Below are 57671 nucleotides of genomic sequence, written 5' to 3' on the forward strand. Positions count from 1 at the left end.
CGCCGTAAGCGGCACAACCGCTGGCAGCGGTGATACCCGGCACCACCTGGAACGGGATGTTGTGCTCGGCCAGCTCCTCGATCTCCTCGCCGCCACGGCCGAAGATGAACGGATCACCGCCCTTCAGACGCAGCACGCGCTTGCCTTGCTGGGCAAGGTCCACCAATAGCCGGTTGATCTGATCCTGGGGAACGGCGTGCTCTGCACGACGCTTGCCGACATAAATGCGCTCGGCATCCCGACGGCACATGTCGATGATCGCAGGCGCTACCAGGCGGTCGTACAGCACCACATCGGCCTGCTGCATCAACCGCAGCGCGCGGAACGTCAGCAGATCCGGGTCTCCCGGGCCAGCACCGACCAGGTAGACTTCGCCGCCCTGCTGCACCGGCGCGCCATCGACCATCGCCTGCAGCAATCGCTCGGCCTCTGCGCCCTGCCCGGCCAGTTGGCGTTCGGCAATCGGCCCCTGGAAGACGGTTTCCCAGAAACCCCGGCGCTGGTTTACATCCGGGTACAACGACTTGACCGTGTGCCGGAAACGCGCCGCCAACCCGGCCAACTCACCGTAGGCAGCAGGGATCCAGGCTTCGAGCTTGGCCCGGATCAGGCGTGCCAGGACCGGGGCATCGCCCCCGCTGGACACCGCGATCACCAAAGGCGAGCGGTCGACGATGGCCGGGAAGATGACCGTGCACAATGCCGGCGCATCGACCACGTTGACCGGCAGGCTCAGGGCCTGGGCATCGGCCGATACCTGGGCGTTGAGCCCAGGATCGTCCGTAGCGGCGATCACCAGCCGGCAACCTGTAAGGTCACCCGGCTGGTAACCGCGCACCAGCACCTGGCCACCGCCTTCACGCGCCATGCTGGCCAGCTGGCCATCGATTTCTGGCGCCACCACACGCAGCGCGGCGCCCGCATCAGCCAAAAGACGCGCCTTGCGCAACGCGATCTCGCCACCACCAACCACCAGCACCAAGGCGCCCTGCAGTTTGTGGAACAGCGGCAGGTAGTCCATTTAGCGGATCACCTCAACGCCACCCATATAGGGCTTGAGCACTTCGGGCACCCGGATCGAGCCGTCGGCCTGCTGGTAGTTTTCCAGCACCGCGACCAACGTGCGGCCCACGGCCAAACCGGAACCGTTGAGGGTGTGCACCAGTTCCGGCTTGCCGGTTTCCGGGTTGCGCCAGCGCGCTTGCATGCGGCGGGCCTGGAAGTCGCCGCAGTTGGAGCACGAGCTGATCTCGCGGTATTTGTCCTGGCTGGGCACCCACACTTCCAGGTCAAAGGTCTTGACGGCGCTAAAGCCCATGTCACCGGTGCACAGTGCCAACACGCGGTACGGCAACTCGAGCAGCTGCAGCACACGCTCGGCATTGGCCGTCAGGCCTTCGAGCGCTTCCATCGACTTGCCGGGCTCCACCACCTGCACCATCTCGACCTTGTCGAACTGGTGCTGGCGGATCATGCCGCGCGTGTCTCGGCCCGAAGCACCGGCTTCACTGCGAAAGCACGGCGTGTGCGCCACGAACTTGAGCGGCAGTTGCTTGGCGTCGAGAATTTCCCCAGCCACCAGGTTGGTCAGCGACACCTCGGCGGTCGGGATCAGGTAGAAGTCCGCCTCGCCTTCGCGGGTGATCTTGAACAGGTCTTCCTCGAACTTGGGCAACTGGCCAGTGCCTTGGAGGGCTGGCGCCTGCACCAGGTACGGGGTGTAGTGCTCTTCGTAGCCATGCTCACCGGTGTGCAGGTTGATCATGAACTGCGCCAGTGCGCGGTGCAGGCGTGCGATTGGGCCGCGCAGTACGGCAAAACGCGCGCCAGACAGCTTGGCCGCCGCTTCGAAGTCCAGACCGCCGCTGAGTTCGCCCAGAGCGACGTGGTCCTTGATCTCGAAATCGAACGACTTGGGCGTACCCCAGCGACGCACTTCGACGTTCTCGTCTTCGCTGGCACCGACCGGCACACTGGGATCGGGCAGGTTGGGAATGGTCAGCACGATGCTGTCCAGTTCTGCCTGGATACCGTCCAGCTCGGTTTTGCCGGCGGCCAGCTCATTGGCCATGCGCTCCACATCAGCCATCAGCGGGGCAATGTCCTCGCCCTTGGCCTTGGCCTGGCCGATGGATTTGGAACGGGCATTACGCTCGGCCTGCAGTTGCTCGGTACGGGTCTGCACCGCCTTGCGGCGCTCTTCCAGTGATTCGATGCGCGCGACATCCAGGCTGAAGCCACGGGAGGCCAGGCGATCCGCCACTTCCTGAAGTTGGCCGCGTAACAGTTTGGAATCGAGCATATCGTTCTCTCGTTATGTGTAGGTGTTGGTCAGAATCGAGTAAGGGACAATCCTGCCCAGGTCGCGAGCAGCCCGCCCACGACACTGATGGCCGAATAGCCCAACGCCAGAGGCACCTGCCCGCTTTCCAGCAAGCGTACGGTGTCCAGCGAAAAAGAGGAAAACGTGGTCAGGCCGCCCAGAAACCCCACGATCAAACCAGCCCGCAACTCGGCCGGGACCATGGGTTTGTGCAGAAACAGGCCATACAGCAGGCCGATCAACAAGCAGCCCACCAGGTTGACGGCAAGCGTACCTATATAGAAGTGCCGCGGCCAGTGGGCGACCACCCAATTGCCTGCGGCAAAGCGCAACAGGGTACCGGCGATACCGCCGGCACTGACGGCGGCGATCAGCGTGATCATGGCTTTCTCCGCTGTCGCGGGCTACTGCGATCAAGATCGGCCAAGTGCCGGAGTTTTTCGCCAATCTTGAGCTCGAGCCCGCGCGGCACGGGTTGGTAATACTGGCGTGGCTCCAGCGCTTCGGGAAAGTAGTCTTCACCGGCCGCGTAGGCATCCGGTTCGTCGTGGGCATAGCGATACTCATCGCCGTAACCCAGCTGTTTCATGAGTTTGGTTGGCGCATTGCGCAGGTGCAGCGGCACTTCCAGCGAACCATGCTCGGCCGCCTCGCGCAGGGCGGTCTTGAAACCGACGTAAACGGCGTTGCTCTTCGGGGCGCAGGCAATGTAGGTGATGGCCTGTGCCACTGCCAGCTCACCTTCAGGGCTGCCCAGCCGCTCCTGCACGTCCCAGGCTGCCAGGCACAGGCTCAGGGCGCGGGGGTCGGCGTTACCAATGTCTTCGCTGGCCATGCGCACCACCCGGCGCGCAATGTAGAGGGGGTCGCAGCCGCCATCGAGCATGCGCGCAAACCAGTAGAGCGCCGCGTCAGGGTCCGAACCCCGTACGGATTTATGCAACGCCGATATTTGGTCATAGAATGCTTCCCCGCCCTTGTCGAACCGACGACGGCTGTCTCCCAGCAGGCTTTGCAGCAGATCGACGTCGATCTCACTGCCGTCCTCGGCCAGGTCAGCGGCATTTTCCAGGAAGTTGAGCATGCGCCTTCCGTCACCATCGGCGGCGGCCCTGAGCATGTCGAAGGCCTTGTCGCCAACGCGCAAATGACGTTTGCCTAGCCCCCGCTCCTCGGTGAGGGCGCGGTCTACAAGCTTGCGCAGCGCAGGCTCATCCAGGCTCTTGAGCACGTAGACACGCGCCCGTGACAACAGCGCGTTGTTCAGTTCAAAAGACGGGTTTTCGGTGGTAGCCCCGATGAACAGCAAGGTGCCGTCTTCCACGAAAGGCAGGAAGGCATCCTGCTGAGACTTGTTGAAACGGTGCACTTCGTCGACGAACAGGATGGTACGACGCCCGTACTGGCCGGCCTGCTGCTTGGCCACTTCCACCGCCTGGCGGATTTCCTTCACGCCCGCCAGTACCGCCGACACCGTTTCGAAATGCGCATCGCAAAATTGCGCCAGCAGCCGCGCCAGGGTCGTCTTGCCAACCCCCGGCGGGCCCCAGAAGATCATGGAGTGCAGCGCACCCTGCTCCAGTGCTTCACGCAGCGGTTTACCGCGGGCAAGCAGGTGCTCCTGGCCGACATACTCGTCCAGGTTGGACGGGCGCAGACGGGCGGCCAGGGGCTGGGCGACAGGTTCGCTTCGAAACAGGTCCATGACAGGCTCTGGTTACTCCTTGATGACGTCTGCACCTTTGGGGATGTCGAACTTGAAGGTACTGTCCGCCACCGCCTGATTGGCCTTGACGCCATTGAACAGGATGTTGGTACGCTGGCCAACGCTGTCGATCAGCTGCATGTCATTGATCAGCCCCTTGCGGAACGATACACGCAGCGAGTCGAACAGGGTGTCCTTGGTCTTGGGCTTGAGGGTAAAGTCCATCACATCGCCCTGCTGACGGGAGACGATATCGAAGCTCTGGCTGATCTTCGACACATCACCGGAAAGCAGCAGCGCCGGCGTCTGGTTCAGGCGCACGTCGAGTTTCTTGACGGTAGCCTGCTCGAGGTCCGGGTCCCACAGGGTGACGTTCTTGCCGTCCGATACCACCACCTGCTCCTGGGGCGCATTGGTGTGCCAGTAGAACAGGCCTGGGCGCTTGACCGTCATCTTGCCGGACGTTTCCTGCAGGCTGGTGCCGCCTGCATCCAGGGTCAGCTGGGAGAAATTGGCTTCGATGGTCTGCGACTTTTCCAGCAACTGGGTCAGGCGCTGGACATCCTGCTCGCCGGCGAACGCCGAGACCGGGCCCAGGGCAAGGGCCGAAACCAACAGCATGCGAATAGCGCGCATGGGAATCCTCATTGAGCGTTGAATGGGCCGAGCACCACCGTTGGCGCCCGGCAGGGTGATATCAATCGCGTGGGCCGCCTGGGGCAATCACTTCCCGCGAGCCGTTGCTGTTCATCGGAGTGACCACGCCGGCCATCTCCATGGCTTCGATCATGCGGGCCGCCCGGTTGTAGCCGATCTTGAGCTTGCGCTGCACGGCGGAAATGGACGCGCGGCGGCTCTCGAGCACGAACTGGACAGCTTCGTCGTACAGGGCATCGCTTTCGGAATCGTCGCCATCACCGCCGCCACTGCCACCTTCGAAGCCGCTGCCGGCTTCTTCAACACCGTTGAGGATGTCGTCGTTGTAGTCAGGGGCACCGCGCTGCTTCCACGCCTCGACCACACGGTGCACTTCATCATCGGACACGAATGCGCCGTGGACACGGATCGGCAGGCTGGTGCCAGGCGGCATGTACAGCATGTCACCATGACCCAGCAACTGCTCGGCACCGCCCTGGTCGATGATGGTACGCGAGTCGATCTTGCTCGACACCTGGAACGCCATGCGCGTCGGGATGTTAGCCTTGATCAGGCCGGTGATCACATCCACCGACGGTCGCTGGGTCGCCAGGATCAAGTGGATACCGGCAGCCCGCGCCTTCTGCGCGATGCGCGCGATCAGTTCCTCGACCTTCTTGCCGACGATCATCATCATGTCAGCGAATTCGTCCACCACCACCACGATGGTCGGCAGCGTCTTCAAGGCAGGCGGTTCATCCTCCATGCTTTCGCGGCGATACAGCGGGTCGTGGATGATTTCGCCGGCTTCCTGGGCATCCTTGACCTTGCGGTTGAAGCCGGCCAGGTTGCGCACGCCCATGGCGGCCATCAGTTTGTAGCGCCGCTCCATTTCCGCCACGCTCCAGCGCAGGGCATTGGCCGCGTCCTTCATGTCGGTGACCACGGGGCACAACAAGTGCGGAATGCCTTCGTAGATCGACAATTCGAGCATTTTCGGGTCGATCATGATCAGCCGTGCATCTTCGGGGCTGGATTTGAACAGGATCGACAGGATCATCGCGTTCACGCCCACCGATTTACCCGAGCCGGTCGTACCCGCCACCAGCAAGTGCGGCATCTTCGCAAGGTCGGTGATGACCGGCTTTCCGCCGATATCGTGGCCCAGGGCCAGGGTGACCGGCGACTTCTGTTCGTCGTACTGCGGGGTGGCAAGTACTTCGGAGAAGCGCACCATCTGGCGATTTTCGTTGGGAATCTCGATTCCCACAGTGGTCTTGCCCGGGATCACCTCGACCACCCGCACACTGGTCACGGCGAGCGACCGCGCCAGGTCCTTGGCAAGGTTGGCGATGCGGCTCACCTTCACCCCGGCGGCCGGCTGGATTTCGTACCGGGTAATCACAGGGCCTGGGTGAATGGAGTCCACCGCTACCTCGACACCAAACTCCTTGAGCTTGATTTCCAGCAGTTGACCAACACCAGCCAAGGACTCGGGGGAATACTCGATCTTTTTCTGTTCAGCCGGGTCCAGGATGGAAATCGGCGGCAAGGTGCCTTCCACTGCGCTGTCGATGAATTGCGGCGCCGGGGTTTCTCTGGCGATGCGTTTGACTGGCTCGGGCGCCTTGGCAGCCGAGGGTGGCACGATGTTGGAGATCAGGGCCGGTGCGGCCGCTGGCGCGGGCGCCGAAGGCCGGGCCGGTGCCGGTTCGCGTGTGATCACAGGTTCGCGCTGCACCACCCCTTGCTCACGCGCAACCGGGTCGCGCATCGTCACAGGCTCACCGCCCAGGGTCGGTTCGCGCGGCTCGGGCTGAGCAGGCGCAGGCTCGCGCTTGAACAAGCGTTCGCGCAGTGCAGGCTTGGCCGGCTCACGGGGTTCGGGCGCCACAGGCTTGGCCTTGACGACGGGCTCGTCCTCGCGCAGCTGCGCTTCCAGGCGCTTGCGTTCGTTACGCGCCTCCCACCAGCGCGAGGCCGCGCCCTGCACCAGTTCCAGCAGATCCAGCGTGATCTTGCCGGTCATGTCCATGACCTTGAACCACGACAGGTCGGTGAACACCGTCAGCCCGAACAGGAACAGGGCGATGAACATCAGGGTGCTGCCCTGCACGTTCAGGAAGTTGCGAGCCAGGTCGCCCAGGCTTTCGCCCAGGGCGCCGCCGGCCGAGAACGGGATGCTTGCCGGAGGATGGAAATGGATATGGGCCAGCGCGGCCCCGGACAACACCAGGAATATCAGGCCTATCAACCGCCAGGAGAACAACCAGCCGCTCCAGTCCCAGGGCTGGTGGCGCTGGCGGAAAATCTGCCAGGTCTTGATCGCCAGCAGCAACGGGAAGATGTAGGCAAAATAGCCCAGCACCATGAACAGGATATCGGCGAAATAGGCGCCGGCTCGCCCGGCGGCATTCTGCACCTGGTCGACGGTGGCGGTGTGGCTGAAGGCCGGGTCCGAGGTGTCGTAGGTCAGCAGCGCCATCCACAGGTACAGGCACAGGGCGCCGACAGCGATCAGCGCACCCTCCTTGAGACGGTAGTGCAGCTGCTGCCGCCACAGGGGCACGGGCAAGGGAGCTGGGGTTGCGGTGGATTTCTTCAAAACGCGTCTATTCCTGCGCGTGGTGCGCGTCCAATAGTGATCGGCCAGGGCCGAAGCCAACGGATCACTACTTTTAACATTACTGCCCGCCAGCCGCCATGGCGGCACGCCGTCTGGGGATCTGGCCGGGGGCGACTTTCCAATAGCTGCAATTTGAGCACGCATTGTCTTCTGTGACAAAGGCTTATGCTGTGTTTTTGCACAGGTGTGACAGCAAATGTCGCCGATGGTGCCGGCCATAGCTGCATTGTGTCCGAAATTGCCCAGATCACTGCGAGACACTGCCTACACCGGCCCTGTCCATGGCCCGCAGTTCAGCACGAGCCACCCGATCACTGGCGCAGCGATCAACCACGCAGCGCCCAATCGCGACCTCGAAGCGATTGACCCCATTTGCCCGTCGCGCCATGCTGGCCACCCCCCTCCCCTACCGCATGACCGACCATGTTGACCTGGCTGAAACGCGATTCCTTGACTTTCCCTGCGCTGGACCGCGCCTTGCAAGAGCCCAACGGCCTGCTCGCCGCAGGCGGCGACCTGACGCCCGAGCGGCTTGTCCAGGCTTACCGTCACGGCTGCTTTCCGTGGTACCAGGATGGCCAGCCGATCCTGTGGTGGTCGCCTGACCCGCGCACCGTGCTGGCGCCTGCTCGATTGCATGTGTCGCGTTCGTTGGCCAAATGGATGCGCCAAGGCCGCTACCAGGTCAGCTTCGACACCGACTTCGCCGCAGTCATCGCAGCCTGCGCGGCGCCGCGCGATTACACCAACGGCACCTGGATCACCGACCCCATGCGCATGGCCTACTGTGAACTGCACGCACGCGGTATTGCCCATTCGGTCGAAGTTCGCCAGGACGGTGAGCTGGTGGGCGGCCTGTATGGCCTGGCCATGGGGCAGCTGTTTTTCGGGGAATCCATGTTCAGCCGCGCGGACAATGCTTCGAAGGTTGGCTTTGTGACGCTGGTCCGGCACCTGGAAGCAGCCGGCTTCGTGCTGATCGACTGCCAGATGCAGACCGATCACCTGCTAAGCCTGGGGGCCCACGCTATCAGTCGGCGTGAATTCGCAGACTACCTGGCACGCCACCTCGATCAGCCCAATACTGCCACCTGGGTTTGCTAGGCGCGTTTTCCACACCTGGCTTACACTTAGGCAAAGTCTCACCGAAGGGGTTGACCATGACAGAGTTGGCGCGGTTGAAGTTCTATGCCACTCAACCCCACACCTGCAGCTACCTGCCCGACGAGCAGGCCACCACGTTGTTCCTGGATCCCAGCCAGCCAATGGACGTTAACGTGTATGCCGACCTTTCGGAGATGGGGTTTCGCCGCAGTGGCGATCACCTTTATCGCCCTCATTGCCAGAACTGCAACGCGTGCGTGCCTGCGCGCATACCGCCGGCACGGTTTGTGCCCAGCCGTCAGCAGCGTCGAATTCTCAAGCGCAACGCCGATGTAACGGTGACCGCTGCACGTCCCGCCTTCAAGGAAGAGTATTTCGATCTGTACCGGCGCTACATCGAGGCGCGTCACGCTGATGGGGACATGTATCCACCCAGCCGCGATCAGTTTTCCACGTTTCTGGTTCGCCAATTGCCGTTTTGCTGGTTCTACGAATTTCGCGCCAGCGGCCGGCTGCTGGCAGTCGCCGTCTGCGACCTGCTGCCCAATGGCCTGTCTGCCGTGTACACCTTCTACGAGCCTGATGAAGAGCGCCGCAGTCTGGGCCGGTTTGCCATCCTCTGGCAGATTGGCGAGGCGTTGCGACTTGATCTGGACGGCGTTTATCTCGGCTACTGGATCAAGAACTGCAAGAAAATGAACTACAAGACGCAGTATCGGCCTATCGAGTTGTTGATAAACCAGCGTTGGGTTGCCCTCAACTGAAAGCATTGGCTTGACACACAGTTTTCGGGCATAATCCACGCCACTTTTTTGCCCGGTGCGGTTATGCGTCGGGCCAACACTGGATCCGAGGGCTCTACTGCATGTCGAAAGAAGACAGCTTCGAAATGGAAGGCACTGTCGTCGACACCCTGCCCAACACCATGTTCCGCGTGGAGTTGGAAAACGGGCACGTCGTAACCGCGCACATCTCCGGAAAGATGCGCAAGAACTACATCCGTATTCTCACTGGCGACAAGGTTCGCGTCGAACTGACGCCGTATGACCTGAGCAAGGGCCGCATCACGTACCGTGCGCGCTAAGCTCCAGCCATGAAAAAGCCCGGCATGTGCCGGGCTTTTTTGTGCCTGTGTGGATAAGGAAGGGGCCGCATGCGGCCCCTGAGGCTTAGGCCACCTCGGCAGTGGTCTCGTAGTCGAAGACCAGTTCGCCATCGCGCAGGTCCACGTGCACCACACCGCCGTGCTCGGCCAATTCGCCGAACAAAATCTCCTCGGCCAAGGGCCGCTTGATCTTGTCCTGAATCAGTCGACCCATCGGCCGCGCCCCCATCTGCACGTCGTAGCCCGACACCGCCAGCCAGCCACGCGCCGCGTCGCTGACCTCCAGAAGCACGCGCTTGTCCTCAAGTTGCGCCTGCAGCTCGATGAGGAACTTGTCGACGATACTCTTGATGGTCTCGGTGCTCAGGCGGCCGAACTGGATGATGGTATCCAGGCGGTTGCGGAACTCCGGTGTGAAGCTCTTGCGGATGACTTCCATGGCATCGGACGCATGGTCCTGGTGGGTAAAGCCGATGGACGCCCGCGCAGCGGTTTCAGCACCCGCGTTGGTGGTCATGATCAGGATCACGTTGCGGAAGTCCGCCTTGCGCCCGTTGTTGTCGGTCAGGGTACCGTGGTCCATGACCTGCAGCAGCAGGTTGAAGACTTCCGGGTGGGCCTTCTCGATCTCATCGAGCAGCAACACGCAGTGCGGCTGCTTGGTGATGGCCTCGGTCAACAGACCGCCCTGGTCGAACCCGACGTAGCCAGGTGGCGCACCGATCAGGCGCGACACGGTGTGACGCTCCATGTATTCGGACATGTCGAATCGCACCAACTCGACCCCCAGTGCCTTGGCCAACTGACGCGCTGCCTCGGTCTTGCCCACACCGGTAGGGCCGGCGAACAGGAACGAACCCACAGGCTTGTCAGGCGACTTGAGCCCTGCACGCGACAGCTTGATGGCGGTCGCGAGCGAATCGATGGCTGCGTCCTGACCGAATACCGTCAGCTTCAGATCCCGCTCCAGGTTACGCAGCAACTCCTTGTCGGAACTGGTGACATGCTTGGGTGGAATACGGGCGATCTTGGCGACGATGTCCTCGACTTGAGGAACGTCGATCCGCTTCACGCGATTGGCCTCAGGCTGCAGGCGCTGGTAGGCGCCGGCTTCGTCGATGACGTCGATGGCCTTGTCGGGCATGTGCCGGTCATTGATGTAGCGCGAGGCCAGCTCCGCCGCTGCGCGCAGCGCTTCGTCGCTGTACTCGATGTTGTGGTGGCTTTCGAAACGCCCTTTCAGGCCGCGCAGGATACCAACGGTGTCCTCCACGGAAGGCTCGCTCACATCGACCTTCTGGAAGCGCCGTGCCAGCGCCCGGTCCTTCTCGAAAATCCCGCGGAATTCCTGAAACGTGGTGGAACCGATGCAGCGGATTTCGCCCGACGACAACAACGGCTTGAGCAGGTTGGAGGCATCCATGACGCCGCCAGACGCTGCGCCGGCACCAATGATGGTATGGATTTCGTCGATGAACAGGATGGCCTGTGGCCGCTTGCGCAGCTCACCGAGCAGCGCCTTGAAGCGCTTCTCGAAGTCGCCGCGGTATTTGGTACCGGCCAGCAAAGCACCCAGGTCAAGGGAATAGACCACGCTCTGAGCCAGCAGATCAGGCACCTGGCCGTCGACAATACGCTTGGCCAGGCCCTCGGCAATGGCAGTTTTGCCCACGCCGGCCTCACCTACCAGCAGGGGATTGTTCTTGCGGCGCCGAGCCAGGATTTGCGCCACGCGCTCGACTTCCTGTTCGCGCCCAACCAACGGGTCGATACGCCCGGCGCGGGCCAACTCGTTGAGGTTGCTGGCGTAGGCGTCCAGTGGATTGCTCGAAGAGGTGGTTTCACCGCCCTCATCGTCCGGCATTTCCTGGTCGCTGTCCGAATGCGGCCCATGGCCGGGCACCTTGGAGATGCCATGGGCGATGTAGTTGACCACATCGATGCGGGCCACGCTCTGCTGCTTGAGCAGGAACACGGCCTGGCTTTCCTGTTCGCTGAAGATCGCCACCAGCACATTGGCACCGGTGACCTCGCGCTTGCCGGAGCTCTGCACATGGAACACCGCACGCTGCAGCACACGCTGGAAGCCCAGGGTGGGCTGCGTCTCGCGGTCTTCGTCGCTAACGGGAATCAAAGGGGTCGTAGAATCGATGAACTCTTGCAGGTCATGCTTGAGCTTGTCGAGATTGGCGCCACAGGCGCGCAGAACGGTCGCGGCAGCCTCATTGTCAAGGAGGGCCAGCAGCAGATGCTCGACCGTCATGAACTCATGACGCTTCGAACGGGCCTCCTTGAAGGCAAGATTGAGGGTGACTTCGAGCTCGCGGTTTAACATAGCTTCACCTCATACCCAAGTGGTCGGCGATTAACCGTCCTTCTCGATTTCACAGAGTAGCGGATGCTGGCTTTCCCTGGCGTATTGGTTGACCTGCATGGCCTTCGTTTCGGCGATGTCGCGGGTAAACAATCCGCACACTGCCCGCCCCTCGGTATGGACGGTCAGCATGATCTTGGTCGCCAGCTCGCGGTTCAGATTGAAGAACGTTTCGAGCACTTCGACGACGAAATCCATCGGCGTGTAGTCATCGTTGAACAAAACCACCTTGTACATAGGTGGCGCCTGCAGGATCGGCTTGGCTTCCTGAACCGCCAGACCAGCGCCATCGTCCTCGTTGGATTGAGGGCGATCCTGATTGAATGTTAGTCGAATCTGGCTGTGTGCATGCATGGAAAGAATTTCATCACATCGACAGGATAAGGTTATGGGTTGACCCTGCAGCAAGCGGTACGGCCTGGCCGCTGCATGACCTTGACTATCGGCAGAACGGTGTTACAACCAATAGGAACACACCGTGGTCAATAAAGATCCGCGCAGCCAACCCGATTTTTTCCGAAGGTTCGTATGCGGATGACGTGGATGATACTCCAGTGATGGAGTCCTTGCAGAGGGACATAGGGATGGCAAGCGGTAAAGTCAAGTGGTTCAACAACGCCAAAGGGTATGGATTCGTGGTCGAGGATGGCAAGAGCGAAGACCTCTTTGCCCATTTTTCCGCGATCCAGATGGATGGCTACAAGACACTCAAGGCCGGGCAGTCCGTTCAGTTCGATGTCATCCAGGGCCCGAAGGGCCTGCATGCTATCAACATCCGTACCCAGGAAGCCGCGCCGGCGCTGTCACATGACGCGACGCCGGTAGTCAGTACTGTGGGTGCGTGACGCCCGTATTTCCATTCTCTGAGTACCGTACGCACGATGACCACCAGCGTGCGGCGTATCTGTACGCATGAAGTTACAACTTCGTCATCCAGACTACCCTTAGCGCCTGCACGGGCTGTGATGCTGCTCCGTGCGACAACCGGTCACATTGTCGCTACGTCTTTGGTCTTATAAATGGGCCGATATCACTCAGTCTTGATGATTAGGCTGATTGGTTTGATATACTGCCCCGCGACCGCAGGGTCACCGGGGCGATCCCTAGGAAAATGCGGACCGTCCCAGGCCATCTCAGGCCACTAAGCCCGGGTTGTTACCGCAGCTCGGCACTTGACGCTCGACTGATGCATCCACCATCACAGCTCGCAGCCTCTCGACTTTCCGCCCATGGCGCTGCCAGGGCGGTGCGCCTACCCGGTGCACCACGAGACTCGAGCACGCTCAGCACACAGAGAGTTAGCCCGCATGCCCACCCGTTCCAAGATCATCTATACCTTCACCGACGAAGCTCCTGCCCTCGCCACCTACTCGCTGCTGCCGATCATCGAAGCCTTCACCGCTTGCGCTGACATTGCCGTCGAAACCCGCGACATCTCCCTGGCAGGCCGTATTCTTGCAGCCTTCCCGGAGCAACTCGGCGCAGAGAAACAGGTAGGCGATCACCTGGCGGAACTGGGCCAGCTGGCCACCACCCCTGAAGCCAACATCATCAAGTTGCCCAACATCAGCGCCTCGGTCCCGCAGCTCAAGGCTGCAATCAAGGAGCTGCAAGGCAAGGGCTTCAACATCCCGGACTACACCGACGAACCGGCTACCGCCGAGGAAAAGGAATCGCGCGCCCGCTACGACCGCATCAAGGGTTCGGCCGTGAACCCGGTCCTGCGCGAAGGCAACTCCGACCGCCGCGCACCGCTGTCGGTCAAGAACTACGCACGCAAGCACCCTCACAAGATGGGCGCCTGGGCGGCCGACTCCAAGTCGCACGTGGCTCACATGAGCCAGGGCGACTTCTACGGCAGCGAGAAGGCTGCACTGATCGAGGCTGACGACAGCCTGCGCATCGAGCTGGTCGGCGCCGACGGCACCACCACCGTTCTGAAAGAAAAAACCGCCGTCAAGGCAGCTGAGATCATCGACTGCGCCACCATGAGCCGCAAGGCCCTCAAGGCCTTCGTCGCCGAGCAGATCGCCGATGCCAAGGCATCGGGCGTGCTGCTGTCGGTGCATCTGAAAGCGACCATGATGAAGGTTTCCGACCCGATCATGTTCGGCGTCATCGTCGAAGAATTCTATAACGATGTACTGGCCAAGCACGCTTCCGCCCTGGCCGACGTAGGCTTCAATGCCAACAACGGCATCGGCGACCTTTACGCCCGCATCAAGGACCTGCCAGCGGAGAAGCAGGCCGAAATCGAAGCCGACATCCAGGCCCTGTACGCCGAGCGCCCTGCCCTGGCGATGGTCAACTCCGATAAAGGCATCACCAACCTGCACGTGCCAAGCGACGTGATCGTCGACGCCTCGATGCCGGCCATGATCCGTGATTCGGGCAAGATGTGGAACAGCGCAGGCGAGCTGCAGGACGCCAAGGCGATCATCCCTGACCGCTGCTACGCGGGCATCTACCAGGCCACCATCGAAGACTGCAAGGCCAATGGCGCCTTCGACCCTACCACCATGGGCAGCGTGCCGAACGTTGGCCTGATGGCGCAGAAAGCCGAAGAATACGGCTCCCACGACAAGACCTTCCAGATCAAGACCGATGGCGTCGTGCGCGTTGTCGACACCAAGGGCAACCTGGTGCTGGAACAGCAGGTCGAAGCGGGCGACATCTTCCGCATGTGCCAGGTCAAGGATGCGCCGATCCAGGATTGGGTCAAGCTGGCTGTCAACCGCGCCCGCCTGAGCGATACCCCGGCCGTGTTCTGGCTGGACCCGGCTCGCGCCCACGACAGCGCCATGATCGAGAAGGTGCAGACCTACCTCAAGGACCACGACACGTCCGGCCTTGATATCCGCATCATGCCCCCGGTCGAGGCCATCAAGTTCTCCCTGGCCCGCATCCGCGAAGGCAAGGACACCATCTCGGTGACCGGCAACGTGCTGCGCGACTACCTCACCGACCTGTTCCCGATCATGGAACTGGGCACGAGCGCCAAGATGCTGTCGATCGTGCCGCTGATGAATGGCGGCGGTCTGTTCGAAACCGGCGCTGGCGGCTCGGCACCCAAGCACGTGCAGCAGTTGGTGGAAGAGAACTTCCTGCGCTGGGACTCGCTGGGTGAATTCCTGGCCCTGGCCGCATCCCTGGAGCACCTGGGCAACACCTACGACAACCCACGCGCCAAGGTGCTGGCCCAGACCCTGGATCAGGCGACCGGCAAGTTCCTGGACACCAACAAGTCGCCTTCGCGCAAGGTCGGCGGCATCGACAACCGCGGCAGCCATTTCTACCTGACCCTGTACTGGGCACAAGCACTGGCAGCCCAGGATGACGATGCGGCCCTGAAAGCTCGCTTCGCTCCGCTGGCCAAAGCCTTGAGCGACAACGAAGAAAAAATCGTTGCCGAACTCAACGCTGTCCAGGGCAAGCCAGTGGACATCGGTGGCTACTACGCCCCTGACGCCGACCTGACTGCCAAGGTCATGCGCCCAAGCCAGACCCTGAACAGCGCCATCGCTGCCCTGTAAGGCTCGCTTGACGTAACCCACGAACCCCGGCCACGCACCGGGGTTCGTGCTTTCTGGGCCGCAGAACGGCCAACTCGCTCACCCTGGAGCATTGCATGACCTGGCACCCCCATATCACCGTCGCCACCGTTGTCGAAGACAACGGCAGGTTTCTGTTTGTCGAAGAGTTCAAGGCCGGGAAACATGTTTTCAACCAGCCTGCCGGTCACCTGGAATCCAATGAAACCCTGGCCCAGGCGGCGCTGCGTGAAACCCTGGAAGAAACGGCTTGGGAAGTCGAGCTGACCGGACTGGTTGGCATCTACCTGTATACGGCCCCGAGCAACGGCGTGACCTACCAGCGCATCTGCTTTGCCGCCCGCCCGGTCCGTCATCGGGTCGACAGCCCCCTGGACAGCGATATCGAGCGCGCCTTGTGGCTGACGCGTGACGAGCTGCTCGCCGACCCCGCGCGCTGGCGCAGTGAACTGGTGCCACGCTGCCTTGACGACTACCTGCAAGGCCCGCTGCATAGCCTCGACCTGCTGCGCGACTGACGCGCCGCTGCGGGTTTGGTAGTATCGGCGTTTTTCCTCTTGATCTACATCGGTAACCATGACCAGCCCAGCACTCAAAGACCCCGCCAAGACCCGCGTCATCGTCGGCATGTCCGGCGGCGTGGACTCTTCCGTCTCCGCCCTTCTGCTCATGGAGCAGGGCTACCAGGTGGAAGGGCTGTTCATGAAGAACTGGGAAGAGGACGACGGCACCGAATACTGCACTGCCCGTGAAGACTTGGCAGATGCCCAGGCTGTTTGCGACCGCATCGGCATCACCCTGCACACCGCCAATTTCGCGGCCGAGTACTGGGACAACGTGTTCGAGCACTTCCTTGAGGAATACAAGGCCGGCCGCACCCCGAACCCCGACATCCTCTGCAACCGCGAGATCAAGTTCAAGGCCTTCCTGGACTACGCCCTGTCCCTGGGCGCCGACCTGATCGCCACCGGTCACTATGTGCGCCGCCGCGACACGGGCGAGCTGACCCAATTGCTCAAAGGCCTGGACCCGAACAAGGACCAGAGCTATTTCCTGCATGCCGTGGGCGGCAAGGAAATCGCCCGCACCTTGTTCCCGGTGGGTGAGTTGGAAAAACCCGAGGTGCGCGCCATTGCCGAGAAACACGGCCTGGCCACAGCCAAGAAGAAAGACTCCACCGGCATCTGCTTCATCGGTGAGCGGCGTTTCAGCGACTTCCTCAAGCAGTACCTGCCGGCCCAACCCGGCGACATCGAAACCACCGACGGTGACGTGATCGGTCGCCATCATGGCCTCATGTACCACACCATTGGCCAGCGCCAGGGCCTGGGTATCGGCGGTCTGAAGGATGCCGGGGACGAGCCTTGGTATGTACTGCACAAGGACCTGACCCGCAATGTGCTCGTGGTCGGCCAAGGCAATGAACACCCTTGGTTGTTCTCCCGCGCCCTGCTGGCTTCCGAAATCTTCTGGGTGAACCCGGTCGACCTCGACAGCCCACGCCAGCTCACTGCCAAGGTTCGCTACCGACAACACGACCAGCAGTGCACCCTTCACCGCACGGCCACTGGTTATCGGGCCGTGTTCGATGAGCCGCAGCGCGCCGTTACGCCTGGCCAGTCGGTGGTGTTCTATGACGGCGAGGTCTGCCTGGGCGGCGGTGTGATCGAAGCAGCCGAGCCCTGGAGCCCACGCTCGTGAACCGCGTGCAGGAACAGTTGATCGCGCTGGGTGGCGTGTTCCAGGCGGCCGTGCTGGTGGACCGCATCGCCCGTACCGGGCAGGCCAGCGAAGCCGATATCGGCTGCATGCTGGGCAGCCTGCTGGTGCGCGACCCCAAGGATACGCTGGAGGTATTCGGTGGCGACGACCTGAACTTGCGCGACGGTTACCGCGCACTGGTCGGGGCGCTGGAGCGCGACCCCAGCAGCCTGCAGCGCGAGCCTTTGCGTTATGCCTTGTCAATGCTGGGCCTGGAGCGGCAGTTGAACAAGCGCGGCGACCTGCTCGAGACCATCGGCAACCGCCTGCCGCAGATCCAGTCCCAGGCCGATCACTTCGGCCTGGCGCACGAGAACGTCATCGCGTCGAGCGGCGCGCTGTACCAGGACACCTTGAGCACCTTGCGTCAGCGCATCCAGGTGCACGGCGACATGCGCTTCCTGCAACAGCCCAACAACGCCTCCAAGATCCGTGCGTTGCTCCTGGCCGGTATCCGCGCTGCACGGCTATGGCGTCAGCTGGGCGGGCACCGCTGGCAATTGGTGTTCAGCCGGCGCAAATTGCTCAACGAGCTTTACGACATGATGCGCACAGCGCCCTGAAACCGGCGCGCAAACGCTCTGATGCGCAGACGCAAACGCTCCTGGCTGACCACACGCCTTATAGGGGGGCCTTGTGCCCCGATGGGCTGCACGGCAGCCCCAGCGCGCGCTGATAGCGATGAGTTTATGCCGGCGTCCCCGCTACCGAATCGGTGCAGCGCCCGCTCAGCAAACCGAGCAGATTCAAGCAACCTTTGGTCAGCCCCCCGACTCCAGCGCATTTTTCATGTATGATATGCGCCCTCCAAAAGCCTGACTGTCCGAGAACACCCCATGCAGCTTTCTTCGCTCACTGCGGTTTCCCCTGTAGACGGCCGTTACGCCGGCAAAACCCAGGCCTTGCGCCCCATCTTCAGCGAATTCGGCCTGATCCGTTTCCGCGCCCTGGTCGAAGTGCGCTGGTTGCAGCGCCTGGCCGCCCACCCGCAGATCAGCGAAGTGCCGGCGTTCTCCGCCGAAGCCAACGCGCTGCTGGACAATCTGGCCACCGATTTCAAGCTCGAGCACGCCGAGCGAGTCAAGGAAATCGAGCGCACCACCAACCACGACGTCAAGGCGATCGAATACCTCCTCAAGGAGCAGGCCGCCCAGCTGCCTGAGCTGGCCAAGGTCAGCGAATTCATCCACTTCGCCTGCACCAGCGAGGACATCAACAACCTGTCCCACGCCCTGATGCTGCGCGCCGGCCGTGACGAGGTGCTGTTGCCGCTGATGCGCCAGATCGCCGACGCCATTCGCGCCCTGGCCCATGCCCACGCCGACGTGCCGATGCTCTCGCGCACCCATGGCCAGCCTGCCTCCCCGACTACCCTCGGCAAGGAGCTGGCCAACGTCGTGTACCGCCTGGAACGCCAGATCGCCCAGGTCGCTGCCGTGCCGCTGCTGGGCAAGATCAACGGCGCCGTGGGCAACTACAACGCCCACCTGTCGGCCTACTCGCAGATTGACTGGGAGCAGAACGCCCGCGCCTTCATCGAAGACGAGCTGGGCTTGCAGTTCAACCCCTACACCACCCAGATCGAGCCGCACGACTACATCGCCGAGCTGTTCGACGCCATCGCGCGCTTCAACACCATCCTCATCGATTTCGATCGGGACGTGTGGGGCTACATTTCGCTGGGCTACTTCAAGCAGAAGACCGTTGCCGGCGAAATCGGCTCTTCGACCATGCCGCACAAGGTCAACCCCATCGACTTCGAAAACTCCGAAGGCAACCTGGGCATCGCCAACGCCCTGTTCCAGCACCTGGCCAGCAAGCTGCCGGTTTCGCGCTGGCAACGTGACCTGACCGACTCCACCGTGCTGCGCAACCTGGGCGTGGGCTTTGCCCATAGCGTCATCGCGTATGAAGCCAGCCTCAAAGGCATCGGCAAGCTCGAAGTGAACCATGCCCGCATAGCCGCCGACCTGGATGCCTGCTGGGAAGTGCTGGCCGAGCCGATCCAAACCGTCATGCGTCGCTTCAACATCGAGAACCCCTACGAGAAGCTCAAGGAGCTGACCCGCGGTAAGGGCATCACGCCAGACGCCCTGCTCAGCTTCATCGATGGGCTGGACATGCCCGCCGAAGCCAAGGCCGAACTCAAGCAACTCACCCCCGCTACCTACATCGGTAACGCGGCAGCGCAGGCAAAACGCGTCTAACGCGCGCTCTGCGCCCAACGCCCGGCCTGGCCGGGCGTTTTTATTCCCGTCTGAAAATTACGTTTTTTCAATAGGTTGAAGATGAATCCTGATACTCCACTGCAGCTGCTGGGCGGCATTACGGCCCGTGAATTCATGCGCGACTACTGGCAGAAAAAGCCGCTGCTGGTGCGCCAGGCATTCCCCGATTTCATCAGCCCGATCGATCCGGACGAGCTGGCCGGCCTGGCGCTGGAGGATGAAGTCGAGTCCCGTATCGTGCTCGAGCACGGCGCGCACCCGTGGGAGATGCGCCGCGGCCCGTTCAACGAGGACACGTTTGCCGAGCTGCCAGAACAGGACTGGACGCTGCTGGTACAAGCCGTAGACCAGTTCGTACCGGAAGTTGCAGAGCTGCTGGAGAACTTCCGCTTCCTGCCCAGCTGGCGCATCGACGACGTCATGATCAGCTTCGCAGCCCCCGGCGGCAGCGTTGGTCCGCACTTCGACAACTACGACGTGTTCCTGCTGCAAGGCCATGGGCAGCGCAACTGGAAGATCGGGCAGATGTGCGACAGTGACAGCGCCCTGCTCGAACACAGCGATCTGCGCATCCTGGCCGATTTCGAGCAAAGCGGCGAGTGGACCCTGGAGCCTGGCGACATGCTGTACCTGCCGCCGCGCCTGGCTCACTACGGGGTTGCCGTGGACGATTGCCTGACCTACTCGGTCGGTTTCCGCGCACCGAGCGCCGCCGAGGTGCTCACCCACTTCACCGACTTCCTCGGCCAGTTCCTGCCGGACGAAGAGCGCTACAGCGACGCCGATGCACAGCCGGTCAGCGACCCTCACCAGATCCAGCATGATGCCCTGGACCGCCTCAAGGCCCTGCTGGACAAGCACATGGGGGACAAGGATTTGCTGTTGACCTGGTTTGGCCAGTTCATGACCGAGCCGCGTTATCCGGAGCAGATCGTTGGCGAAGAATTGTCCGAGCAGGAACTGCTCAACGCCTTGCAGCAGGGCGCCATCCTGATTCGCAACCCGAGCGCCCGCATGGCCTGGTCCGAGTTCGAGAGCGATTTGTTGCTGTTCGCCAGCGGACGTAGCTGCCCGCTGCCTGGAAAGCTGCGCGACCTGCTCAAGCTGGTATGTGCTGCCGACGCCTTGCATATCGAGAATCTCGGCCAGTGGTTGCAGGATGAAGATGCAGTGATGCTGATCCAGCAGTTGGTCAAGCAAGGCAGCCTGGGTTTCGCCGATGAATAAGATTCGGGTGCGCCTGGCCGATTGGGTCAAGGACAACGCCGACATTCGCCGCATCCGTGAAGCGGTGTTCGTCGCCGAGCAGCACATCCCGGTCGAACTGGAGTTCGACTCCGAAGACCAGGATGCCTTGCATTTCCTGGCTCTGGAGGGCGACTACCCGATCGGCACCGCGCGCTTGCTCGCCGATGGCACCATCGGCCGAATCTCGGTGCTCAAGGATTGGCGCGGCTTGAAAGTGGGCGACGCGCTGGTCAATGCCGTCATCACCGAAGCGCAAGGCCGTGACCTCAAGCCGCAACGGCTAAGCGCGCAGGTGCACGCCACACCGTTCTATGAGCGGCTGGGCTTCAAAGTGGTCAGCGAGGAGTTTCTCGAAGCCGGCATCCCTCACGTAGACATGGTGCGCGAGTCGCACTTGCCTTCGTGAAACGTGTCAGGCCTGCGTGCGTCTGAATCACGGCGTGCTGGGGTGATTGCCGCTCTTGTCCATACGGGAGCGGCTCGAGCTCACGTGCCCACGTGTCCCAGTCAGAAGCTGCTTGCCGGCCGCAGGCTGACCGGTAGTCGTATTCAATCGCGCTGATATCGCGCCAATCCTGTGCCGGCTCTTATCGGCCGGCACATCCGGATACGCCTTGCACTGTACATCCATCCACATAAAACTTGCCTACTTCGTTGCGCACCCGCATCCTAGCGCTCATATCCATCGATGAAGCGTCAGTGGCCATGCGGCTGTTTCTGTGTGAAAAACCCTCCCAGGCAAAAGACATCGCCAAAGTGCTCGGCGCCAATCGCAAAGGCGATGGCTGTTGGCAAGGCACCGACGTGTGCGTGACCTGGTGCATTGGCCATCTGCTGGAAACGGCCCCACCCGACAGCTATGACGAGCGCTACAAGCGCTGGACCCTGGCCGACCTGCCGATCATCCCGCAACAGTGGAAGATGCTGGTCAAGCCCAAGACCGCCAGCCAGTACAAGGCGGTCAAGCGTTTGTTGGGCGAAGCCCGCGAGTTGGTCATTGCAACCGATGCCGACCGCGAAGGCGAAATGATTGCCCGCGAGTTGGTCGAACACTGTCGCTACCGTGGCCCGATACAACGCCTCTGGTTGTCCGCGCTCGATGATGCGTCGATTCGCAAGGCGCTGGCCCGCCTGCTGCCGGGGCAGGAAACCTTCAACCTTTACCACTCGGCGCTGGGCCGTTCACGTGCCGACTGGCTGATCGGGATGAACATGAGCCGGCTGTTCACTCTGCTGGGGCGTCAGTCCGGCTACCAGGGCGTACTCCCGGTGGGTCGCGTGCAAACGCCGACCCTGCGCCTGGTAGTGGACCGAGACCGCAGCATCGCACAGTTCGTACCCGTGCCCTTCTGGGCCATCGATGTCCGTCTAAGCCACGCCAACCAGGCGTTCATGGCCCAGTGGCGGGCGCCGGAGGATGCCTGCGACGACCAGGGTCGCTGCCTGAACCAGGCATTGGCGCAGCAGGCAGCTGCCGCCATCGAGCAGGCCGGTGTCGCCCAGGCCGTTAAAGTTACAACGGAACGTGTACGCGAAGCCGCACCCCTGCCCTTTGACCTCGGTACCCTGCAAGAGCTGTGCTCGAAAAAGTTCGGCCTGGGCGCTCAGGAAACCCTGGATATCGCCCAGGCACTCTACGAGACCCACAAGCTGATCACCTACCCGCGCAGCGACTGCGGTTACCTGCCGCTGAGCCAGCACGGGGAAGCGCCGGCCATTCTGGCGGCGCTGCAGCGGGCCGATGCCAGCCTGGCCCCCTTGCAACCTCATCTTGAGCCCCAGCGCCGTTCACGTGCCTGGAACGATACCAAGGTCAGTGCCCACCACGGCATCATACCGACGGTCGCCGCCAGCGACCCAGGGCGCCTGCCAGCCAAGCACAAGTCGGTGTACACCCTGATCCGTGCGCGCTACCTGGCACAGTTTCTACCCCACCATGAATACGACCGCACCCAGGCAGACTTCGACTGCGCAGGCCACGCCTTGCGCGCCGTGGGTAAGCAGATCGTCGAGCCAGGCTGGCGTCGCGCCCTGCCAGAAGCCTTGACGCCAGCCAAGGGCCGCGAAGCCGCCCCGCCCCAGGTACTCCCAACGTTGCGCGAAGGCCAAGCCTGCGCGGTCCAGGATGTCCAGCTCAAAGACCTGTGGACCCAACCACCCAAGCCCTTCACCGAAGGCGACCTGATCAAGGCCATGAAGAACGTGGCCAAGCTGGTGGACGACCCTCGGCTTAAGCAAAAGCTCAAGGAAACCACTGGGATCGGTACCGAGGCCACCCGTGCCAGCATCATCCAGGGCCTGCTGGACCGAGGTTACCTGGTCAAAAGTGGCAAGGCGCTGGCAGCAACGCCTGCCGCTTTCAGCCTGATCGACGCCGTACCCCGCGCCATCGCCGACCCCGGCACCACTGCCATCTGGGAGCAGGCACTGGACATGGTGCAAAGCGGCGACATGAGCCTGGAAGAATTCGTGGCCCGGCAATCGGCCTGGATGGGCAAGCTGGTAGAACGTTGCCGCGGTCTGCGCATGACCATTACTGGGCCGGCGGCGGGCGCTGCCCCGCCCTGGAAGAAAAAGCGCAGAAGCAGCGGTAAGGCCCGATCAATGTCAGGCAAGGCAACAGGCGCCAAAAGTGGCGCAAGTAAAAGCAGGCAACCGAGAAAGAAGCCCACATAAACCTGTGGGTGCAGGCTATAGCGGGCGGATTGGGCGGCATCTGCTAGATTTCCCTGGACCTGTTTCACTGTGGAGTCGCCCATGAGCCTGGACTCGGAACGCACGCCTGCGCAAACGAGCTTCCCGAATGTACTCGCTGAAGTTCGCACCTTTCGTGCCCGGTATCCCGACGTGCGCCATGTCGACCTGATCAGCCTCGACATCCCAGGCCATTTCTATGGCAAGCGCTACCCGATCGACATGCTTGAGAAGGTCGCCGCCGGTAGCCCGCTCAAACTGCCCCAGAACGCGGTGCTACTCGGCACCCAGGGTGGCCTGTTCCAGATCGGCGACTACTGCTTCAACGACGGCGACCCTGACGCCCTGCGCCGGCTGGTGCCCGGCACATTGAAGCCCGTCACATGGGAAGCGCAGCCCTTGGGGCAGATGCTGATCAGCAGCGATGCAACGCCAGCGCCCATCGCGTTCGAGCCTCGTGAGGTGCTGGCGCGTGTTCTGCAACGCCTGGCACGCCGCGGGCTTCATCCGGTCGTGGCGTTCGAGCTGGAGTTCTATCTGTTCGACCGCGCGCTCAAAGCGGGCCTGCCGCAGTTTCCTCGCGACCCGCTGAGCGCCGATGAGGACGACCAGCCCAACTTGCACATCGAGCGCTTGAGCCGCTTCGCAGACGTACTGCATGACATGGTTGCCACAGCCAACGTGCAGGGCGTGGATGCCAACGTCATCACCGCCGAGCTGGGGCCAGGCCAGTTCGAAATCAATTTCGGACACTGCACCGACGGGCTGCAAGCGGCGGACTGGGCGGCGTTGTTCAGCCGTAGTACGCGCGGTGTCGCGCGCAAGCACGGCCACCGCGCCTCGTTCATGAGCAAACCCTACCTGCATGCGCCCGGCAGTGGCATGCATGTGCATGTCAGCCTGTATGACGAGGGAGGCAACAACCTGCTGGCCGCTGATGGTCAGCGTCCGCTGCGCCATGCAGTAGCCGGATGCCTGTCTCTGCTGCCCTATTGCATGCCAATCTTCGCCGCCAACCACAATGCATTTCGCCGTTACGGCGCCATGGTCAACGCCGCCAGCCGGGCCAGCTGGGGGTACGAAGACCGCGATGCCTGTATTCGCATCCCCGAATCCGATGCCCGCAACTTGCGCATCGAACATCGTCTGGCCGGCGCCGATGCCAACCCCTACCTGGTGCTGGCCGCTATCCTGTGCGGCCTGGAACAGGGCCTTGACGCCGCGCAGGAACCCATCGCACCGTTGAACGACGACCGCACCAGCGGCATCGACTTTCCCAAGGACATGCTCAGCGCAGTGACGGCCATGCAGCACGCGCCTGCGGTGATCGAAGGCTTGGGGGCCGAATTCGTTAAGGTGTACTGCGAAAACAAGCGCCAGGACCACCTGGCGTTCATGCATGAGATCAGTGCTCGCGAGTACCGCTGGTTTCTGTGATCACGGCGGTATCGTGCTGGCGCGGGTACCTCGATCAACACCCGCGTTGGCACTTGCACGGTAGGGGTATTAACATGTCCCGCTTATCGCGCGGCGTTTTGTCGCATACCGTCACATTGCCTGCCAGATTCCCATGCCTTTCGAACTTACCGTAGAACCCTTGACCCTGCTCATCCTGGCAGTGGTCGCTTTCGTCGCCGGTTTCATCGATGCCATCGCTGGCGGCGGCGGCCTGCTGACCACGCCCGCCCTGCTGACAGCCGGCATGCCGCCTCACCTGGTACTGGGCACCAACAAGCTCAGCTCCACGTTCGGCTCGGCCACGGCCGGCCTGACGTACTACAGGCGCAAGCTCTTTCACCCGGTGCAGTGGCGTCGTGCCCTGTTCGGCACCTTGGCCGGGGCCCTGCTAGGGGCGGTCGTTGCCCACTACATGCCCGCCGAATGGTTGAACAAGATGCTGCCGGTGATCGTGTTCGCCTGCGGCCTGTACCTGTTGTTCGGCGGTACGCCAAAGGCGCCACTGGACGCCGATGCCCCGATTCGCAAGAAGTGGCAGCTGCCGCAAGGCCTGACCCTGGGTTTCTATGACGGCGTGGCTGGGCCGGGTACAGGTGCGTTCTGGACGGTCAGTACCCTGCTGCTCTATCCCATCGACCTGGTTCGCGCCAGTGGCGTGGCCCGCAGCATGAACTTCGTCAGCAACATCGCAGCCCTGACGGTGTTCGTGATTTCCGGGCAGGTGGACTACATCGTCGGCCTGTGCATGGGCCTGTCGGTCATGGTCGGCGCCTTCTTCGGCGCCAGAACGGCGATCAGCGGCGGCAGCAAGTTCATCCGCCCTGTGTTCATCACCGTGGTGCTGGCCCTGACCGTGCGCCTGGCCTGGCAGCACTGGTTTGGCCAAGCGTGATACGCCAGCCAGAGACTGCACGCATAACGGGTTAGGAGCCGCGCCCTCTGGAGCGGGCCTGATCGGTCACTGTCCGGGGAAAGCAGGTTCGGCATGGCCCAGTCGGCGGGCTACGTACAGGTCGATCAGGTAACGGGCAATCGACCGCCCCGCCGGCAGCGGCGGCAGGTCGTGCACATTGAACCAGCGGGCGTCCTCGATTTCATCCGGCTGCATGACGATGTCGCCAGCGGCGTATTCGGCATGAAAGCCCAGCATCATCGAGTGCGGGAAGGGCCAGCACTGGCTACCCACGTACTGGATGTTCTTGACCTCCAGCGCCACCTCTTCGCGCACCTCGCGCACCAGGCAGTCTTCGGCCGACTCGCCGGGTTCGGCGAAGCCTGCCAGGGTGCTGTACACACCTGCCACGAAACGCGGCGAGCGCGCCAGCAGAACCTCGTCGCCCCGTGTAATCAACACGATCATGCTGGGCGAGATGCGCGGGTAGCTGCGCAGGTCGCACGCGCTGCAGTGCATGGCGCGCTCCCAGCGAATTTGCGACATGGGCTGGCCGCAACTGCCGCAGAACCGATGTTCGCGCGCCCAAGTGCCGATCTGCGCGGCATAACCCAGGACCGTGTAGGTCTCGGCATCCCCTTCGAGCATGAACGTGCGCAGGCCGCGCCAGCTGCAACCGGCTATTTGGGCGGCCTTGGCGAGCTCAAGTAGAAACACCGGCTGGCCGTCGAAGTGGCCGATGCCATGCTCGCACAGCACATCCAGCCCCTGGCGCTTGAGCCAGTCGCGCTGGAACAACGCGCCCTCTTCCCCAACCAGAAAACCCTCCGGGCTGTGGGCCACGGCCAGTCCGGCGGGCGTTTGCGGGTCGAGTACTGCGGTCGTCCAGCGTGCTGACATAAGGGCATTCCTGTGAGGTGCGCCCGTCGACTCTGTCAGTCGGCGAACGACGGTTTGTGTTTGTTCATGTGTGCAGCCATGGCCAGGCGCATGTCTTCGGACTGCAACATCGCCGCATTCCAGGTGGCGATGTACTCAAGGCCGTCGTCGATGCGGTGATCACGCATGTAGCTGAGCATGTGCTTGGTACCCGCCACGGCGATCGGTGATTTGGCTGCGATGTCCCGGGCAATGGCGAACACACCTTCGAGCAAGGCGGCCTGGTCATCGTAGACCCGGTTCACCAGGCCGATGCGCAGCGCCTCTTCGGCTTCGACGGTGCGTCCCGTGTAGGCCAGTTCCCGCATGATGCCGTCGTTGATGATGCGTGGCAAACGCTGCAGTGTGCCGACGTCCGCGGCCATGCCCATGTCGATTTCCTTGATGGAGAACTGGGCGTCACGGCTGCAATAGCGCATGTCGCAGGCTGACAGCAGGTCGATGGCCCCGCCGATGCAGTAGCCCTGCACCGCTGCCACCACGGGCTTGCGGCAGCGGTCGACGGCGTTGAACGAGGCTTGCAGGCTCAGGATGGTCTTGCGCAACGTGCGGGCGTTGCGCGAAGGGTCCTTGCCCATCTGCCCCGCGACCGAGGCTAGCATGGCCAGGTCGATACCGGCCGAGAAATGTTTTCCAGCGCCGCTGATGACCACGGCCCGTACCGCGTCGGTGTCATCCACCCACTGGAAGATCTCGATGATTTCCTCCCAGAACGCGGCATTCATGGCGTTGAGTTTTTCCGGGCGGTTGATCTGAACGTGGGCAATGTTCTCGTTCAGCTCAACCTTGAACGCGCTGTACTGGGTCACGGGCGACACTCCTGTGGGCTCTGGCAATGACAGCGATGGTAGCGCAGCCCGGTTGCCGTGCGTCTGCCAAAAGCGGGACTGCCGGAACGGGCGGACGGTCCAGGCCTGGCAACGCGCGTACAACTTTTGCTCAAGGCAGGCATCGAATCTGTGTAAGCACTCACTCTCAGGAGAAACACAATGGCGATACGCAAGGCATTGATGCTTTCCTGCATGGCCCTTGCCCTGGTTGGCTGCGCCGGCAATGATCACCCTGCCCCACCGCGCACGCAGCAGGTGGACCTGCAACGCTACCAGGGCACCTGGTACGAGCTGGCAAGGTTGCCGATGTTCTTCCAGCGCAACTGTGTGCAATCAGAAGCCCACTACGCCCTGCGCACCGATGGCCGAATCGATGTGACCAACCGCTGCAGGGAGAAAGACGGCCAGTGGAACGAGGCCAAGGGTATCGCCGAAGCTCAGCAGCCGGGCAGCACCGACAAGCTCTGGGTACGCTTCGACAACTGGTTCAGCCGTCTGGCGCCTGACCTGACCAAGGGTGAGTACTGGGTGCTCTATCACGACAAGGACTACCGCGTAGCGCTGGTCGGCCATCCTAACCGCGAGTACCTGTGGCTGCTGTCCCGCACCCCGGCCATTCCGGACAAGACCCGTGACCAACTGCTGGACATTGCCCGCGAGCAAGGCTATGACACCAGCAAACTGGTCTGGCGCCAGGCTGACAGCACAGGCGTCGAATAAGACTTTGATGGCGCATGACAAGGAGTGAACATGGACCTGCTGTTTCTGGGCACCAGCGCCGGTGCCCCGACCAAGGCCCGCAACGTCAGCGCAACGGCGCTGCTGGAGACGACGGGTAAACGCTGGTACTTGATCGATTGCGGTGAGGGCACTCAGCATCGTCTGCTGCACACACCGCTGTCGACCCAGGACCTGGGCGGCATCTTCATCACCCATGTACATGGCGACCACTGCCTGGGTTTGCCCGGCCTGCTGGCCAGTGCAAGCATGAACGGGCGGCGCCAACCGTTAGATGTGGTGTTGCCCCGGGCCTTGCACGATTGGGTGCGCGTCAGTTTGGCGGTTACCGACAGTCATCTGTCCTTCGATCTGCGGCTGTTGCCCGTCGAAGAGTTCAGTGGCTGGCACAACGCGGCCGTAACGGTGAGCACCGTCACTTTGTCGCACCGCGTGCCTAGCGTGGGCTACCTCTTCGAGGAGCGCTGCCCCGAGCCACGGCTGGACAGCAGGCGCCTTGACGCCGAAGGCGTGCCTCGTGGGCCGCTGTGGGGGGCGCTGGCGAAAGGCCTGGCAGTGAATCACCAAGGTCGTGAGCTGCAAGCGGCGCACTACCTTCAGCCTGGTCGAGCTGCCCGCCGCATCATAATCTGCGGCGACAACGACACGCCCGAACTGCTGGCCGAGGCAGCGGCAGGTGCCGATGTGCTGGTGCACGAGGCGACCTTTACGCAACCTGCGGTGGAGCGATCCGGCGTGACGTATGGCCACAGTACTGCGGCGGCAGTGGCTCGGTTTGCCGAAGCGGCCGGGGTGCGTAACCTGGTGCTGACGCACTTCAGTGCGCGCTACCAGGCTGACAATCGGCGCAGCCCGTCGATTGATGACGTAAGGCAAGAGGCTGCCTTGCATTATGCTGGTAACCTCACGTTGGCCGTGGACCTTCAGCGGTATCATTTGGGGCGTGAGGGTGTTTTGTTGCCAGTCGATTGAGCGGCCTGCATGTGCCCGGGTGGTATTGGTATGGGTATGAGCCGCCTTGGACTTCCTGGGTGAATTATGGATCGTGGGGTCCGCTGCGCGGCCCATCGCGGCACTAGGCCCCCCAACAATGGATCTGCGTAGTCCTCACATTTCTGCAAGCACCGCTACCCGTTGTGGGAGCGGCCTCCCACAATGGATCAGCGTAGTCCTCACATTTCTGCAAGCACCGCTACCCGTTGTGGGAGCGGCCTCGTGCCGCGATGGGTCGCGCAGCGGACCCGGCAATGTAAACCGCGAAGCTGAAACCCAGAGACCGCCCCACCGCCCACAGCTTCATCCTCGCAGCGCCTGTCAACCAGACTGCTATAGCGTCCACAGCGTCCACAACAGCGTGAACAGCCCCGCAGCTAAGCCGCCATTCGCCCCTTGGCCACCGCTTCGGACGCCGCCAACATGGCGCGCAGCAGCACGGCACACCCCGCCGCCAGATCCTCTGGCGTAGCGTTCTCGATTTCGTTATGGCTGATGCCGTTTTCGCACGGCACGAAGATCATGCCAGCGGGCCCAAGTTCAGCCAGGAAGATCGCGTCGTGCCCTGCCCCGCTGACGATATCCATGTGCGGCAAACCCAGTGCCTGGGCCGACTCACGTACCGCACCCACGCAGCCGTCGTCGAAATACAAGGCCGGAAAATCTGCGGTGGGCACCAGCTCATACGTCAGCCCATGCCGTTCGCAGGTCTGTTCGATCACGCTGCGGACCTCGGCAATCATTCCCTCTAGCCGGTCCCCCTCGAGGTGACGCAAATCCAGGGTCATGCGCACTTCGCCTGGAATCACATTGCGCGAGCCAGGATAGGCTTGCAGGCAGCCCACCGTACCGCAGGCGTGAGGCTGGTGGCCCAGGGCGGCGCGGTTGACCGCTTCGACCACGGCAGCGGCGCCGACCAGGGCATCCTTGCGCAGGTGCATGGGTGTTGGCCCGGCATGGGCCTCCACCCCACGCAACGTCAGGTCGAACCATTTCTGGCCCAGGGCGCCGAGCACCACGCCGATGGTCTTGGCCTGGTCTTCCAGGATCGGGCCTTGTTCGATGTGGGCTTCGAAATACGCCCCCACCGGGTGGCCCGTCACCGCCCGGCTCCCGGCGTAGCCGATTTCATTCAACGCTTCGCCCACGCTGATCCCTTGGGCATCGCGTTTTGCCAGCGTCTGCTCGAGACTGAACTTGCCGGCAAAGACCCCCGAGCCCATCATGCACGGCGCAAAGCGCGAGCCTTCCTCGTTGGTCCATACCACCACTTCCAGCGGTGCTTCGGTTTCAACGCCCAGGTCGTTGAGGGTGCGGATGACCTCCAGCCCAGCCATGACCCCGTAGCAGCCATCGAACTTGCCACCGGTGGGCTGGGTGTCGATGTGGCTGCCCGTCATCACCGGCGGCAGCGCTGCGTTGCGCCCTGGCCGACGGGCAAACAGATTACCCACCCCGTCGACCGTCACCGTGCACCCCGCCGCTTCGCACCACTGCACGAACAGGTCACGGGCCTGTCGATCCAAGTCGGTCAGGGCGAGGCGACAGACGCCACCCTTGGGCGTGGCGCCCAGGCGCGCCAAGTCCATGAGCGATTGCCACAAGCGTGCGCTATCGACATGCCGGGCAGTCGATTGAAGAACGTCTTGAGCGCGGGTCATAGGTTTCTCCTCAGGCTTTTCTTGTCGGATGTGTAAGCCACGGCGCGGGCCTGCCCGCACTGCGACGAGCAGGTTACTCAAGGCAAAGGCTTGGCCATGCGCGCCGAGCTGCGGGCGGCCATGGCGGCGAAGACGTAATACAAGCCAGCGCCAAGCAGCGAGCCGGTGAACCAGCCATAGTCGTAGAACCAACTGAAGTGACTGTTGCCAATGGCCATTACTGTGAGCGCCACGGGCAACGCAAAGGCCGCAAAGCCGGGCCAGTGCCAGGCGGGATAGACGTCATCGCGGTACAGCCCGGCCAGGTCCAGGTACTGACGCCGGACCAGGAAATAATCCACCACCATGATCCCGGCAATGGGCCCCAGCAGGCTGGAATACCCCAGCAACCAGTTGGAATAGACGCTTTCAAGGCTGATGTCGGAAACGATCCAGCCCAGCTTCTTGAGCAGCTCGTGGCCCATCAGCGCCAGCCCGATGAACCCGGTCAGCCACACCGCCCGGCTGCGGCCGATCAAGCGCGGGGCAATGTTCTGGAAATCGTTGGTGGGCGAGACGATGTTGGCCGCCGTGTTGGTGGACAAGGTAGCGATCACGATCAGGGCCATGGCCAGCGCTACCCAGAAGGGGCTTTGAATCTTGCCGATCAGCGTCACCGGGTCGGAAACGGTCTCGCCCACCAGCGAGGCCGAGGCCGCCGTCAACACCACACCCAGCGAGGCGAACAGGAACATGGTCAGGGGCAGGCCGAATATTTGCCCCAGAATCTGGTCCTTCTGGCTACGGGCATAACGACTGAAGTCCGGGATGTTCAGCGACAGGGTGGCCCAGAAGCCCACCATGGCAGTGAGCCCTGCGCAGAAGTAACCCACCACGCTGGCCCCTTGCGGACGCTTCGGTGGCTGGGCCAACAGCTCGGTCATGGACATGTGCGGCAGCGCCCACACCAGCAGCCCGATACCCACCGATACCAGCAAAGGTGCGGACAAGGTTTCCAGCCACTTGATCGATTCGGCGCCGCGCAGCACCACCCATAGGTTCAGGCACCAGAAAATCACGAAACCGATCACCTCGCCGGTGCCGCCCAGGGCCTTCCAGCCCTCGAATACCGAGCCTAGAAACAGATGAATCGCCAGCCCGCCGAACAGCGTCTGGATCCCGAACCAGCCGCAGGCGACCACCGCTCGCACCAGGCAAGGCACGTTGGAACCCAGGATGCCGAAGGATGCACGCAGCAGCACCGGGAAGGGTATGCCGTACTTGGTGCCAGGAAAGGCGTTGAGCGTCAGTGGAATCAGCACAATGAGGTTGGCCAGCAAGATGGCCAGCAGCGCTTCACCCACGCTCAGGCCGAAATATGCCGTGAGAACCCCGCCCAGGGTATAGGTAGGCACGCAGATGGACATGCCTACCCACAGGGCGGTGATGTGCCACCTGTTCCAGGTGCGCTGATGCACCTTGGTGGGAGCGATGTCGGGGTTGTAGCGCGGGCTGTCGAGCACGTCGGCGCCTTCGCACAGCTCTACCAGGCCGTTGCGATCAACCACGTGCGATCTGCTCTGTTGCATGGGGCCTTCTCCAGAATGTTGTTGTAATTGTTCGCTCATCGGGGCGAGTCGATGGCCGGAGTACACACGCAGAATGTGGATAGAAATTTCGACCAAATTTTGATCTTGTCAAGTTCGTCAGCATGATCCGAAACACCTATGCTAGAGCCACCCTCAGTTTTATTTCCTTATTAATCAGCAGGTTAAAAACCACAAATTCCGTGTGATTTATTTCTTGCTGAATCCAGAATCTGCATCTAGCCTCGAATCTTGTCAGCGATGACAGGATCTCTCCTGCCACCCTGGCCTACACAATTCCAAGAACCGGCACAGACCGGTCAGCCTGCGAGGAAAACGGCATGTCCCTGTTGATCCGTGGCGCCACCGTGGTCACCCACGAAGAAAGCTTCAGCGCCGATGTCCTGTGTGCAAACGGCCTGATCCAGGCCATCGGCCAAGACCTCGACCCACCGGCCGGTTGCAAAGTGCTCGATGGCAGCGGCCAGTACCTGATGCCCGGCGGGATCGACCCGCATACCCACATGCAGTTGCCATTCATGGGCACCGTGGCCAGCGAGGACTTTTTCAGCGGCACCGCCGCCGGGCTGGCAGGCGGTACCACCTCCATCATTGATTTCGTGATCCCCAATCCCCAGCAGTCGTTGATGGAGGCGTTTCACACCTGGCGCGGATGGGCAGAGAAGAGCGCCAGCGATTACGGCTTTCACGTGGCCATCACCTGGTGGAGCGACCAGGTAGCCGAGGAAATGGGTGAGCTGGTTGCCCACCATGGGGTGAACAGTTTCAAACACTTCATGGCTTACAAGAACGCCATCATGGCCGCTGACGACACCCTGGTCGCCAGCTTCGAGCGCTGCCTGCAACTGGGCGCCGTGCCCACGGTGCACGCCGAGAACGGCGAGCTGGTGGATCACCTTCAACGCAAGTTGCTGGCCCAGGGCATGACAGGGCCTGAGGCGCATCCGTTGTCACGTCCGCCCCAGGTCGAGGGCGAAGCGGCCAGCCGCGCCATCCGTATCGCAGAAACCCTCGGTACGCCGTTGTACCTGGTGCATGTCTCCAGCCGCGAGGCGCTGGATGAGATTGCCTACGCTCGCGGCAAGGGGCAGCCGGTCTACGGCGAGGTCTTGCCTGGCCACCTGCTGCTGGACGACAGCGTCTACCGCGACCCGGACTGGGCCACGGCAGCAGGCTATGTGATGAGCCCGCCCTTCCGACCGCGTGAACACCAAGAGGCGCTGTGGCGCGGCCTGCAGTCAGGCAACCTGCACACCACCGCCACCGACCATTGCTGTTTCTGCGCCGAGCAGAAGGCCATGGGACGCGACAACTTCAGCCGCATTCCCAATGGCACGGCCGGTATCGAGGACCGCATGGCGGTGTTGTGGGATGCCGGTGTGAACACAGGTCGCCTGTCGATGCACGAATTCGTCGCCGTCACGTCCACCAACACGGCGAAGATCTTCAACCTGTTCCCACGCAAAGGCGCCATTCGTGTCGGCGCCGACGCCGACCTGGTGCTGTGGGACCCACAGGGCACGCGCACTTTGTCGGCCAAGACCCATCACCAGCAGGTGGACTTCAACATCTTCGAAGGCCGCACCGTGCGCGGCGTGCCCAGCCACACCATCAGCCAGGGCAAGGTGGTGTGGGCCGACGGTGACTTGCGCGCCGAAGTCGGTGCCGGACGGTATGTCGAACGCCCGGCCTACCCGTCGGTGTACGAACTGCTCGAGCGTCGGGCCGACCACCATCGGCCCATCCCCGTGCCCCGCTAGCCGCTGACACTGATCGACCGGCTTTCATTGCAAGACCGACTCGTCAGGCCAACCCGTGCCTGGAGCACGGCGTGCCGGTGAGCGGGGCCGCCTGCGCTCCACCCTTTCAAGCCCACGACAAGAAAGAGAGGCTACCACCGTGATCGACGCACTGAACCATTTGCCGCGCCCTGGGGCCGGTAGCGACCAGCTGGCCGAGCATTTCAGCGACTTGGTTCCACCACTGACCGCGCGCCAGGCCGCCGTGGAGAGCGCGCGCTGTCTGTACTGCTACGATGCCCCGTGCATCAACGCCTGCCCCAGCGACATCGACATTCCGTCCTTCATCCACCGCATCAGTGATGAAAACCTGGAAGGTGCTGCCGAACGGATTCTGTCGGCCAACATCCTGGGTGGCAGCTGCGCCCGTGTCTGCCCGACCGAAATCCTTTGCGAACAGGCCTGCGTGCGCAACAACGCGCAGGAATGCGCGCCGGTGCTGATTGGTCAGTTGCAGCGCTATGCCCTGGACAACGCCCAGTTCAGCGGGCATCCCTTCCAGCGCTCTGTGGCGACCGGCAAGCGTATCGCCGTGGTCGGCGCCGGCCCGGCGGGCTTGTCCTGCGCACATCGCCTGGCCATGCACGGGCACGATGTAGTCATCTTCGAAGCCAGTGAAAAACCGGGCGGTCTGAACGAGTACGGCATTGCCCGCTACAAGCTGGTGGATGACTTCGCCCAGCGTGAAGTGGCGTTTTTGCTGGGCATCGGTGGTATCGAGATCCGCTACAACCAGCGCCTGGGCAGCAACCTGAGGCTCGGTGACTTGCGGGACCAGTACGATGCCGTGTTTCTCGGCCTTGGGCTCAGTGCCGTGCGGCAACTGGGCCTGCCCGATGAGCAGGCGCCGGGCCTGCTGGCTGCCACCGACTACATCCGCGAGCTGCGCCAGGCGGATGACCTCAGCCGCTTGCCTTTGGCCGACCGCTGCCTGGTGATCGGCGCCGGCAACACGGCGATCGACATGGCCGTGCAGATGAGCCGCCTGGGGGCACGCGACGTCAACCTGGTGTATCGCCGTGGGGCGCCCGACATGGGCGCCACGGGCCACGAGCAAGCCATCGCCAAGGCCAACCAGGTGCGCCTGCACACCTGGGCGCGTCCCGACGCCGTACTGCTGAGCGACGATGGCAACGTACGCGGCATGCGCTTCGCGCGCACGGCGATGGTGGACGGTCGCCTGGGTGATACCGGGGAAACCTTCGAACTGGCTGCCGACGCGATCTTCAAGGCCATCGGGCAGCGCTTGGAAGACCAAAGCCTGGCTGACCCGGTCGCCGCGCAACTGGCCCGCGATGGGGAGCGCATCCGCGTCGATGAGTGCATGCAGACCAGCTTACCGGGCGTGTATGCCGGCGGTGACTGCACTGCCCTGGGCCAGGATCTCACCGTACAGGCCGTACAACATGGCAAGGTGGCGGCCCAGGCCATCCATGCCCAACTCATGCTCAATGTGGAGGCCGCGTAAATGGCTGACTTGTCTATCGTCTTCGCCGGCATTCGCGCCCCGAATCCCTTCTGGCTGGCCTCCGCCCCGCCCACCGACAAGGCCTACAACGTGGTACGCGCCTTCGAAGCGGGCTGGGGTGGCGTGGTCTGGAAAACCCTGGGGGAAGACCCTGCAGCGGTGAACGTCTCGTCGCGTTATTCGGCGCACTTTGGCGCCAACCGCCTGGTTCAGGGCATCAACAACATCGAGTTGATCACCGATCGGTCATTGGAGATCAACTTGCGGGAGATCACCCAGGTCAAGAAGGATTGGCCGGACCGGGCACTGATCGTGTCGCTGATGGTGCCGTGCGAGGAGGCATCGTGGAAATTCATCCTGCCGCTGGTCGAGGCCACCGGGGCCGATGGCATCGAGCTGAACTTCGGCTGCCCCCACGGGATGCCCGAGCGTGGCATGGGGGCGGCGGTGGGCCAGGTGCCTGAGTATGTGGAGATGGTCACGCGCTGGTGCAAGACCTACTGCTCGCTGCCGGTGATCGTCAAGCTTACCCCCAACATCACCGACATTCGTCAGTCGGCCCGAGCCGCGCACCGGGGTGGCGCCGATGCGGTGTCGCTGATCAACACCATCAACTCCATCACCAGCGTGGACCTGGACCGCATGGTGGCCCACCCGATCGTCGGCGACCAGAGCACGCACGGGGGTTACTGCGGCTCGGCCGTCAAACCCATCGCGCTGAACATGGTCGCGGAAATCGCCCGCGACCCCGCCACCCAAGGCTTGCCGATCTGCGGGATCGGCGGTATTGGCAATTGGCGTGACGCTGCCGAGTTCGTGGCTCTGGGCAGCGGCGCGGTGCAAGTCTGTACGGCCGCCATGCTGCATGGCTTTCGCATCGTCGAGGACATGAAGGACGGCCTGGCACGGTGGATGGATCAGCATGGGCATGCCCGTCTTGAGGACTTCCGAGGCCAGGCGGTCGGCCACACCACCGACTGGAAGTACCTGGACATTAACTACAAGTCCATCGCGCACATCGATCAGCATGCTTGCATTGGTTGCGGCCGGTGCCACATCGCCTGCGAGGACACCTCGCACCAGGCCATCGCCAGTACGGTGAAGGCCGACGGGACCCATGCCTATAGCGTGATCGAGGAAGAATGCGTGGGCTGCAACCTGTGCCAGATCACCTGCCCCGTGGAAGACTGCATCGAGATGGTTGCGCAGGACACTGGCAAGCCGTACCTGAACTGGACGCAGGACCCGCGTAACCCCTATCGGGAGGCTGGCTGAGGGTGGGAGTGTGAATGCAGGCGCAGTTTCGCCAGGCGCCGGATCCGTCGCGTAGCGGCGTACATGGGCTTGATGATTGTAATTAAGGCTGAAATCGTGGGGCCGCTACGCGGCCCATCGCGGCACTAGGCCGCTCCTACAAGGGGTATCTGCAGCGCAACGTTGGATTTCCAAAGTTCGAGAAGGCATCCGCTTTCTATCAGATCTGGAGGCTATCGAATCCAGTGTAGGAGCGGCCTAGTGCCGCGATGGGCCGCGTAGCGGCCCCACCATTTCAGCCCTGCATGGTAGTTCGCTCAAGGCTCCAACCCAATGCCCCTCAGGATTACGCTGGTCACCGTCTGCACGGCGCTTTCGAAATCCCGGTCGGACAGCGGCTCGCCGTCGTTGAGCAAGGCCACCTGGTACCCGAAGTCGGCATAATGCTGGGTCGATGCCCAGATCATGTACAGCAGCGCCGACGGCTGCACTGGCAGAATGCGCCCCTGTTCCACCCAGCGGCGGATCTTGGCTTCCTTGAGTCTGGCCCAGGGCACCAGGCTTTCATCCAGGTTGGCCCTGAGCACCGGCGCACCGTGCAGCATCTCCTCGGCCCAGATTTTCGAGCCCAGCGGCCGTGAACGGGAGTGTGCCATCTTCGCGCGTATGTAGCTGGTCAACACGACGCGGGGGTCATCGAAGTGCTCGAAACTCAGGGCATCTTGTTTCCAGACTTCAAGCAAGTCCTGCAATACCGCACGAAACAGGTCGTCCTTGGTCTTGAAATAGTAATGAAGGTTCGAGCGCGGCAGTTGCGCCTGCTCGGCAATGTCGCCCATGGACGTGGCAGCGAAGCCCTTTTCGGCGAACACACGCTCGGCGGCCTGCAGAATCTTCTCGATGTTGCGACGACGGATTTCAATCTTGTGGTTGGCCATCAAGCGCTGACCGTGAACTGGATGTTGTCGATCTGCCAATCCATACCGCCAATGCCCATGGTTGCTCCGTACTCTCGCAAATGTCCCGTAGTCTACTCCGCTTGCGCAGCGAAACCACCAGCCGGCGCAAGCGCCGGCTGCCAAGCTTCAGGCACTGGCGCGCACACGCGCAGGGCACTGCGCACGGTGCAGGTTGAGCGCGGTATTGATGATGCCGATGTGACTGAACGCCTGCGGGAAGTTGCCCAGCATGCGCTTGCCTACCGGGTCATACTGCTCGGCCAACAGGCCCACATCGTTGCACAGGTCTGTCAGCCGCTGATACAGCGCATGCGCTTCGTCCTGGCGCCCCAGCAGCACGTACACGTCGGCCAGCCAGAAGGAGCACACCAGGAACGTACCCTCGCCTGCCGTCAGGCCATCGGTACAGCTGTCGGTGTCGTAGCGCAGCAACAGGCCGTTGTGCAGCAGGCGTTTTTCGATCTGGGCCAGGGTGCGCAGAAAGCGCGGGTCATGGGCCGGCAGAAAGCCGGTCAGCGCGATGTGCAGCAGGCTGGCATCCATCTCTGAAGAACCGTAGGCCTGCACAAAGTGCTGGCCCTGGGCATCGAGGCCCTGCTCGCACACTTCGCGGCGGATCTGATCGGCGACCTGCCGGTAGTGAAGGCCCCGTTCACGGTCCTCCTCGGTGGTGTCGGCAAGCCCTGCGGCACGGTCGAACGCCACCCAGGCCATGACCTTGGAGTGCACGAAATGCTGCCGACCACCGCGCACTTCCCAGATGCCTTCATCAGGTTCACGCCAGATGCTTTCCAGGTACGGCATGATCACCCGGCTAATGGCCGCGCTGCGCGGGTGCCTGGGCAGACCGCCGCGGATGGCCTGGCTCATGGCGTCGGCCAGCTCACCGTAAATGTCCAGCTGGGTCTGCGCGGCGGCTGCGTTGCCCACCCGCACCGGCTGGGAGTGCTCGTAACCGGCCAGCCAGGGCAAGGTGTATTCCTGAAGATCACGCTCACCGGCCAAGCCGTACATGATCTGCATCTGCTCCGGGTTGCCCGCCACCGAACGCAACAACCATTCGCGCCAGGCCTGGGCTTCTTCGAAGTAGCCCAGGTTCATGAAGGCCAGCAAGGTCATGGTGGCATCGCGCAGCCAGCAGAAGCGGTAGTCCCAGTTACGCTCACCGCCCACGCGCTCAGGCAACGAAGTCGTCACTGCCGCCACGATCCCGCCCGTGGGGGCATAGGTCATGGCCTTGAGCACCAGCAACGAGCGCCGCACCAGGGCCGTGTACGGTCCCACGTCGGGGCACTTGGCTGCGAAGACCTGCCACTGATCCACGGTGGCCTTGAGGCAGGCATCGATGTCCTGTTCGGCGGGCACCGGCAGGTGGGACGGGTGATGACGCAAGCTGAACACATGCCGCTCGCCCTCACCTACCCGCACACGCGCCACCGTGTGGTGATCGCGGGCATGGGGCGCCACGGTCGAGGACAGGATCAAGCGGTCCGGGCCTGCCACCGCGCTGAGGGTCAGCGGGTCGAGCCGCTCCACCCAAGGGACGCTGCGCCCGTAGTCAAAGCGCATCACCAGGTCCATTTCGAACGTGGTCTGCCCCGAAAGGCCTTCGACGATGCGCACCACTGCGTTCTCGTCACCCAAGGGCATGAAGTCCAGCACCCGCGCCTTTCCCGAGGCCGTGACCCAGACGGTTTCAAGCACCAGCGTGTCGTCCAGGTAGCGCCGGGTGCGTTCTATCACAGGGTCCGAAGGCGCCAGGCGCCAACGGCCATTTTCCTCGTTGCCCAGCAAGGCCGCGAACACCGCTGGCGCATCGAAACGCGGCAGGCACAGCCAATCGAGCGAGCCGTCGCTGCTGACCAGGGCTGCGCTGCGGCAATTGCCCAGCAGGGCATAATCTTCAATATGGGCAGGCATCGAGACTCCAGAAATTCAGTGCGTCCATTGTGCCGAGCCTGCCTTCACTGACAGGCCCAGCACCACGCGATCGGATCAAAACGGTGCGCTATCAACCCAGCCGGTGCCACTCGCGCTTGTCCCGGGCCAGCAGTTCGTTGCCCGCCTCCGGGCCATCCTGGCCGGCTTCGTAGTCGTGCACTTCCCCGCCTTCGGCCCAGGCATCGAGAAACGGCTGGACGGCGCGCCAGCCGTTCTCGATGTTGTCGGCACGCTGGAACAAGGTCTGGTCGCCCGTCAGGCAGTCGTAGATCAAGGTCTCGTAGCCGGTGGCCGGGGTCATCTTGAAAAAATCCTTGTAGGCAAACCCAAGCTCTACATTCTCCATGACAAGCTCCGGCCCTGGCCGTTTGGCCTGCAGGTCGAACCACATGCCTTCATTGGGCTGGATCTGAATCTTCAGGTAATTGGGCTTGGGCCTTTGCAGCGCGGACTCACGGAACTGGGCGTACGGCGCCGGCTTGAAGCAGATGGCGATTTCCGTATCGCGCACGCTCATGCGCTTGCCGGTGCGTAGGTAAAAGGGCACGCCGGCCCAGCGCCAGTTATCGATCATGATCTTCATGGCCACGAACGTTTCGGTCTGGCTGTCAGGCTCCACCTTGGTTTCCTGACGGTATCCCGGCACGTTCTTCCCATCCAGGGTGCCGGCTACGTACTGGCCCCGAACCGAGTTCTTCAACGCCATCTTGGTCGACCACGGGCGGATCGCGCCGATCACCTTGGCCTTCTCCCCGCGAACCGCGTCAGCGGCAAACGCCGCAGGCGGCTCCATGGCCACCATCGCCAGCAACTGGAACAGATGATTGGGCACCATGTCGCGCATTGCTCCGGTGCTGTCATAGAACGCACCGCGGGTTTCGACCCCTACGGTTTCAGCGGCGGTGATCTGCACATGGTCGATGTAGTGATTGTTCCAGAACGACTCGAACAGCCCATTGGAGAAACGGCTGACCAGGATGTTCTGGACGGTCTCCTTGCCCAGGAAGTGGTCGATCCGGTAAATCTGACACTCGCCCATCACGTTCAGCAGACAGGCGTTGAGCGCCTCGGCGCTGGCAAGGTCGTGGCCGAACGGCTTCTCGATGACCACCCGGCGAAACCCGCCGCCCGACTCGTCCAGCAACCCGGCCTCCCCGAGGCGCTTGGCCACTTCTGGGAAAAACCGTGGAGACGTCGCCAGGTAGAAAATCGCGTTGCCATGGCTGGTCTTGTCGATGCGCTTGGCAATAGCCTCATAAGTGGCAGCGTCGAGAAAGTCCCCGGTCTGGTAGTCCAGGCGCTTGGCAAGGCTGGCCCAGAGCTTTTCGTCCAGGTTCGCCGGGGCACCCTCGCCGCCTTTGTCGCGCTCGGCCATGAACGCGTGCAAACGTTCAGCAAATGCCTCGGCGCTGGCCGCGTTGTGGTCGACACCCACGATGCGCAGGTCTTTATCGAGCAGGCCGTCGCGGCTGAGGTTGTAGAGCGCCGGCATCAGCAGGCGCTTGACCAGGTCGCCATTGGCGCCGAACAGGAACAACGTGCAGGGTGGAGCAGCAGGCGTTGCCGGTTTTTTGCTCATTCAGGTTTCTTCTCGACGTGTCCACCGAACCCAAGGCGCATGGCCGAGAGAATCTTGTCGCCATAAGTGCCTTGTTGCTGTCGCGAACGAAAACGCGCGAACAGTGCACTGGACAGCACCGGAACCGGCACCGCCTGCTCGACGGCCGCATCGATGGTCCAGCGCCCTTCCCCGCTATCGGACACCGAGCCGCTGAACTGAGCCAACTGCGGGTCGGCCACCAGCGCGTCGGCGGTCAGGTCCAGCAGCCAGGACGTGACCACGCTGCCACGGCGCCACACTTCAGCGATCTCGGCCACGTTCAGGTCAAAGCGCTGGTCCTCAGGCAGCTCGGCACCGCCTTTGCTGCGCAGCAGGTCGAAGCCTTCGGCGTAAGCCTGCATCAAGCCGTATTCGATACCGTTGTGCACCATCTTCACGTAATGCCCAGCGCCCGGCGGGCCGGCGTGGATATAGCCATGCTCGGCGCGCTGGTGTTCACCGGTGCGCCCGTGGGTGCGTGGGATATCACCGACACCAGGTGCGAGCGCTTTAAACAGTGGCTCCAGACGTTCGAACACGTCCTTTTCCCCGCCGATCATCATGCAGTAACCACGCTCCAGCCCCCATACCCCGCCGGAAGTACCCACATCCAGGTAATGCAGCCCACGCTGCGCCAGTTCTGCAGCGCGGCGCATATCGTCCTTATAGAAGGTATTGCCACCGTCGATGATCGAGTCGCCAGGTTCCAGCAAGTCAGCCAGCTGGGCAATGGTCTGCTCGGTAGGCGCCCCAGCGGGAAGCATCACCCAGACGGCACGAGGCGCCTGGAGTTTATCGACCAGTGCGGCCAAGTCAGCCGCGCCGACGCTGCCTTCGCTCTCTAGTGCGGTGACGGCTTGTGCGTTGCGATCGTGCACTACGGTGTGATGGCCGGCGAGCATAAGCCGCCTTGCAATGTTGCCGCCCATGCGGCCCAGCCCGACGATTCCCAATTGCATGAGCAGGTGCTCCCCTTCTGGAATGAGTGACGACGTTTCGCCTTTCAGGTTAGTCCAGTGGACTGCATGAGGGTTCAGCGACGGGCGGTATGTTCATGTTCGCTCGTTGGGGCCTGGGTTCCGTTCCCTGTGTGCGTTTCGGGGCGCCAGAAGAATTCAGCAGCGCTAGATCGCTCAGCGCTTCGTCATGCAGCACTGGCCGCACCTTCAAGGTGCATGTCAATTGCCAATGCGCCACTCGTCGCCTAGCGATAGTGTGCGTCCATCGCTCTGGGCGTACTTGGCAGGCCAATGCCAACGTTTGCGTCTAGCACACGGGCCTCCTGGAATGACCGTTCGGTCACATTTGTAATATTTCTCTCCTACACTCAGGTTTCGGCCCGCCATTTGCTCATTGGAAGAGCAACGGAAAAAAAGTCGAACTTTAAGGAAAGCCGGCAGGTCAGGAACTAAGCAGGCCAGATGAAATGGGATATTCCCACGCACGGCCCGCCCACCCCAACCAGTCCACTCGCCTTTTGGCCGGAATGCCGAATGCGCTGTGCCTGTGCGCACGACTCGGGGGCAAGGATTGCAACACGCAGAATTCGCAAAGAGAGAATCAACACGAAAGACCGCCGCGGTTTATCAGTGCCCGGCCAAGCTTAGGGACGGAGAGAAAGAATGATCAGTGCCGCTGTCGCGACTCAAGTAGCTACCTTTACCTCGGAACATCGCGAACCGCTCATCCCGGGGCTCGCCAAGACAGGCAAGGCACCTGGCGCCCAGCGCCAGAACAACCCGAACAAACGCAAGATCCTTTTCGTCACCTCGGAAATCGCTGACCTGGTAAAGACCGGTGGCTTGGGCGACGTCTCCGCTGCGCTGCCTCGCGCGCTGGCGCACCTGCACGACGTGCGTGTGCTGATCCCGGGCTACCCGCAGGTCGTCGAAAGCGACAACCCCATCCACATCGTCGGCGAGCTGGGCGGCCACGCGGCCTTGCCACCTTGCAAGATCGGCCGGATGGACTTGCCCGACGGCCTGGTGATCTACGTGTTGATCTGCCCGGAGCTCTACCAGCGTCCCGGCACGCCCTACGCAGCAGAAAACGGTCGCGACTGGCCGGACAACCATATCCGTTTCGCCCGCCTAGGCCTGGCGGCTGCAGAAATCGCAGCCGGTGAAGGCATGATCCACTGGACACCGGAGATGGTGCATGCCCATGACTGGCCAGCGGGCCTGGCCCCTGCGTACATGCACTGGCGCGGCTTGAGTACGCCGACCCTGTTCACCATTCACAACCTGGCATATCAAGGCGTCTACAGCCGTGGCTGCAGCCCGGAGCTGGCCATCCCCGACCATGCCATGCAGCAGGAAGGCATGGAGTTCTACGGCAAGCTCTCCTTCCTGAAAGCTGGCCTGGCCTACTCCAGCCACATCACCACGGTCAGTGCCACCTACGCCCAGGAAATCACCACGCCCGAATTCGGCTGCGGCCTGGACGGTTTCCTGGCCAGCAAGGCGCAACAAGGCCTGTTGGGCGGCATTCCCAACGGTATCGACGAAAGCTGGGATGCGGCGACCGACAAGCACCTGCAGCACAATTTCAGCATCAACGACTGGGAGGGCAAGGCGCGTAATGCCCAGGCGGTGCGCGAGCTGTTCCAGCTGGACCCTTCCGAGGGGCCGCTGTTTGCCGTGGTCTCGCGCCTGGTCTACCAGAAAGGCCTGGACCTGACCCTGGGCGTTGCCGAGTACATCGTCGAGCAAGGCGGCCAAATTGCAATCATCGGCCGCGGCGAACCCGAGGAAGAGCAGGCCATGCGCGAACTGGCCCTGCGTCATCCCGGCCGAGTTGGTGTGCGCATCGGCTTCAACGAAACCGATGCACGTCGCATGTTCGCCGGCAGCGACTTCCTGTTGATGCCTTCGCGCTATGAGCCCTGTGGCCTGAGCCAGATGTACGCCCAGCGTTTCGGCTCGCTGCCCGTTGCGCGCAAGACCGGCGGGCTGGCCGATACCATCGAGAACGGCGTTACAGGTTTCCTGTTCGACGAATCGACGGTGGAAAGCTACCGCGAGGCGCTCAGCCGGGCGTTCTACATCTACCAGAAAAAAGACCTGCTCAATGCCATGCGCTGCCTGTCCATGACTCAGCCATTCAACTGGTGCCAGGCAGTGGAACCCTACGCACGCCTGTACGAAGACCTGGTCAAGCAAGCCCAGCTGGCTCATTACTGAAGAGAGGTCGAAGATGCAAAGGCATGGCGCACACTTTGAGGACGCCACGTCGGCGCGCTTCGCCCTCTGGGCACCCGACGCGCGCAGCGTGAGTGTGGAATTGCAGCACCAGGAAGCCGTCGCCCTCGCCCCCGAGGCCGATGGCTGGTTCACCGGCACCGCCCCTGCCAAGCCAGGGGACTTGTACCGCTACTGCATCAATGGCGAGCTTCGCGTTGCTGACCCTGCATCGCGCTTCCAACCCGAAGGCGTTCATGGCCCCAGCCAGGTCGTGGACCTGGCCGGTTACGCCTGGCAGCATCCCTGGCAAGGCCGCCCCTGGCACGAGGCGGTGATCCAGGAGCTGCATGTGGGCGTCCTGGGTGGCTATGAAGGTGTGGCGAGCCATTTGCAACGTATCGCCTCGACTGGCATTACCGCCATCGAACTGATGCCGATCAGCCAATTCCCAGGTACCCGCAACTGGGGTTACGACGGCGTACTGCCCTATGCGGCGCAGCACAACTACGGGACCCCCGAGCAACTGTGCAGCCTGGTGGACCAGGCACACGGCCACGGGCTGATGGTGATGCTCGATGTGGTCTACAACCACTTCGGCCCTGACGGCAACTTCCTGCATGAGTACGCCAGTTCGTTCTTCCGAGAAGACCGCCACACCCCCTGGGGCGCCGCCATTGACTTCCGGCGGCCTGAAGTGCGCGAATTTTTCATCCAGAACGCGTTGATGTGGATATGCGACTACCGCATCGATGGCCTGCGACTCGATGCGGTGCATGCCATCAACCAGCCAGACTTCCTCAAGGAGCTGGCCCAGCGTGTGCGCGAGGCCGTCGAGCCGGGTCGACACGTCTGGTTGGTGCTGGAAAACGAACACAACCAGGCTTTCTTGCTCGAACAAGGCTTCGACGCGCAGTGGAACGATGATGGCCACAACGCGTTGCACGTGTTGCTGACCGATGAAACCGAGGGTTACTACGAAGACTACAAGGACGACCCGATCGGCAAGCTGGCGCGCTGTCTTGGCGAGGGCTTCGTGTTCCAGGGCCAGCCCAACCGCCACGGCGAACCACGCGGCGAACCCAGCGGCCACCTGCCGCCCAGCGCCTTCGTGCTGTTTTTGCAGAACCACGATCAGATCGGCAACCGCGCCATGGGCGAGCGCCTGACCCGGCTGACTTCGCCTGCGGCCCTGCGCGCAGCAACCGGGCTGTTGCTGCTCAGCCCCATGATTCCCTTGCTGTTCATGGGCGATGACGACGGCAGTCGTGCACCCTTCCTGTTCTTCACCGACTTCCATGATGAGCTCGCCGATGCGGTGCGCGAAGGCCGGCGCGGTGAGTTCGAACATTTTGCCGCCTTTGCCGACCCCGAAAAGCGCGCGCGTATACCCGACCCCAACGCCGAGCAGACCTTCCACGCCTCCAGGCCCGATCCGCAGGATGTGATTGCCGGCTGGCATGGGCTGTACCAGCAGCTGCTCACGACGCGCCGCCAGCACCTGGTCCCACGCCTGCCCGGTACCCGCCCCCTGGGCGCCGAGGTGTTGGCTGACAAGGCACTGACCGCACGCTGGCAGCTGGGCGATGGCAGTACATTGCGCGTCGACCTGAACCTGGGCGACCAGCCTCTGCACCTGGAGGCTGCGCCTGCCGGCAGCTGCCTTTTCGACAGCGGCGACAAGGCGCACGCCGGCTCGACGCTTTCGCCCTACAGCTGCGTGGTCACCCTGCTACCCCCAGACCAGGAGATTCAATGAGCGATTCTCTGCTTCACCGGCTCGCTCAGCGCGCGGGCCTTGCCCGCGACTGGGTGGATGCCAACAACAAACCGCAGCAAGTGACCGATGAGGTACTGCGCAAACTGCTCGAAGCCCTTGGCCATAGGGCCAGCGACGAGGCGCAATTGCAGGACAGCCTGTCCAGGCTCGAACGCAGCGACGACGCACAACACGTTCCGCCGCTGCTCACTGCCGACCAGGGCAAGCCGCTCGACCTCTCGCGGTATTTCCCAGGGCAGGCCGACGTGCGCGGCCAGTTGGAAAATGGCGGTCACATCGACTTACAGCTTGATGACCATGCTCACCTGCCAGGTGATTTGCCGGTCGGCTATCACCAACTGGAGGTGGCCCAGCACCGCTTTACGCTAGCCGTCGCCCCGTCCGGTTGCCCATCGCTGCATGACCTGGTTCAGGCGGCCCCCGCGCGCTGCTGGGGCTTGTCGGCGCAGCTCTACAGCCTGCGCCGCCCAGGCGATGGGGGTTACGGCGACTGCATGGCCCTTGAGCAACTGGTGCGCAGCGCCGCTGAACGGGGCGCCGATGCAGTGGCGATCAGCCCTATCCATGCCTTGTCGGCCTTCGATCAGCAGCACTATAGCCCCTACTCGCCATCGAGCAGGCTGCTGCTCAATACGCTTTACGCAAGCCCGGCGGCCATCCTGGGTGAGCGCACCGTGCGCCTGGCTATCGAGGCCTGCCACCTGGAGCAGACCCTGACCTCGCTCGAGCAAGAGCCTTTGGTGGACTGGCCGCGCGCAGCCGATGCCCGGTACAAGCTGCTGGATGCGCTTTACCAGCACTTCAGCCAAGGCGATCACCCGCAACGCGCCGATTTCGAAAGCTATCGCCAGGCCGCAGGCGAGGCACTGGAGCACCATTGCCGTTTTGAAGTACTGCAAGCCGAGGCGGTCGACAAAGGCCATGGCGCTGATTGGCGCAACTGGCCAGAGGCGTGGCGCGACCCATTTGGGACCGAAGTCCGCGCCTTGGCCGAAAGTTACCCGGCCAGGGTGGAGTTTCACGCGTTCTGCCAATGGCTGACCGAGCGCAGCCTGCAGCGCGCCCAGGAGGCGGCCAAAGGCAGCGGCATGGTAGTGGGCCTGATTGCCGACCTTGCCGTTGGCGCCGATGGCGCTGGCAGCCAGGCCTGGAGCCGCCAGGACGAACTGCTGGCCAACCTTACCGTTGGTGCGCCACCTGACATCCTCAATCGCTCGGGCCAGGACTGGGGCATCTGCGGGTTCTCGCCCGAAGGGCTCAAGCGCAACGGCTACCGCGCGTTCATCGAGATGCTGCGTGCGAACCTTGCCCACGCCGGTGGCCTGCGCATCGACCATGTGATGGGTTTGCGACGGCTCTGGCTGATCCCGCGCGGCTGCAAACCCAATGAAGGCGCCTACCTGTACTACCCGCTCGAAGATATGCTGCGCTTGCTGGCGCTCGAAGCCAGCCGCCACGGTGCAATCATCCTGGGTGAAGACCTGGGCACGGTACCGGACGGTCTACGCGAGGCCTTGGCGCAGAAAAACATCCTGGGCATGCGCGTGCTGCCCTTCGAGCAGACCTCCCCAGGCCAATTCACCCCCCAGCTACAGTGGCCAGACGACGCCTTGGCGACCACCGGCACCCATGACCTGGCGACCGTGGCAGGTTGGCTGAAAAACCGCGACGTCGAATGGAGCCGGCGCCTGGGTTTGATTGATGAATCCACCGAGCAGCAATGGCGCGATGACCGCCGCAAAGAACACGACGGCTTGCGCCGCACGCTTGAAACCCACTATGGCCCGCTGAAGGACAACACTGCCGTGATCGATGCCGCGATTGGTTATGTAGGCCACACCAAAGCTCCGCTGGTGCTGGTCCCGCTTGAGGACCTGCTGGGTCTGGAAGAACAGCCGAATATGCCCGGCACCACCGAAGGGCATCCCAACTGGCGCCGCCGCTTTACCGAGGCGGCAAGCCACATGCTTGACGACAAGGATGCCGCACGGCGCCTGGAAGTGCTGGCGCAAGCACGCGAGCAGGCGTGGGAGCGCGACCGATGAAACCGCTTACCGCGACCCTGCGCCTGCAGTTCCACAGCGACTTTACCCTGGACCATGCCCTGCCGCTGGTGCCGTACTTTGCTCAACTGGGCATCAGCCACCTGTACGCCTCACCGATCCTCAAGGCCCGCGCAGGTTCGCGCCACGGCTACGACGTCGTCGATCCCACCCAGGTCAACCCGGAACTGGGCGGCGAAGCGGCGCTCGAGCGCCTGGTCAAAGCGCTGCGCCAGCATGGCATGGGCCTGATCGTGGACACTGTGTCCAACCACATGGCCGTTGGCGGCGCTGACAACCCCTGGTGGCAGAGCCTGCTGGCCTGGGGGCGCCGCAGCCCGTATGCGGAGTTCTTCGATATCCAGTGGCACTCCACCGACCCGCTGCTGGCTGGCCAATTGCTGCTGCCGTTCCTGGGCAGCGATTACGGTGTAGCGCTGAAGGAAGGTCAGATCCCCCTGGAATTCGACGCCGACCAGGGGGTACTGCAAATCGCTCACTATGAGCACCGCTTCCCGATCTGTCCGGTCGATTACGGCTGGGTGCTGGCGCTCAGCGCTGACCCGACCCTGACCAGTCTGGCCGAACAGTTCACCGCACTCGGCGAGTCCGCCAACCCGCTTGATGATGCCGCGCCGCTGCAAGCCGAACTGGCCCGTCGTGTGCACGAAGGCGCCGACCTGGCCTCGGCCCTGGTGGCATTCGACAGCCGCAGCGAGGCCGGCTTCAAGCGCCTGCACCTGCTGCTCGAGCGTCAGACCTATCGCTTGGCCAGCTGGCGCACCGCTGCCGACGACATCAACTGGCGGCGCTTTTTCGACATCAATGAGCTGGGCGGTTTGCGGGTCGAGCGCCCGGTGGTGTTCGAAGCCACCCATGCCAAGCTGTTCGAATTGATTGAACGCGGCCTGGTCGAAGGCCTGCGCATCGACCACATCGACGGCCTGGCTGACCCACGCGGTTATTGCCGCAAGCTGCGCCGACGCGTGGACAGCCTGATGGCCAGCCGCCCACTGGACGCTGGCGTGGAGCACTTCCCCATCTACGTAGAGAAAATCCTGGGCGTCGATGAGCATCTGCACCGCGACTGGCTCACCGATGGCACCACCGGCTACGAGTTCATGAACCAGGTCTCGCTCCTGCAGCACGACCCGGTCGGTGAGGCCCCGCTGACCGAACTGTGGTCGACGGTCAGCGAGCGCCCCGCGTTTACCGAAGAAGTGCGCCTGGCGCGCCATCTGGTGCTCAACGCAAGCCTGGCAGGTGACTGCGAATCGGTGGCGCAAGCCCTGCTGCAGGTTGCGCGCAACGACCTGATGACCCGCGATTTATCCTTGGGTGCCATTCGTCGCGCCCTGCAGGCACTGGTCGCGCACTACCCGGTTTACCGCACCTACTTCAACGCGTGCGGCCGCCCGGCCGAGGATGAGGCATTCTTCCAGCAGGCCCTGGCCGATGCCCGCCAGGACCTGAGCGAGGCCGACTGGCCCTTGCTCGAGCAGCTGGAAAAATGGTTGGGCGGCGAAGGTTGGCGCCAGCTGCCACCTGGCCGTACCCGCAAGCAACTGCGACACGCCTGCGTACGCTTCCAGCAGCTGACGGCCCCCAGCGCGGCCAAGGCCGTCGAAGACACCGCGTTCTACCGCAGCGCAAGGTTGCTCTCGCGCAACGATGTGGGCTTTGAAGCCGAACGCTTCAGCGCTCCGCTGGAGCACTTCCACAACGAGGCTCAGCGACGCCTGCGGGACTTCCCGGACAACCTGCTGGCCACCGCCACCCATGACCACAAGCGCGGTGAAGACACGCGCGCCCGCCTGGCTGTGCTGAGCGAGCGCGGGCCCTGGCTGGCCAGCCGCATGGCGCACTGGCGCGAGCTGGCAGCGCCTTTGCGCACACCGCTCGAGGATGGGCTGGCGCCGAGCCCTGGTGATGAAATGCTGCTGCTCCAGACCCTGTTGGGCACCTGGCCGTTGGGCCTTGCCGTCGATGACGCCCAAGGCCTTGAGCAATACGCCGAGCGTGTCGGTCAGTGGCAACAGAAAGCACTGCGCGAGGCCAAGCTGCGCAGCAGTTGGAACGCCCCCAACGAAGCCTACGAAAAGGGCTGTGCTCGCTATCTCGAAGGCCTACTGCTGGAGGCCGATGCCCTGCCCCTGCGCACCTCCATCGCCGAGGCGGCGCAGCTGATCAGTTGCCCGGGTGCGCTCAACAGCCTGGTGCAGGCGTTCATGCGCATGACCGTGCCAGGGGTGCCTGATCTGTATCAGGGTAACGAATACTGGGACTTCAGCCTGGTGGACCCAGACAACCGCCGGCCCGTCGACTATCCCGCTCGACGCAGCACCTTGGCAGAGGCTGCTCCGCTCGACGCGTTGTTAAGCCACTGGCATGACGGCCGGGTAAAGCAGACGCTGGTGGCCCGCGTGCTCGACTGCCGCATGGCCAACCCGGAGCTGTTCCGCCGGGGCAGTTACCTGCCGTTGACCGTCAAGGGGCGCCATGCCGACAAGGTCGTCGCCTTCGCCCGCTTGGGCGACGCACAACGCGCCGTGATCGTCGCGCCGCGTTTGGCCAGCGGTCTGCTGGGCGCGGCACAGAGCCCTCACGTACCCCCACAGAACTGGGAAGATACCCGGGTCGTATTGCCGTTCGACTTCTCACCTGCCAATTCGACTGGACTTTTCGGTGGGGCCGTTGTCAGCCCTGTAAGAGAGTTGATGGTTTGTGCTGTGCTGTCGGACTTTCCAGTCAATCTGTTGATCGAAGATAACTAGCATTCAGGAGCGTCATATGAGTGTCGATGATAAACGCATACGCGAGTTTGCCTACCAGATCTGGGAGTCGGAAGGTAAGCCACACGGCGAGGAAGAACGTCACTGGGACATGGCCCGCAAATTGGCAGAAGCCGAAGCCAAAGCCCCCGGGGCCAAAGCCAAGGCCCCGGCCAAGCCAAAGGCGCCTGCCAAGCCCAAGGCCGCTGCTGCACCCAAGCCTCCAGCTGACCCTAAAGTCGCTGCATTGCCAGGGGTCAAGCCTGCGGCTTCGAAGAAGCCACGCGCACCGAAAAAGCCGACCGCTAGCTGAACCATCCACGGCCCTGCCGTCTTCAGCGCCGCACTGGCACCGAGCACCTCGGTTGCCAGGCCTGATGACGACAGGGCCGTTGCAGCACCCAACCTTATTTTCCAGACAAGGCCATTCGAGGATTGCCATGAGCCCGCGCACCGCAAAGAAAACCCGCTCCGTTGCACCGTCGCGCATTCGCGAAGGCTTACCCTACCCCCTCGGCGCCACCTGGGACGGCCTGGGCGTGAACTTCGCCATCTTCTCGGCGAACGCCACCAAGGTCGAGCTGTGCGTATTCGACGCCACCGGCGAGAAAGAGCTCGAGCGTATCGAGCTGCCTGAATACACCGACGAGATCTATCACGGTTATCTGCCTGACGCGCACCCGGGCCTGATCTACGGCTATCGCGTGCATGGCCCTTACGAGCCTGAAAATGGCCACCGCTTCAACCCCAACAAACTGCTGATCGACCCCTACGCCAAGCAGTTGGTCGGTGAGCTGAAATGGTCCGAGGCGCTGTTTGGCTACACCATTGGCCACCCAGACGGTGACCTGTCGTTCGACGAGCGCGACAGCGCCCCCTTCGTGCCCAAGTGCAAGGTCATCGACCCGGCGTTCACCTGGGGCCGGGACAACCGTGTCCAAACTCCTTGGGACCAGACCGTCGTGTACGAGGCCCACACCAAGGGCATCAGCAAGCGCCACCCGGCCGTGCCTGAGAACCTGCAAGGCACCTTCGCGGGCCTTGCCAACAACGAGCTGCTCAAGCACATCAAGGACCTGGGCGTCTCCAGCATCGAGCTGCTGCCCATCCATGCATTCGTCAATGACCAGCACCTGCTCGACAAGGGCCTGAACAACTATTGGGGCTACAACACCATCGCGTTCTTCGCACCGCACCCAAGCTACCTGGCCAGCGGCAAGATCGCCGAATTCAAGGAGATGGTGGCGCACCTGCACGACGCGGGCCTGGAGCTGATCCTCGATGTGGTCTACAACCACACCGCCGAAGGCAACGAGATGGGCCCCACGCTCTCCATGCGCGGCATCGACAATGCGTCGTACTACCGCCTGATGCCCGACCAGAAGCGTTACTACATCAACGACTCGGGCACCGGCAACACCTTGGACCTGAGCCATCCGTGCGTCCTGCAACTGGTGACCGATTCGCTGCGCTACTGGGCAGGCGAGATGCATGTCGACGGCTTCCGCTTCGACCTGGCGACCATTCTGGGTCGCTACCACGACGGCTACAGTGAGCGTCACAGCTTCCTTGTAGCCTGCCGCCAGGACCCGCTGCTGCGGCAGGTCAAACTGATTGCCGAGCCATGGGACTGTGGCCCAGGTGGCTATCAGGTGGGCAATTTCGCACCGGGCTGGGCTGAATGGAACGACCGCTTCCGTGACACCGTGCGCGCTTTCTGGAAGGGCGACGAGGGCCAACTGGCCGATTTTGCCGCTCGCATGACCGGCTCTGGCGACATGTTCAACAACCGCGGCCGTAGGCCGTATTCGTCGGTCAACTTCATCACTGCCCACGACGGCTTCACCTTGCGCGACCTGGTGTCGTACAACGAGAAGCACAACGAGGACAACGACGAGAACAACCAGGACGGCACCAGCAATAACCTGTCCTGGAACTGCGGCGCCGAAGGCCCGACCGAAGATGCGGACATCAACGCCTTGCGCAGGCGCCAGATGCGTAACTTCTTCGCGACCCTGCTGTTTGCCCAGGGTACGCCGATGATCGTTGCCGGCGATGAATTCAGCCGCACCCAGCATGGCAACAACAATGCCTATTGCCAGGACAGCGAAATCGGTTGGGTGAACTGGGATCTGGATGAAGAAGGCCAGGCATTGCTGGCGTTCGTCAAGCGCCTGACCCGTCTGCGCCAGAAGTATCCGGTGCTGCGGCGCTCAAGCTTCCTGGTGGGCGATTACAACGAGGCAATCGGCGTCAAGGACGTGACATGGCTGGCGCCGGATGGCAACGAGATGAGCGTTGAACAGTGGGAAGACCCCAACGGTCGCTGCCTGGGCATGCTGATCGATGGTCGTGCGCAGGTCAGTGGCATTGCCCGTCCAGGTTCGGAGTCCACCGTGTTGCTGATCGTCAACGCCCACCACGACACCGTGCCGTTCAAACTGCCCAGCGTTCCAGAGGGCGAACACTGGAGCTGCGTGATGGATACAGACCGGCCACAACTGCGCAAACCCGAGGTCTTGCCATTCGACAGCTCATTTGAGCTGACAGGGCGCTCGGTGGCGCTGATGGTGCTCCAGCACAGCGAAGAGTGATGGCAAACGCATACGTCACGCGCAACGCGTGACGTAGTCGTTACAGACCCGCCGGGCAATCTCAGACAGGGATTGCCCGGCGGGTTTTTTCTGGTGGTCCGATTATTACCGCTTGAGCCTGCGGCAGGCACGCTTTAGACCTTCATCCGGACCATGACGGCCGGCCAGTGCAGTAAAGCCACCCGCGGCCAGAGGCCCGCGGGTGGCTGACGATCAGACCGGCTTGAGCACCAGTATCGCCAGCGGAGGCAGGTTCAGCGCCAGCGACAACGGCTGGCCATGGCAGGGGGTCTGCTGCGTGGCGACCGCGCCCATGTTGCCCACATTGGAGCCCGCATAGTCTTTGGCATCGCTGTTGAGCAGCTCCTGCCATTGCGCCCCGAACGGCACACCGATGCGGTAGCCCTCACGCACCACGGGCGTGAAGTTGGCGACCACCAGCACTGGCTCGCCCGCGCTGCTCCACCGCAGCCAGGCGAATACGCTGTTCTGCGCATCATCCCCGATCAGCCACTGGAAGCCCTCGGGCTTGCAGTCCTGCTCATGCAGGGCAGGCACATCGCGGTACAGGCGGTTCAGGTCGCCAACCAGGCGCTGTACACCCTGGTGCTCCGGATACTGCAGCAGGTACCAGTCCAGCTGGTGGTCGTGGTTCCATTCGCGCCACTGACCGAACTCGCAGCCCATGAACAGCAATTTCTTGCCCGGGTGCATCCACATGAAGCCCAGGTAGGCACGCAGGTTGGCGAACTTCTGCCAGCGATCGCCCGGCATCTTGTCGATCAACGAGCGCTTGCCGTGTACCACCTCGTCGTGGGAGATCGGCAGAATGAAGTGCTCGGAGTAGGCGTATACCAGGCTGAAGCTCATCTCGTTATGGTGATGAGTACGGTGCACAGGATCGTTCTGGATGTAGTGGAGCGAGTCATGCATCCAGCCCATGTTCCACTTGTAGTGGAAACCCAGGCCACCCTCTTCGGTTGGCTTGCTCACGCCAGGCCAGGCCGTCGATTCCTCGGCAATGATCAAGGCACCCGGCGCTTCATGCGCCGCCACGCCGTTGAGGTGGCGGATGAAGCCGATGGCCTCGAGGTTCTCACGCCCACCATAGCGGTTGGGCACCCATTCACCGGCCTTGCGCGAGTAGTCGCGGTACAGCATCGACGCCACGGCATCTACCCGCAGCCCGTCGATGTGGAAGTGTTTGAGCCAGTAAAGCGCCGAAGCCATCATGAAGCCCCGCACCTCGTTACGGCCGAGGTTGTAGATCAGCGTGTTCCAGTCCTGGTGATAGCCTTCGAACGGGTTGCCGTATTCGTAGAGGGCCGTGCCGTCGAAGCGCGCCAGGCCGTGTTCGTCCGTGGGAAAATGCGCCGGCACCCAGTCCAGGATCACGCCGATGCTGGCCTGGTGGCAGGCGTCGATGAAGGCGGCGAAGTCCTCTGCCGTGCCATAGCGCGACGTCGGGGCGAACATCGACAGAGGCTGGTAGCCCCACGAGCCGCCAAAGGGGTGCTCCATGATCGGCAGCAGCTCGATATGGGTGAAACCCAGCTTCTGCACGTAGGGCACCAGGCGCTCGGCCAACTCACGCCAATTGTAGAAACGCCCCACCTCACCGGCTTCGTCCAGCTCGCAGCGCCAGGACCCGGGGTGCAGTTCGTAGATCGACAAGGGGGCGCCGTAGGCGTGGCGCTGGGCGCGCTCGTCCATCCACTGCTGGTCGCGCCATTCATGGGCTAGCGCACCGGCCACCTTGGAAGCGGTGCTGGGCGGCAATTCGGTGGCACGGGCCAAGGGGTCTGCTTTGAGCGGCAGGATCCCATCCTTGCCCAGCACCTCGAACTTGTAGGTTTCACCTACGCCCAGGCGTGGAATGAACAGCTCCCAGACCCCGGCACCGTGGCGCAGGCGCATCGGGTGCCGACGACCGTCCCAGTTGTTGAACTCGCCCACGACCGATACCCGGCGCGCATTGGGTGCCCATACCGAGAAGCACACCCCGTCCACCCCGTCGACCTGTGCCGGCTGGGCACCGAAACGCCTTGCCAGGTCCCGGTGATTGCCCTCGGCGAACAGGTGCAGGTCGATGTCGCCAAGCTGCGGGCCGAAGCTGTAGGGGTCTTCCGTGACTTGCTCGCCGCCAGCCCAGTTGATGTGCAACTGATAGGGAAGCGCCTCGTTCAGGCGCGCGGTGAACAGGCCAGGTATCGCGCCGGGCCGCATGTCGGCCAGCACGCGCTGGTCGTCGCGCGCCAGCACGCGGGCGCCCAGGGCATTGGGCAGGTAGGCACGAATGGTCATACCCCCTGCTGGATCGGTATGAGGCCCCAGTACCGCAAAAGGATCGGCGTGCTCGGCGCGCGCCAGGGCATCCAGGTCCCGTTGGCCAAGACCGCCGTTTTCACGCGTTGAAACGTTCATTCTGACTCTCCCCAGGTACTGATCAGTCCATGCAGGCCATGCAAAGGCACGGCCAGCCAGCTTGGACGGTTTTCGGCTTCATAAGTTATTTCGTATGCCGCTTTTTCCAGGCAGAACAGCTCAAGTGCCGCACGCTCGCCTTCGGCCTGTTCCCAGGCGTGGGGCATGGCCGCGGTGGCCAGGCCATAAGCCTCGATGAATGCATGCCGGGACTGGTGAAGGTACTGTCGGGCCACCCGCTGCCGAGCTTGTCGCGCCGGCGCGGAAAGGTCTACGGTAGAGGCGCTGCGCAGGATCATCGCAGTAGCATAGTCGAAAGAGCGCAACACACCGCTGACATCTTTGTACGGGCTATGCTTGGCCCGGCGCTCTTCCAGTGGCCGGGATGGTTCCCCTTCGAAGTCGATCAGGTAGGCATCGCCTTGCACCACCAGCACCTGGCCCAGGTGAAGGTCGCCATGCACACGCATCAACAGGCCACCCTGCGCCTGCTGTGCCAGTTCGGCCACGCGCTGGGCGAGCCCGTCGCGCTGCTGCTGCAAGTCATCGACCAACGCCTGGCTTTCAGTGTCGAGCTTGTCACGGTGCTGCGCCAACAAATCCAGCGCATGGGTCAGCTCTGTACTGATCTGTGCACTCCACCGCTCGCTGTCTTCAGCCGTGCTCGGATAAGGCGCGAAAGCCTCGTCATCGGTAGGTGCCGCGAGCATCAGGTGCATCTCGCCAAGGCGCTGGCCGAGCAGGGAAGCGAAGTCGCGCAGCTCGTTGACCGCGTCGGTGTGCGGTTCACCTTCGTTGCTGGAGGGCTGCATCTGGTCGCGAATGGCGCGCTCCAGGGTGTTCTGGGACCAGGCCCAGGCATCGCCCTGATTACTCAGATAGCCTTGGGCGATCATCAACAGGTGCGGTGCGCCTTGGGCATCCTCGCGACTGACCCAGGCCAGCAACGGCGAGATGTTGGCAAAGCCGGCTGCGGTGAGATAAGCACTCATTTCAAGCTCCGGATGAATGCCTGCGTTGACCCGCCGGATCAACTTGAGCACCACCGAATCGCCCACCACTACCGAACTGTTGGACTGCTCGGCGCTCAAGTAGCGCACCGGGCTGTCTTCACCCAGTGCCAGGCCAGCCAACTGTTCGGTGTGATTGAAATGCAGCTCGCCCTGATCATTCCCACAGGGCAAGCGCAGGCCCTTCTGACAGGCCTTGAGCACCGCGCGAATGAACGGCTCGAGCACAAAGGCATCGGTGATCAGGCCCACTTCATTGGCTCGTCGCACGCGCGACAAGGCCAACTGCTGCGGCAATGCCGTACTGATCTGCTCCTCGCGCAGCAGGCCGAACGGCAACTGGTAGCGGCTGGTTACCCCGTCGCTCGTCACCCCGATTTCACTGAGCAGCACCGGCG

Annotated in this window: 43 protein-coding genes (2 of these 43 only partly in view); 25 read left to right on the forward strand and 18 right to left on the reverse strand. The window is 62.8% G+C overall.

All coding sequences use genetic code 11. The features are described from left to right. From cysG to CWR53_RS13830, 6 genes are all read right to left on the reverse strand, one after another. Positions 1–1021, reverse strand: the 5' portion of a protein-coding gene (gene cysG, locus CWR53_RS13805; protein WP_028686533.1) for a siroheme synthase CysG. Its footprint begins 371 nt before the window's first position; only the first 1021 of its 1392 coding nucleotides appear in the window; its start codon is at positions 1019–1021; the stop codon falls past the left edge of the window. Next, positions 1022–2302 (reverse strand): serine--tRNA ligase, encoded by a 1281-nt coding sequence (gene serS, locus CWR53_RS13810; RefSeq protein ID WP_100851866.1) that lies wholly within the window; start codon positions 2300–2302, stop codon positions 1022–1024. Between the two features lie 29 nt (positions 2303–2331). Continuing rightward, on the reverse strand, positions 2332–2706 hold the full coding sequence (gene crcB, locus CWR53_RS13815; protein ID WP_027916182.1) for a fluoride efflux transporter CrcB: 375 nt from the start codon (positions 2704–2706) through the stop codon (positions 2332–2334). Further along, complete coding sequence (locus tag CWR53_RS13820) at positions 2703–4028, reverse strand: replication-associated recombination protein A (protein ID WP_058603461.1); 1326 nt, start codon at positions 4026–4028, stop codon at positions 2703–2705. The genes crcB and CWR53_RS13820 overlap by 4 nt, the downstream gene beginning before the upstream one ends. Positions 4029–4040: 12 nt before the next feature. Beyond that, a complete protein-coding gene (gene lolA, locus CWR53_RS13825) occupies positions 4041–4664 on the reverse strand; it encodes an outer membrane lipoprotein chaperone LolA (RefSeq protein WP_058603462.1) in 624 nt (207 codons plus the stop codon). Positions 4665–4725: 61 nt separating this feature from the next. Next, positions 4726–7317: a DNA translocase FtsK gene (locus CWR53_RS13830; protein WP_375335499.1), complete on the reverse strand. Its 2592-nt coding sequence runs from the start codon at positions 7315–7317 to the stop codon at positions 4726–4728. A 396-nt stretch (positions 7318–7713) separates the two neighbouring features. On the opposite strand from CWR53_RS13830, the gene aat reads away from it, so the two are divergent. The 3 genes from aat (at position 7714) to infA (ending at position 9478) form a co-directional block, all read left to right on the forward strand. Next, positions 7714–8394 (forward strand): leucyl/phenylalanyl-tRNA--protein transferase, encoded by a 681-nt coding sequence (aat, locus tag CWR53_RS13835; RefSeq protein WP_100851867.1) that lies wholly within the window; start codon positions 7714–7716, stop codon positions 8392–8394. A 56-nt stretch (positions 8395–8450) separates the two neighbouring features. Then, positions 8451–9158 (forward strand): arginyltransferase, encoded by a 708-nt coding sequence (locus CWR53_RS13840; protein ID WP_058603464.1) that lies wholly within the window; start codon positions 8451–8453, stop codon positions 9156–9158. Positions 9159–9259: 101 nt separating this feature from the next. Continuing rightward, positions 9260–9478, forward strand: a complete 219-nt coding sequence (gene infA / locus CWR53_RS13845; protein ID WP_002553999.1) for a translation initiation factor IF-1 — start codon at positions 9260–9262, stop codon at positions 9476–9478. A gap of 85 nt (positions 9479–9563) precedes the next feature. Here the strand turns inward: infA and clpA are convergent, their stop codons facing one another. Both clpA and clpS read right to left on the reverse strand, forming a co-directional pair. Next, positions 9564–11834 (reverse strand): ATP-dependent Clp protease ATP-binding subunit ClpA, encoded by a 2271-nt coding sequence (clpA, locus tag CWR53_RS13850; RefSeq protein WP_058603465.1) that lies wholly within the window; start codon positions 11832–11834, stop codon positions 9564–9566. A gap of 30 nt (positions 11835–11864) precedes the next feature. Continuing rightward, positions 11865–12227 (reverse strand): ATP-dependent Clp protease adapter ClpS, encoded by a 363-nt coding sequence (clpS, locus tag CWR53_RS13855; protein ID WP_023534830.1) that lies wholly within the window; start codon positions 12225–12227, stop codon positions 11865–11867. A 230-nt stretch (positions 12228–12457) separates the two neighbouring features. Between clpS and cspD the strand changes: the two genes are divergently transcribed. The 11 genes from cspD (at position 12458) to CWR53_RS13910 (ending at position 25705) form a co-directional block, all read left to right on the forward strand. Beyond that, a complete protein-coding gene (cspD, locus tag CWR53_RS13860) occupies positions 12458–12718 on the forward strand; it encodes a cold shock domain-containing protein CspD (RefSeq protein ID WP_138031825.1) in 261 nt (86 codons plus the stop codon). A gap of 462 nt (positions 12719–13180) precedes the next feature. Then, positions 13181–15406, forward strand: coding sequence for an NADP-dependent isocitrate dehydrogenase (locus CWR53_RS13865; protein WP_100851868.1), 2226 nt, complete (start codon positions 13181–13183; stop codon positions 15404–15406). Positions 15407–15501: 95 nt separating this feature from the next. After that, complete coding sequence (locus tag CWR53_RS13870; RefSeq protein ID WP_100851869.1) at positions 15502–15942, forward strand: NUDIX hydrolase; 441 nt, start codon at positions 15502–15504, stop codon at positions 15940–15942. Positions 15943–16000: 58 nt separating this feature from the next. Next, on the forward strand, positions 16001–17125 hold the full coding sequence (mnmA, locus tag CWR53_RS13875; RefSeq protein WP_058603469.1) for a tRNA 2-thiouridine(34) synthase MnmA: 1125 nt from the start codon (positions 16001–16003) through the stop codon (positions 17123–17125). After that, complete coding sequence (hflD, locus tag CWR53_RS13880) at positions 17122–17748, forward strand: high frequency lysogenization protein HflD (RefSeq protein ID WP_058603470.1); 627 nt, start codon at positions 17122–17124, stop codon at positions 17746–17748. The genes mnmA and hflD overlap by 4 nt, the downstream gene beginning before the upstream one ends. A gap of 273 nt (positions 17749–18021) precedes the next feature. Continuing rightward, positions 18022–19392, forward strand: coding sequence for an adenylosuccinate lyase (gene purB, locus CWR53_RS13885; RefSeq protein ID WP_023534849.1), 1371 nt, complete (start codon positions 18022–18024; stop codon positions 19390–19392). 81 nt (positions 19393–19473) lie between these two features. Then, entirely contained in the window at positions 19474–20640 is a 1167-nt protein-coding gene (locus CWR53_RS13890; RefSeq protein WP_058603471.1) for a cupin domain-containing protein, read from the forward strand. Then, complete coding sequence (locus CWR53_RS13895; RefSeq protein WP_058603472.1) at positions 20633–21067, forward strand: GNAT family N-acetyltransferase; 435 nt, start codon at positions 20633–20635, stop codon at positions 21065–21067. The genes CWR53_RS13890 and CWR53_RS13895 overlap by 8 nt, the downstream gene beginning before the upstream one ends. Positions 21068–21366: 299 nt before the next feature. Then, on the forward strand, positions 21367–23337 hold the full coding sequence (locus CWR53_RS13900) for a DNA topoisomerase III (protein ID WP_100852656.1): 1971 nt from the start codon (positions 21367–21369) through the stop codon (positions 23335–23337). A gap of 81 nt (positions 23338–23418) precedes the next feature. Next, positions 23419–24792 (forward strand): glutamine synthetase family protein, encoded by a 1374-nt coding sequence (locus CWR53_RS13905; protein ID WP_100851870.1) that lies wholly within the window; start codon positions 23419–23421, stop codon positions 24790–24792. A 133-nt stretch (positions 24793–24925) separates the two neighbouring features. Then, entirely contained in the window at positions 24926–25705 is a 780-nt protein-coding gene (locus CWR53_RS13910) for a TSUP family transporter (protein WP_058603474.1), read from the forward strand. Positions 25706–25771: 66 nt separating this feature from the next. On the opposite strand, the gene nudC is transcribed toward CWR53_RS13910, so the two are convergent. Beyond that, the gene (gene nudC / locus CWR53_RS13915; RefSeq protein WP_058603475.1) at positions 25772–26605 is read right to left on the reverse strand and encodes an NAD(+) diphosphatase; all 834 of its coding nucleotides are present in this window, start codon (positions 26603–26605) and stop codon (positions 25772–25774) included. A 35-nt stretch (positions 26606–26640) separates the two neighbouring features. Next, positions 26641–27453, reverse strand: coding sequence for a crotonase/enoyl-CoA hydratase family protein (locus tag CWR53_RS13920; RefSeq protein ID WP_100851871.1), 813 nt, complete (start codon positions 27451–27453; stop codon positions 26641–26643). 180 nt (positions 27454–27633) lie between these two features. On the opposite strand from CWR53_RS13920, the gene CWR53_RS13925 reads away from it, so the two are divergent. Together CWR53_RS13925 and CWR53_RS13930 are read left to right on the forward strand one after the other, a co-directional pair. Then, positions 27634–28194 carry a lipocalin family protein gene (locus CWR53_RS13925; RefSeq protein WP_058603477.1) on the forward strand — a complete coding sequence of 187 codons (561 nt, stop codon included), beginning with the start codon at positions 27634–27636 and terminating at the stop codon, positions 28192–28194. Between the two features lie 30 nt (positions 28195–28224). Next, positions 28225–29184: an MBL fold metallo-hydrolase gene (locus tag CWR53_RS13930; protein ID WP_100851872.1), complete on the forward strand. Its 960-nt coding sequence runs from the start codon at positions 28225–28227 to the stop codon at positions 29182–29184. Positions 29185–29582: 398 nt separating this feature from the next. Here CWR53_RS13930 and CWR53_RS13935 read toward each other — a convergent pair whose 3' ends face one another. Then, positions 29583–30866: a Zn-dependent hydrolase gene (locus CWR53_RS13935; protein ID WP_100851873.1), complete on the reverse strand. Its 1284-nt coding sequence runs from the start codon at positions 30864–30866 to the stop codon at positions 29583–29585. A 77-nt stretch (positions 30867–30943) separates the two neighbouring features. Then, on the reverse strand, positions 30944–32434 hold the full coding sequence (locus CWR53_RS13940) for an NCS1 family nucleobase:cation symporter-1 (RefSeq protein WP_100851874.1): 1491 nt from the start codon (positions 32432–32434) through the stop codon (positions 30944–30946). Positions 32435–32772: 338 nt separating this feature from the next. Between CWR53_RS13940 and hydA the strand changes: the two genes are divergently transcribed. The 3 genes from hydA (at position 32773) to preA (ending at position 36994) form a co-directional block, all read left to right on the forward strand. Then, positions 32773–34212, forward strand: a complete 1440-nt coding sequence (gene hydA / locus CWR53_RS13945) for a dihydropyrimidinase (protein ID WP_100851875.1) — start codon at positions 32773–32775, stop codon at positions 34210–34212. Positions 34213–34351: 139 nt separating this feature from the next. After that, positions 34352–35719 carry an NAD(P)-dependent oxidoreductase gene (locus CWR53_RS13950; protein WP_100851876.1) on the forward strand — a complete coding sequence of 456 codons (1368 nt, stop codon included), beginning with the start codon at positions 34352–34354 and terminating at the stop codon, positions 35717–35719. Continuing rightward, positions 35720–36994, forward strand: coding sequence for an NAD-dependent dihydropyrimidine dehydrogenase subunit PreA (gene preA / locus CWR53_RS13955; protein ID WP_058606159.1), 1275 nt, complete (start codon positions 35720–35722; stop codon positions 36992–36994). Positions 36995–37290: 296 nt separating this feature from the next. Here preA and CWR53_RS13960 read toward each other — a convergent pair whose 3' ends face one another. The 4 genes from CWR53_RS13960 to gnd all read right to left on the reverse strand — a co-directional run bounded on the left by CWR53_RS13960 (position 37291) and on the right by gnd (position 42432). Beyond that, the gene (locus CWR53_RS13960) at positions 37291–37911 is read right to left on the reverse strand and encodes a TetR/AcrR family transcriptional regulator (RefSeq protein ID WP_078478331.1); all 621 of its coding nucleotides are present in this window, start codon (positions 37909–37911) and stop codon (positions 37291–37293) included. A gap of 147 nt (positions 37912–38058) precedes the next feature. Then, positions 38059–39852, reverse strand: a complete 1794-nt coding sequence (locus tag CWR53_RS13965) for a glycoside hydrolase family 15 protein (protein WP_058605041.1) — start codon at positions 39850–39852, stop codon at positions 38059–38061. Between the two features lie 91 nt (positions 39853–39943). Next, complete coding sequence (gene zwf, locus CWR53_RS13970; protein WP_100851877.1) at positions 39944–41452, reverse strand: glucose-6-phosphate dehydrogenase; 1509 nt, start codon at positions 41450–41452, stop codon at positions 39944–39946. Beyond that, a complete protein-coding gene (gene gnd / locus CWR53_RS13975) occupies positions 41449–42432 on the reverse strand; it encodes a phosphogluconate dehydrogenase (NAD(+)-dependent, decarboxylating) (protein WP_100851878.1) in 984 nt (327 codons plus the stop codon). The genes zwf and gnd overlap by 4 nt, the downstream gene beginning before the upstream one ends. A gap of 663 nt (positions 42433–43095) precedes the next feature. Here gnd and glgA point away from each other — a divergent pair. From glgA to glgX, 6 genes are all read left to right on the forward strand, one after another. Continuing rightward, positions 43096–44655, forward strand: coding sequence for a glycogen synthase GlgA (gene glgA, locus CWR53_RS13980; protein ID WP_058605044.1), 1560 nt, complete (start codon positions 43096–43098; stop codon positions 44653–44655). A 13-nt stretch (positions 44656–44668) separates the two neighbouring features. Beyond that, entirely contained in the window at positions 44669–46411 is a 1743-nt protein-coding gene (treZ, locus tag CWR53_RS13985; protein WP_100851879.1) for a malto-oligosyltrehalose trehalohydrolase, read from the forward strand. Next, positions 46408–48477, forward strand: a complete 2070-nt coding sequence (malQ, locus tag CWR53_RS13990) for a 4-alpha-glucanotransferase (protein WP_100851880.1) — start codon at positions 46408–46410, stop codon at positions 48475–48477. Before treZ ends, malQ begins: the two co-directional genes overlap by 4 nt. Next, positions 48474–51248: a malto-oligosyltrehalose synthase gene (locus CWR53_RS13995; RefSeq protein WP_100851881.1), complete on the forward strand. Its 2775-nt coding sequence runs from the start codon at positions 48474–48476 to the stop codon at positions 51246–51248. The genes malQ and CWR53_RS13995 overlap by 4 nt, the downstream gene beginning before the upstream one ends. A 16-nt stretch (positions 51249–51264) precedes the next feature. Further along, on the forward strand, positions 51265–51558 hold the full coding sequence (locus tag CWR53_RS14000) for a DUF2934 domain-containing protein (RefSeq protein WP_058605048.1): 294 nt from the start codon (positions 51265–51267) through the stop codon (positions 51556–51558). Between the two features lie 127 nt (positions 51559–51685). Further along, positions 51686–53839, forward strand: coding sequence for a glycogen debranching protein GlgX (gene glgX / locus CWR53_RS14005; RefSeq protein WP_100851882.1), 2154 nt, complete (start codon positions 51686–51688; stop codon positions 53837–53839). Positions 53840–54052: 213 nt separating this feature from the next. On the opposite strand, the gene glgB is transcribed toward glgX, so the two are convergent. After that, positions 54053–56263: a 1,4-alpha-glucan branching protein GlgB gene (gene glgB / locus CWR53_RS14010; protein WP_100851883.1), complete on the reverse strand. Its 2211-nt coding sequence runs from the start codon at positions 56261–56263 to the stop codon at positions 54053–54055. Beyond that, on the reverse strand, positions 56260–57671 hold the 3' portion of the coding sequence (treS, locus tag CWR53_RS14015) for a maltose alpha-D-glucosyltransferase (RefSeq protein WP_100851884.1). 1909 nt of this gene lie beyond the right edge of the window; only the last 1412 of its 3321 coding nucleotides appear in the window; the start codon falls outside the window, past its right edge; the stop codon is at positions 56260–56262. The genes glgB and treS overlap by 4 nt, the downstream gene beginning before the upstream one ends.

Origin of the sequence: Pseudomonas sp. SGAir0191 (assembly GCF_002812565.2) — a bacterium.
GTDB classification, from domain to species: Bacteria; Pseudomonadota; Gammaproteobacteria; order Pseudomonadales; family Pseudomonadaceae; genus Aquipseudomonas; species Aquipseudomonas parafulva_B.

Bases quoted from the DNA above. Each gene is read 5' to 3' on its own strand.
- serS (WP_100851866.1), bottom strand. From the start codon at position 2,302: ATGCTCGATTCCAAACTGTTACGCGGCCAACTTCAGGAAGTGGCGGAT.
- crcB (WP_027916182.1), bottom strand. From the start codon at position 2,706: ATGATCACGCTGATCGCCGCCGTCAGTGCCGGCGGTATCGCCGGTACC.
- CWR53_RS13820 (WP_058603461.1), bottom strand. From the start codon at position 4,028: ATGGACCTGTTTCGAAGCGAACCTGTCGCCCAGCCCCTGGCCGCCCGT.
- lolA (WP_058603462.1), bottom strand. From the start codon at position 4,664: ATGCGCGCTATTCGCATGCTGTTGGTTTCGGCCCTTGCCCTGGGCCCG.
- aat (WP_100851867.1), top strand. From the start codon at position 7,714: ATGTTGACCTGGCTGAAACGCGATTCCTTGACTTTCCCTGCGCTGGAC.
- CWR53_RS13840 (WP_058603464.1), top strand. From the start codon at position 8,451: ATGACAGAGTTGGCGCGGTTGAAGTTCTATGCCACTCAACCCCACACC.
- infA (WP_002553999.1), top strand. From the start codon at position 9,260: ATGTCGAAAGAAGACAGCTTCGAAATGGAAGGCACTGTCGTCGACACC.
- clpA (WP_058603465.1), bottom strand. From the start codon at position 11,834: ATGTTAAACCGCGAGCTCGAAGTCACCCTCAATCTTGCCTTCAAGGAG.
- clpS (WP_023534830.1), bottom strand. From the start codon at position 12,227: ATGCATGCACACAGCCAGATTCGACTAACATTCAATCAGGATCGCCCT.
- cspD (WP_138031825.1), top strand. From the start codon at position 12,458: ATGGCAAGCGGTAAAGTCAAGTGGTTCAACAACGCCAAAGGGTATGGA.
- CWR53_RS13865 (WP_100851868.1), top strand. From the start codon at position 13,181: ATGCCCACCCGTTCCAAGATCATCTATACCTTCACCGACGAAGCTCCT.
- CWR53_RS13870 (WP_100851869.1), top strand. From the start codon at position 15,502: ATGACCTGGCACCCCCATATCACCGTCGCCACCGTTGTCGAAGACAAC.
- mnmA (WP_058603469.1), top strand. From the start codon at position 16,001: ATGACCAGCCCAGCACTCAAAGACCCCGCCAAGACCCGCGTCATCGTC.
- purB (WP_023534849.1), top strand. From the start codon at position 18,022: ATGCAGCTTTCTTCGCTCACTGCGGTTTCCCCTGTAGACGGCCGTTAC.
- CWR53_RS13890 (WP_058603471.1), top strand. From the start codon at position 19,474: ATGAATCCTGATACTCCACTGCAGCTGCTGGGCGGCATTACGGCCCGT.
- CWR53_RS13895 (WP_058603472.1), top strand. From the start codon at position 20,633: ATGAATAAGATTCGGGTGCGCCTGGCCGATTGGGTCAAGGACAACGCC.
- CWR53_RS13900 (WP_100852656.1), top strand. From the start codon at position 21,367: ATGCGGCTGTTTCTGTGTGAAAAACCCTCCCAGGCAAAAGACATCGCC.
- CWR53_RS13905 (WP_100851870.1), top strand. From the start codon at position 23,419: ATGAGCCTGGACTCGGAACGCACGCCTGCGCAAACGAGCTTCCCGAAT.
- CWR53_RS13910 (WP_058603474.1), top strand. From the start codon at position 24,926: ATGCCTTTCGAACTTACCGTAGAACCCTTGACCCTGCTCATCCTGGCA.
- nudC (WP_058603475.1), bottom strand. From the start codon at position 26,605: ATGTCAGCACGCTGGACGACCGCAGTACTCGACCCGCAAACGCCCGCC.
- CWR53_RS13925 (WP_058603477.1), top strand. From the start codon at position 27,634: ATGGCGATACGCAAGGCATTGATGCTTTCCTGCATGGCCCTTGCCCTG.
- CWR53_RS13930 (WP_100851872.1), top strand. From the start codon at position 28,225: ATGGACCTGCTGTTTCTGGGCACCAGCGCCGGTGCCCCGACCAAGGCC.
- CWR53_RS13935 (WP_100851873.1), bottom strand. From the start codon at position 30,866: ATGACCCGCGCTCAAGACGTTCTTCAATCGACTGCCCGGCATGTCGAT.
- CWR53_RS13940 (WP_100851874.1), bottom strand. From the start codon at position 32,434: ATGCAACAGAGCAGATCGCACGTGGTTGATCGCAACGGCCTGGTAGAG.
- hydA (WP_100851875.1), top strand. From the start codon at position 32,773: ATGTCCCTGTTGATCCGTGGCGCCACCGTGGTCACCCACGAAGAAAGC.
- preA (WP_058606159.1), top strand. From the start codon at position 35,720: ATGGCTGACTTGTCTATCGTCTTCGCCGGCATTCGCGCCCCGAATCCC.
- CWR53_RS13960 (WP_078478331.1), bottom strand. From the start codon at position 37,911: ATGGCCAACCACAAGATTGAAATCCGTCGTCGCAACATCGAGAAGATT.
- CWR53_RS13965 (WP_058605041.1), bottom strand. From the start codon at position 39,852: ATGCCTGCCCATATTGAAGATTATGCCCTGCTGGGCAATTGCCGCAGC.
- zwf (WP_100851877.1), bottom strand. From the start codon at position 41,452: ATGAGCAAAAAACCGGCAACGCCTGCTGCTCCACCCTGCACGTTGTTC.
- gnd (WP_100851878.1), bottom strand. From the start codon at position 42,432: ATGCAATTGGGAATCGTCGGGCTGGGCCGCATGGGCGGCAACATTGCA.
- glgA (WP_058605044.1), top strand. From the start codon at position 43,096: ATGATCAGTGCCGCTGTCGCGACTCAAGTAGCTACCTTTACCTCGGAA.
- treZ (WP_100851879.1), top strand. From the start codon at position 44,669: ATGCAAAGGCATGGCGCACACTTTGAGGACGCCACGTCGGCGCGCTTC.
- malQ (WP_100851880.1), top strand. From the start codon at position 46,408: ATGAGCGATTCTCTGCTTCACCGGCTCGCTCAGCGCGCGGGCCTTGCC.
- CWR53_RS13995 (WP_100851881.1), top strand. From the start codon at position 48,474: ATGAAACCGCTTACCGCGACCCTGCGCCTGCAGTTCCACAGCGACTTT.
- CWR53_RS14000 (WP_058605048.1), top strand. From the start codon at position 51,265: ATGAGTGTCGATGATAAACGCATACGCGAGTTTGCCTACCAGATCTGG.
- glgX (WP_100851882.1), top strand. From the start codon at position 51,686: ATGAGCCCGCGCACCGCAAAGAAAACCCGCTCCGTTGCACCGTCGCGC.
- glgB (WP_100851883.1), bottom strand. From the start codon at position 56,263: ATGAACGTTTCAACGCGTGAAAACGGCGGTCTTGGCCAACGGGACCTG.